Origin of the sequence: Cereibacter sediminicola (assembly GCF_007668225.1) — a bacterium.
Taxonomy (GTDB): domain Bacteria; phylum Pseudomonadota; class Alphaproteobacteria; order Rhodobacterales; family Rhodobacteraceae; genus Cereibacter_A; species Cereibacter_A azotoformans.
Genome location: NZ_VDEK01000012.1, coordinates 55,599 through 107,379, shown reverse-complemented (window position 1 = coordinate 107,379; position 51,781 = coordinate 55,599). Strand labels below are relative to the sequence as shown.

Annotated in this window: 58 protein-coding genes, 2 tRNA genes and 1 riboswitch (1 of these 61 running past the window's edge); of the genes, 13 read left to right on the top strand and 47 right to left on the bottom strand. The window is 69.7% G+C overall.

The features are described from left to right. Positions 1-76: 76 nt before the first annotated feature. Together FG154_RS10505 and FG154_RS10500 are read left to right on the top strand one after the other, a co-directional pair. Positions 77-982: a DMT family transporter gene (locus FG154_RS10505; RefSeq protein ID WP_145107424.1), complete on the top strand. Its 906-nt coding sequence runs from the start codon at positions 77-79 to the stop codon at positions 980-982. 11 nt (positions 983-993) lie between these two features. Beyond that, positions 994-1,596, top strand: a complete 603-nt coding sequence (locus FG154_RS10500; RefSeq protein WP_145107422.1) for an inner membrane-spanning protein YciB — start codon at positions 994-996, stop codon at positions 1,594-1,596. Positions 1,597-1,727: 131 nt separating this feature from the next. Here the strand turns inward: FG154_RS10500 and FG154_RS10495 are convergent, their stop codons facing one another. Together FG154_RS10495 and FG154_RS10490 are read right to left on the bottom strand one after the other, a co-directional pair. Continuing rightward, a complete protein-coding gene (locus FG154_RS10495; protein ID WP_145107420.1) occupies positions 1,728-2,492 on the bottom strand; it encodes an EcsC family protein in 765 nt (254 codons plus the stop codon). A 52-nt stretch (positions 2,493-2,544) separates the two neighbouring features. Continuing rightward, a complete protein-coding gene (locus FG154_RS10490) occupies positions 2,545-3,030 on the bottom strand; it encodes a GNAT family N-acetyltransferase (RefSeq protein ID WP_145107417.1) in 486 nt (161 codons plus the stop codon). Between the two features lie 79 nt (positions 3,031-3,109). Here FG154_RS10490 and FG154_RS10485 point away from each other — a divergent pair, with 79 nt between their 5' ends. The 3 genes from FG154_RS10485 to FG154_RS10475 all read left to right on the top strand — a co-directional run bounded on the left by FG154_RS10485 (position 3,110) and on the right by FG154_RS10475 (position 5,234). Continuing rightward, a complete protein-coding gene (locus FG154_RS10485) occupies positions 3,110-3,694 on the top strand; it encodes a flavin reductase family protein (protein WP_145107415.1) in 585 nt (194 codons plus the stop codon). A 126-nt stretch (positions 3,695-3,820) separates the two neighbouring features. Continuing rightward, positions 3,821-4,693: an S-methyl-5'-thioadenosine phosphorylase gene (locus FG154_RS10480; protein ID WP_145107413.1), complete on the top strand. Its 873-nt coding sequence runs from the start codon at positions 3,821-3,823 to the stop codon at positions 4,691-4,693. A 4-nt stretch (positions 4,694-4,697) separates the two neighbouring features. Then, positions 4,698-5,234 (top strand): adenine phosphoribosyltransferase, encoded by a 537-nt coding sequence (locus tag FG154_RS10475; RefSeq protein WP_145107411.1) that lies wholly within the window; start codon positions 4,698-4,700, stop codon positions 5,232-5,234. A gap of 143 nt (positions 5,235-5,377) precedes the next feature. On the opposite strand, the gene FG154_RS10470 is transcribed toward FG154_RS10475, so the two are convergent. The 11 genes from FG154_RS10470 to coxB form a co-directional block, all read right to left on the bottom strand. Next, a complete protein-coding gene (locus FG154_RS10470; RefSeq protein WP_145107410.1) occupies positions 5,378-6,793 on the bottom strand; it encodes an FAD-binding oxidoreductase in 1,416 nt (471 codons plus the stop codon). 37 nt (positions 6,794-6,830) lie between these two features. Then, positions 6,831-7,637 (bottom strand): MBL fold metallo-hydrolase, encoded by an 807-nt coding sequence (locus tag FG154_RS10465; RefSeq protein ID WP_145107408.1) that lies wholly within the window; start codon positions 7,635-7,637, stop codon positions 6,831-6,833. A gap of 157 nt (positions 7,638-7,794) precedes the next feature. Further along, entirely contained in the window at positions 7,795-8,379 is a 585-nt protein-coding gene (locus FG154_RS10460; protein ID WP_145107406.1) for a GNAT family N-acetyltransferase, read from the bottom strand. Continuing rightward, a complete protein-coding gene (locus FG154_RS10455) occupies positions 8,379-9,638 on the bottom strand; it encodes a M16 family metallopeptidase (protein WP_145107404.1) in 1,260 nt (419 codons plus the stop codon). Before FG154_RS10455 ends, FG154_RS10460 begins: the two co-directional genes overlap by 1 nt. Next, positions 9,635-11,020 carry a threonine synthase gene (thrC, locus tag FG154_RS10450; protein WP_145107431.1) on the bottom strand — a complete coding sequence of 462 codons (1,386 nt, stop codon included), beginning with the start codon at positions 11,018-11,020 and terminating at the stop codon, positions 9,635-9,637. Before thrC ends, FG154_RS10455 begins: the two co-directional genes overlap by 4 nt. Positions 11,021-11,031: 11 nt before the next feature. Then, the gene (locus FG154_RS10445) at positions 11,032-11,703 is read right to left on the bottom strand and encodes an SURF1 family protein (protein ID WP_145107401.1); all 672 of its coding nucleotides are present in this window, start codon (positions 11,701-11,703) and stop codon (positions 11,032-11,034) included. A gap of 110 nt (positions 11,704-11,813) precedes the next feature. Further along, positions 11,814-12,614: a cytochrome c oxidase subunit 3 gene (locus tag FG154_RS10440; RefSeq protein ID WP_145107398.1), complete on the bottom strand. Its 801-nt coding sequence runs from the start codon at positions 12,612-12,614 to the stop codon at positions 11,814-11,816. Between the two features lie 25 nt (positions 12,615-12,639). Then, the gene (locus FG154_RS10435; protein WP_145107396.1) at positions 12,640-13,218 is read right to left on the bottom strand and encodes a cytochrome c oxidase assembly protein; all 579 of its coding nucleotides are present in this window, start codon (positions 13,216-13,218) and stop codon (positions 12,640-12,642) included. After that, the gene (locus FG154_RS10430; protein ID WP_011907671.1) at positions 13,215-13,391 is read right to left on the bottom strand and encodes a hypothetical protein; all 177 of its coding nucleotides are present in this window, start codon (positions 13,389-13,391) and stop codon (positions 13,215-13,217) included. Before FG154_RS10430 ends, FG154_RS10435 begins: the two co-directional genes overlap by 4 nt. Position 13,392: 1 nt before the next feature. Next, entirely contained in the window at positions 13,393-14,325 is a 933-nt protein-coding gene (gene cyoE, locus FG154_RS10425) for a heme o synthase (RefSeq protein WP_145107394.1), read from the bottom strand. A 70-nt stretch (positions 14,326-14,395) separates the two neighbouring features. After that, positions 14,396-15,307, bottom strand: a complete 912-nt coding sequence (gene coxB / locus FG154_RS10420) for a cytochrome c oxidase subunit II (protein WP_145107392.1) — start codon at positions 15,305-15,307, stop codon at positions 14,396-14,398. 168 nt (positions 15,308-15,475) lie between these two features. Between coxB and tldD the strand changes: the two genes are divergently transcribed. Beyond that, positions 15,476-16,897 carry a metalloprotease TldD gene (tldD, locus tag FG154_RS10415; RefSeq protein ID WP_145107389.1) on the top strand — a complete coding sequence of 474 codons (1,422 nt, stop codon included), beginning with the start codon at positions 15,476-15,478 and terminating at the stop codon, positions 16,895-16,897. 118 nt (positions 16,898-17,015) lie between these two features. Here tldD and FG154_RS10410 read toward each other — a convergent pair whose 3' ends face one another. From FG154_RS10410 to ptsP, 3 genes are read right to left on the bottom strand one after another with little or no spacing between them, the layout of a single operon-like run. Beyond that, on the bottom strand, positions 17,016-18,755 hold the full coding sequence (locus FG154_RS10410) for a fructose-specific PTS transporter subunit EIIC (RefSeq protein ID WP_145107387.1): 1,740 nt from the start codon (positions 18,753-18,755) through the stop codon (positions 17,016-17,018). Next, positions 18,752-19,738, bottom strand: coding sequence for a 1-phosphofructokinase (gene pfkB, locus FG154_RS10405; RefSeq protein ID WP_145107385.1), 987 nt, complete (start codon positions 19,736-19,738; stop codon positions 18,752-18,754). Before pfkB ends, FG154_RS10410 begins: the two co-directional genes overlap by 4 nt. After that, on the bottom strand, positions 19,735-22,251 hold the full coding sequence (gene ptsP, locus FG154_RS10400; protein ID WP_145107383.1) for a phosphoenolpyruvate--protein phosphotransferase: 2,517 nt from the start codon (positions 22,249-22,251) through the stop codon (positions 19,735-19,737). Before ptsP ends, pfkB begins: the two co-directional genes overlap by 4 nt. A gap of 164 nt (positions 22,252-22,415) precedes the next feature. Here ptsP and FG154_RS10395 point away from each other — a divergent pair, with 164 nt between their 5' ends. Further along, positions 22,416-23,405: a LacI family DNA-binding transcriptional regulator gene (locus FG154_RS10395; RefSeq protein ID WP_145107381.1), complete on the top strand. Its 990-nt coding sequence runs from the start codon at positions 22,416-22,418 to the stop codon at positions 23,403-23,405. A 224-nt stretch (positions 23,406-23,629) separates the two neighbouring features. Here FG154_RS10395 and FG154_RS10385 read toward each other — a convergent pair whose 3' ends face one another. Together FG154_RS10385 and FG154_RS10380 are read right to left on the bottom strand one after the other, a co-directional pair. Next, the gene (locus FG154_RS10385) at positions 23,630-24,466 is read right to left on the bottom strand and encodes an alpha/beta fold hydrolase (protein WP_246100212.1); all 837 of its coding nucleotides are present in this window, start codon (positions 24,464-24,466) and stop codon (positions 23,630-23,632) included. 79 nt (positions 24,467-24,545) lie between these two features. Continuing rightward, on the bottom strand, positions 24,546-24,797 hold the full coding sequence (locus FG154_RS10380) for a DUF378 domain-containing protein (RefSeq protein ID WP_145107376.1): 252 nt from the start codon (positions 24,795-24,797) through the stop codon (positions 24,546-24,548). A gap of 243 nt (positions 24,798-25,040) precedes the next feature. Here FG154_RS10380 and FG154_RS10375 point away from each other — a divergent pair, with 243 nt between their 5' ends. Next, entirely contained in the window at positions 25,041-25,865 is an 825-nt protein-coding gene (locus FG154_RS10375) for a manganese catalase family protein (protein ID WP_145107374.1), read from the top strand. 10 nt (positions 25,866-25,875) lie between these two features. Further along, positions 25,876-26,238: an HIRAN domain-containing protein gene (locus FG154_RS10370; RefSeq protein WP_246100210.1), complete on the top strand. Its 363-nt coding sequence runs from the start codon at positions 25,876-25,878 to the stop codon at positions 26,236-26,238. Between the two features lie 88 nt (positions 26,239-26,326). Here the strand turns inward: FG154_RS10370 and FG154_RS10365 are convergent, their stop codons facing one another. Then, a complete protein-coding gene (locus FG154_RS10365) occupies positions 26,327-26,833 on the bottom strand; it encodes a ferritin-like domain-containing protein (RefSeq protein ID WP_145107372.1) in 507 nt (168 codons plus the stop codon). A gap of 287 nt (positions 26,834-27,120) precedes the next feature. On the opposite strand from FG154_RS10365, the gene FG154_RS10360 reads away from it, so the two are divergent. Continuing rightward, a complete protein-coding gene (locus FG154_RS10360) occupies positions 27,121-27,564 on the top strand; it encodes a response regulator (protein ID WP_145107370.1) in 444 nt (147 codons plus the stop codon). Positions 27,565-27,702: 138 nt separating this feature from the next. Beyond that, positions 27,703-28,287 carry a Tll0287-like domain-containing protein gene (locus FG154_RS10355; protein ID WP_145107367.1) on the top strand — a complete coding sequence of 195 codons (585 nt, stop codon included), beginning with the start codon at positions 27,703-27,705 and terminating at the stop codon, positions 28,285-28,287. A 239-nt stretch (positions 28,288-28,526) separates the two neighbouring features. Here the strand turns inward: FG154_RS10355 and FG154_RS10350 are convergent. The 14 genes from FG154_RS10350 to FG154_RS10280 form a co-directional block, all read right to left on the bottom strand. Continuing rightward, positions 28,527-28,602, bottom strand: a tRNA-Phe gene (locus tag FG154_RS10350). Positions 28,603-28,690: 88 nt separating this feature from the next. Beyond that, a complete protein-coding gene (locus FG154_RS10345) occupies positions 28,691-28,873 on the bottom strand; it encodes a DNA gyrase inhibitor YacG (RefSeq protein WP_145107365.1) in 183 nt (60 codons plus the stop codon). Then, on the bottom strand, positions 28,870-29,910 hold the full coding sequence (locus FG154_RS10340) for a ribonuclease E/G (protein ID WP_145107363.1): 1,041 nt from the start codon (positions 29,908-29,910) through the stop codon (positions 28,870-28,872). Before FG154_RS10340 ends, FG154_RS10345 begins: the two co-directional genes overlap by 4 nt. Beyond that, positions 29,907-30,485 carry a Maf family protein gene (locus FG154_RS10335; protein ID WP_145107361.1) on the bottom strand — a complete coding sequence of 193 codons (579 nt, stop codon included), beginning with the start codon at positions 30,483-30,485 and terminating at the stop codon, positions 29,907-29,909. Before FG154_RS10335 ends, FG154_RS10340 begins: the two co-directional genes overlap by 4 nt. Beyond that, positions 30,486-30,704, bottom strand: coding sequence for a translation initiation factor IF-1 (gene infA, locus FG154_RS10330; RefSeq protein ID WP_002720792.1), 219 nt, complete (start codon positions 30,702-30,704; stop codon positions 30,486-30,488). A gap of 131 nt (positions 30,705-30,835) precedes the next feature. Then, positions 30,836-31,711 (bottom strand): carbon-nitrogen hydrolase family protein, encoded by an 876-nt coding sequence (locus FG154_RS10325; protein ID WP_145107359.1) that lies wholly within the window; start codon positions 31,709-31,711, stop codon positions 30,836-30,838. 24 nt (positions 31,712-31,735) lie between these two features. Then, complete coding sequence (locus tag FG154_RS10320; RefSeq protein WP_145107356.1) at positions 31,736-32,323, bottom strand: GNAT family N-acetyltransferase; 588 nt, start codon at positions 32,321-32,323, stop codon at positions 31,736-31,738. Next, positions 32,320-32,718: a ketosteroid isomerase-related protein gene (locus FG154_RS10315; protein WP_145107354.1), complete on the bottom strand. Its 399-nt coding sequence runs from the start codon at positions 32,716-32,718 to the stop codon at positions 32,320-32,322. The genes FG154_RS10320 and FG154_RS10315 overlap by 4 nt, the downstream gene beginning before the upstream one ends. Then, a complete protein-coding gene (locus FG154_RS10310) occupies positions 32,708-33,196 on the bottom strand; it encodes an arsenate-mycothiol transferase ArsC (protein ID WP_145107351.1) in 489 nt (162 codons plus the stop codon). Before FG154_RS10310 ends, FG154_RS10315 begins: the two co-directional genes overlap by 11 nt. Then, complete coding sequence (locus FG154_RS10305; protein ID WP_145107349.1) at positions 33,193-33,669, bottom strand: UPF0262 family protein; 477 nt, start codon at positions 33,667-33,669, stop codon at positions 33,193-33,195. Before FG154_RS10305 ends, FG154_RS10310 begins: the two co-directional genes overlap by 4 nt. Before the next feature lie 3 nt (positions 33,670-33,672). Beyond that, the gene (hisD, locus tag FG154_RS10300; protein ID WP_145107346.1) at positions 33,673-34,977 is read right to left on the bottom strand and encodes a histidinol dehydrogenase; all 1,305 of its coding nucleotides are present in this window, start codon (positions 34,975-34,977) and stop codon (positions 33,673-33,675) included. 222 nt (positions 34,978-35,199) lie between these two features. Next, positions 35,200-35,676: a DUF2948 family protein gene (locus FG154_RS10290; RefSeq protein ID WP_145107342.1), complete on the bottom strand. Its 477-nt coding sequence runs from the start codon at positions 35,674-35,676 to the stop codon at positions 35,200-35,202. Beyond that, positions 35,676-36,944, bottom strand: a complete 1,269-nt coding sequence (murA, locus tag FG154_RS10285) for a UDP-N-acetylglucosamine 1-carboxyvinyltransferase (RefSeq protein ID WP_145107340.1) — start codon at positions 36,942-36,944, stop codon at positions 35,676-35,678. Before murA ends, FG154_RS10290 begins: the two co-directional genes overlap by 1 nt. Before the next feature lie 10 nt (positions 36,945-36,954). After that, complete coding sequence (locus FG154_RS10280; RefSeq protein ID WP_011907646.1) at positions 36,955-37,149, bottom strand: hypothetical protein; 195 nt, start codon at positions 37,147-37,149, stop codon at positions 36,955-36,957. Between the two features lie 101 nt (positions 37,150-37,250). Here FG154_RS10280 and FG154_RS10275 point away from each other — a divergent pair. After that, positions 37,251-37,325 (top strand) — tRNA-Thr (locus FG154_RS10275). Positions 37,326-37,758: 433 nt separating this feature from the next. Next, positions 37,759-39,381 (top strand): sensor histidine kinase, encoded by a 1,623-nt coding sequence (locus FG154_RS10270; RefSeq protein WP_246100208.1) that lies wholly within the window; start codon positions 37,759-37,761, stop codon positions 39,379-39,381. A 9-nt stretch (positions 39,382-39,390) separates the two neighbouring features. Here FG154_RS10270 and FG154_RS10265 read toward each other — a convergent pair whose 3' ends face one another. The 14 genes from FG154_RS10265 to FG154_RS10200 form a co-directional block, all read right to left on the bottom strand. After that, complete coding sequence (locus FG154_RS10265; RefSeq protein ID WP_145107337.1) at positions 39,391-40,107, bottom strand: ABC transporter permease; 717 nt, start codon at positions 40,105-40,107, stop codon at positions 39,391-39,393. Further along, entirely contained in the window at positions 40,104-40,784 is a 681-nt protein-coding gene (locus FG154_RS10260) for an ABC transporter ATP-binding protein (RefSeq protein ID WP_145107336.1), read from the bottom strand. The genes FG154_RS10265 and FG154_RS10260 overlap by 4 nt, the downstream gene beginning before the upstream one ends. Then, complete coding sequence (locus FG154_RS10255) at positions 40,784-41,713, bottom strand: ABC transporter substrate-binding protein (RefSeq protein WP_145107334.1); 930 nt, start codon at positions 41,711-41,713, stop codon at positions 40,784-40,786. Before FG154_RS10255 ends, FG154_RS10260 begins: the two co-directional genes overlap by 1 nt. After that, positions 41,710-42,513 (bottom strand): bifunctional hydroxymethylpyrimidine kinase/phosphomethylpyrimidine kinase, encoded by an 804-nt coding sequence (gene thiD, locus FG154_RS10250; RefSeq protein ID WP_145107332.1) that lies wholly within the window; start codon positions 42,511-42,513, stop codon positions 41,710-41,712. The genes FG154_RS10255 and thiD overlap by 4 nt, the downstream gene beginning before the upstream one ends. Continuing rightward, positions 42,510-43,121, bottom strand: a complete 612-nt coding sequence (gene thiE / locus FG154_RS10245) for a thiamine phosphate synthase (protein WP_145107330.1) — start codon at positions 43,119-43,121, stop codon at positions 42,510-42,512. Before thiE ends, thiD begins: the two co-directional genes overlap by 4 nt. After that, positions 43,118-43,906, bottom strand: a complete 789-nt coding sequence (thiM, locus tag FG154_RS10240; RefSeq protein WP_145107327.1) for a hydroxyethylthiazole kinase — start codon at positions 43,904-43,906, stop codon at positions 43,118-43,120. The genes thiE and thiM overlap by 4 nt, the downstream gene beginning before the upstream one ends. A gap of 47 nt (positions 43,907-43,953) precedes the next feature. Further along, positions 43,954-44,051: riboswitch (TPP riboswitch) on the bottom strand. A gap of 123 nt (positions 44,052-44,174) precedes the next feature. Beyond that, positions 44,175-44,627, bottom strand: coding sequence for a transglycosylase SLT domain-containing protein (locus FG154_RS10235; RefSeq protein ID WP_145107325.1), 453 nt, complete (start codon positions 44,625-44,627; stop codon positions 44,175-44,177). Then, positions 44,624-45,418 (bottom strand): inositol monophosphatase family protein, encoded by a 795-nt coding sequence (locus tag FG154_RS10230; protein WP_145107323.1) that lies wholly within the window; start codon positions 45,416-45,418, stop codon positions 44,624-44,626. The genes FG154_RS10235 and FG154_RS10230 overlap by 4 nt, the downstream gene beginning before the upstream one ends. 10 nt (positions 45,419-45,428) lie before the next feature. After that, on the bottom strand, positions 45,429-46,415 hold the full coding sequence (gene galE / locus FG154_RS10225; protein WP_145107321.1) for a UDP-glucose 4-epimerase GalE: 987 nt from the start codon (positions 46,413-46,415) through the stop codon (positions 45,429-45,431). A 4-nt stretch (positions 46,416-46,419) separates the two neighbouring features. Further along, positions 46,420-47,733 carry a UDP-glucose dehydrogenase family protein gene (locus FG154_RS10220; RefSeq protein ID WP_145107318.1) on the bottom strand — a complete coding sequence of 438 codons (1,314 nt, stop codon included), beginning with the start codon at positions 47,731-47,733 and terminating at the stop codon, positions 46,420-46,422. Positions 47,734-47,794: 61 nt separating this feature from the next. Next, positions 47,795-48,712 (bottom strand): DMT family transporter, encoded by a 918-nt coding sequence (locus FG154_RS10215; RefSeq protein WP_145107316.1) that lies wholly within the window; start codon positions 48,710-48,712, stop codon positions 47,795-47,797. A 155-nt stretch (positions 48,713-48,867) separates the two neighbouring features. After that, the gene (locus FG154_RS10210; RefSeq protein ID WP_145107314.1) at positions 48,868-49,614 is read right to left on the bottom strand and encodes a YebC/PmpR family DNA-binding transcriptional regulator; all 747 of its coding nucleotides are present in this window, start codon (positions 49,612-49,614) and stop codon (positions 48,868-48,870) included. 75 nt (positions 49,615-49,689) lie between these two features. Continuing rightward, positions 49,690-51,468 carry an SLC13 family permease gene (locus tag FG154_RS10205; RefSeq protein WP_186312330.1) on the bottom strand — a complete coding sequence of 593 codons (1,779 nt, stop codon included), beginning with the start codon at positions 51,466-51,468 and terminating at the stop codon, positions 49,690-49,692. A 103-nt stretch (positions 51,469-51,571) separates the two neighbouring features. Continuing rightward, positions 51,572-51,781: the 3' portion of a TIGR00282 family metallophosphoesterase gene (locus FG154_RS10200; protein WP_145107310.1), read on the bottom strand. It continues 600 nt past the right edge of the window; the window shows 210 of its 810 coding nt (coding positions 601-810); its start codon lies beyond the right edge, outside the window; its stop codon occupies positions 51,572-51,574.

Here is a 51,781-nt window from a genome sequence, read left to right as displayed (position 1 = left end):
CTTTCACTCCGGAAAAATATCCTCGGGGGGTCCGGGGGGCAGACAGCCCCCCGGCGGCCCGCCGCTCCACCCCGCCATGACAGCTTGGATCCTCTCCCTCGAAGGCACCGAAGCCGGAGCGCGGCTCGCGCTCCTTCTCGCGCTGACCTCGGCCCTGGCCCATGCCTGCTTCGGCGCGCTGCAGAAGGGCCGGCACGATCCCTGGCTCGCCCGCGGCGCGATCGACGTCTTCATGGTGCTGCTGTCGGCTCCGGTCGCGTTGTTCCTCGTGCCCTGGCCCCGCGGCTTCGAGTGGCTGGTGATGGCGGGGGTGATGGCGATCCACCTCGCCTACAAGATCGCGATGGCGCGGGCCTATTCGCGCGCGGCCTACACGGTCGTCTATCCGGTCGTGCGCGGCGTGGGGCCGCTGGCGACGCTGGCCTTCGCGGCCCTCCTTCTGGGCGAGCATTATGTCGGCATCCAGTGGCTGGGCGTGGCGCTGCTGTCGGGGGCGATCCTCATGCTCGCGCGGCTCAACTTCACCTCGAGCCCGCACATCGGGCGCATCGACCTGCAGGCGGGCCTTGCCTGGGCCTTCGCCGGAGGCATCATGGTTGCGATCTACACGACCTACGACGCCTGGGCGATCCGGCTCATGCCCGATCCCTTCACCTTCCTCGCCTGGTTCTTCCTGATGACCTCGCTCGATTTCCCGCTGATGCTGGGGTACAGGCTTCTCAAGGCGCGGCAGATCCCCGAGGCGGCCGGCGCGCTGGCGCTGCGCGGGTTCGTGGGGGCGCTGATCGCCTTCGTGAGCTTCGGGGGCGTGATGCTCGGGACGCGGCTGGGGAAGGTGGCCGAGGTGGCTTCGCTGCGCGAGACCTCGACCCTCTTCGCCGCGGCGATCGGCTGGCTGTTCCTCGGCGAGCGGTCGGGGCCGGCGAAGATACTGCTGATGGGCCTGATCGCCCTCGGCGCGATACTGGTGCAGGCGGGATGAAAGGGAGAGAGATGGCAGAGCGGATCAACCCCGTGGTCAAGGCGGCGCTGGAGTGGGGGCCGATCGCGGCCTTCTTCTTCGGCTATGTGCAGCTGAAGGACGAGACCTTCGCCCTGGGCGGCACCGATTACCAGGGCTTCATCGTGGTGACGGCCGCCTTCATCCCGCTGATGGTGATCTGCACCGGCCTGCTCTGGCGGCTGACGGGCAAGCTCTCGCGGATGCAGGTGGCGACGGTGGTTCTGGTCGTGGTGTTCGGCGGCCTCTCGGTCTGGCTGAACGACGAGCGGTTCTTCAAGATGAAGCCCACCATGATCTACCTGCTGTTCGGCGCCCTTCTCGGCATCGGGTTGCTGCGCGGGCAGAGCTGGCTCAAGCTGGTGCTCGAGGAGGCGGTGCCCCTGCAGCCTGAGGGCTGGATGGTGCTCACTCGGCGCGTGATGCTGTTCTTCTTCGTGCTTGCCGCGGCGAACGAAGCGGTCTGGCGGTTGATGAGCACGGACGCCTGGGTCAATTTCAAGACCTTCGGGCTGCCGCTGGCGATCTTCGCCTTCTTCATGACGCAGGGCGGGCTTTTCAGGCGCTACGGGCTGGAGCGCGAGGACAAGGCCTGAGCCGCGGCCAGCCTGGTGGGCGTGCGCGAGTGATGGGAGAAGGCCGGGGGCTCTGCCCCCGGACCCCCGGGATATTTGGGCGAGAATGAAGGGAGGCGCGCCGCCCTTCGGGAGGGATCGGCGGGCTTCCGTCAGGCGCGGTAGAGCGGGATCGGCCTCACCGCGGACTGGAACTCGGTGAGCACCCGCTCGGGGCCGTGGGTCTGCGCGAGCCGCAGCAGCGCGAAGCGGATCTCGGCGATCTCGCGGTAGTAGCTCAGGTAGGCGGCGTTCAGCGTGGCGCCCGTCACCGCGCCGAGCACGGGCACGGCCTGGGCCATGAGTTTCTGGCCAAGCGCCGCGGCAAGCCTGGGCGCGACCGAGGCCACGACCTTGCCGACCGCGGCCCCGCTGAGCGCGATGCGGGCGCCGATGAAGCTGGTGTTCACGCCGTCGTCACGCTTGAGCGGGCTGCCCGCGCCGAAGATGCGCAGGCATTCCACGCGGATGGCCGGATCGTCCGGGTCGAAGCCTTCGGCTTCGGCCGCGCGGCGGATGGCATGCATGATGACGGTGATCGTCACCGGCAGTTCGGCGATCGAGGTGGCAAGGCCGCCCGCGCCTCCGGCCGCGCCGGTGAGGGCCACGAGAGCGGGCGTGGCGCGCCGTCCGAGGTCGGGGGCGGCACGGCCCGCCGCCGCGAGCCGGTGGCTCTGCTCGAGGGCGCGGCGCGTCACCGTCTCGATCTGGCGCTGGAGCGGGGCCGGCAGCAGCGCCATCCGCTCTTCGAGCGAACCGCCGAGGCGGTTCATCAGGGCCATCACCGGACCGTTCGCGCGGTCGAACCGCAGGGCGAGCGCCGCGATCTCGGCTTCGGGACTGGTGCGCAGGGCGGGGAGGCGGCTGTTTGCGGTCATGCGACAAGAGGTAGGATCGGCCCGGGCGTTCGGCAATGGCCGCGAAGGCGCGTCAGCCGGCCTTCGTCACCGCCCCCTCGACACCGTCCCACGCGCCTGTCACCAGCGGCATCCCCAGGACGCGCTCGGGGTTCGTGGGCGGGGGCATCTCCACCCGCTCGAGCTTGCGGAAGCCGAAGCGCCGGTAGTAGGGCGCGTCCCCGACCAGCATCACCCGCTCCCACCCGAGTTTTCGTGCCTCGGCCAGGGTTTCGGTGATCAGGAGCGCCCCCAGCCCCTCGCCCTGCCGTGTCGGATGGACCGCCACCGGCCCGAGGAGCAGCACCGGCTTGTCCGCCACCTTCACCGGCCAGTAGCGGATGGCCGCGGCGAGCGTGCCATCCTCGTCCCGCAGGAGCGCGCAGAGGTCCGCCACCGTCGGCACCCCGTCGCGCAGCCGGTAGGAGGAAAGCGCCGTGCGGCCCGGAGCGAAACAGAGGTCGTAGAGGGCCTCGACTTCCCACCAGTCGGCATCACGTTCCTGTTCAAGGCGATACAAGCCCGCTCCCCCTGCCCGGTTTCGGCTGGAACGGCGCGTAACACGCAGGCAGAACGGGATCAAACCGGAAAGGAGACCCATGTTCTACCGCCCCGAGGATGGCCACGGCCTGCCCCACAACCCCTTCAACGCCATCGTCGCCCCGCGGCCGATCGGCTGGATCTCGACCCGCGGGCCGACGGGGGACAATCTTGCGCCCTATTCCTTCTTCAATGCCGTGGCCTATGTGCCGCCGCAGGTCATGTTTGCCTCGACCAGCACGAAGGACAGCCTTGCCGCCCTCCGCGAGAGCGGGGTCTTCTGCGTGAACATCGTCGAGGAGGCGGCGCTTTCCCGGATGAACGCCACCTCGGCGGCCTTTCCCAGGGGCACCGACGAGTTTCTCGAGGCGGGCGTGGACAAGGCCGAATGCCGGACCATCGACTGCCCGCGCGTCGGGGATGGGCCGGCATCGCTCGAATGTCGCGTGACGCAGGTGGTCGACCTGCTGGGGCGGGACAATCATCTGGTGCTGGGCGAGGTCACGGGCGTCCATCTGCGCGACGACTGCCTGCGCGACGGGCGGTTCGACGTGACGACCTTCCGCCCGATGGCGCGGCTCGGCTACCGCGACTATGCGGTGATCCGCGAGGTGATCGAGCTGTCGCGCCCGCCGGGCGGCTGAGACGCCTGTATTTCGCGCTTCGTGAGTGACAACGGCGATTTATCGCACCCGGAAACGGCCCGTTGACGCTTTCAACCGGGCGGCGGCGGGCCTAGTGTCCTGCCGGTCAATCAACCGGGGACAGCAATGAAGACCATGATCGGGGTGATCGGCGGTTCGGGGGTCTATGAGATCGACGGGCTGCAGGATGCGGTCTGGACGAAGGTCGAGACGCCGTGGGGCGATCCGTCGGACGAGATCCTGGTGGGCACGCTCGAAGGCGTGCCGATGGCCTTCCTGCCACGGCACGGGCGCGGCCATGTCCACAGCCCCTCCACCGTGCCCTACCGCGCCAACATCGACGCGATGAAGCGGCTGGGTGTCACGGACCTCGTCTCGGTCTCGGCCTGCGGCTCGTTCCGGGAAGAGATGGCGCCGGGCGACTTCGTGATCGTGGACCAGTTCATCGACCGCAGCTTCGCCCGACCGAAATCCTTCTTCGGCTCGGGCTGCGTGGCGCATGTCTCGCTTGCCAATCCGACCTGCCCGCGCCTGTCGGCGCTCTGCGCCGAAGCGGCGCGCGCGACCGGCGTCACCGTCCACGAGGGCGGAACCTACCTCTGCATGGAGGGGCCGCAATTCTCGACGCTGGCCGAGTCGCTCCTCTACAAGAGCTGGGGCTGCCATGTCATCGGCATGACCAACATGCCCGAGGCCAAGCTCGCCCGCGAGGCCGAGATCTGCTACGCCTCGGTCGCGATGGTCACCGACTATGACAGCTGGCACCCCCACCACGGCGAGGTGGACATCACCGCGATCATCGCCACGCTGGGGGCCAACGCCGACCACGCCCGCGGGCTGGTGGCGGGCCTGCCCGCCCGTCTGGGCGCCGCGCGCGACGCCTGCCCGCACGGCTGCGACCGGGCGCTCGAACATGCGATCATGACCGCTCCGGCCAAGCGCGACCCGGAGCTTCTGGCGAAACTCGACGCGGTCGCGGGCCGCGTGCTGAAAGGCTGAGGCGATGACGAACAAGTCGGTCCGGGACTACATCCGCACGATCGTGGATTTCCCGCACGAGGGGATCCTCTTCCGCGACGTGACCACGCTCTTCGCGGACCCGCGCGGCTTCCGCATCGCCATCGACCAGCTTCTGGCGCCCTATGCCGGGATGCGGTTCGACAAGGTGGCGGGCCTCGAGGCGCGCGGCTTCATCCTCGGCGGCGCGGTGGCCCACCAGCTCTCGACCGGGTTCGTGCCGATCCGCAAGAAGGGCAAGCTGCCGGGCCGGACCATTTCGGTAAGCTACCAGCTGGAATACGGCGAGGCGGTGGTCGAGGTGCATGACGACGCGATCCAGGCGGGTGAGCGGATCCTGCTGGTGGACGATCTGCTCGCCACCGGAGGCACGGCCGAGGCCGGCATCCGGCTGATCGAGCAACTCGGCGGCGAAGTGGTGGGCTGCGCCTTCGTGGTGGACCTGCCGGACCTCGGCGGCCGCAGGAAGCTCGAGGCGATGGGCATGGAAGTCCACGCCCTCTGCGCCTTCGAGGGGCTCTGAGGATCGTTCTTAACCCGACGTTAGGGATTTGGGCCTAAAAGCGGAAGAGCCGGGCGACCGGTCGCTGCTTGCAGGACGTGACCTCAACCCCAGCCTTGCCCCGCCGGTCGCTCCGGCGGGGCATTTCGGTGACGCCCCGCGCCTCAGGCCATGCGCAGGACGGCGCCCGGGTTCATGATCCCGTGCGGATCCAGCGCCGCCTTGATGGCCCGCATCGCCGCCAGCCGGGCCGGATCCCCGTAGCGTTCAAGCTCGGCCACCTTCAACCGTCCGATCCCGTGCTCGGCGCTGATCGAGCCGCCCGCCGCATGGACAAGATCATGCACGCAGCGGGTGATCGCGGCGCGCAGCGGCTCGTAGTCCTCGCGCCGCCGGCCGGGGGCCGGGAAGACGTTGTAATGCAGGTTGCCATCGCCCAGATGGCCGAAGCAGTTCACCCGCAGCGCCCCGATCCGGGCAAGCGCCGCGCCCGCCTCCTCGACAAAGCGCGCAATCTCGCCCAGCGGCATCGAGATGTCGTGGCTCGCGATCGAGCCGATGCGGCGGTTGCCCTCGGGAATGTTCTCGCGAATCGCCCAGAAGTCCGTGCGCTGCGCCAGCGACCGGGCCACGAGCCCGTCCGAAACCAGCCCCGCCTCCAGCCCTTCGGCAAAGAGCGCCTCGAGTTCAGCCGCCGGGTCCATCCCCTCGGCAAGCCCCAGATCCACCAGAACCGTCCAGACCGGAGGCTCGGCAAAGGGCTGGCGCAGCCCCGGCATGGTCTCGGCCAGAAAGTCCAGCCCCTGCCGGTGCATGAGTTCGAAGCCCGTCACCAGCGGGCCAAGCCTCCGTTGCGCCCGTCCCAGCAGATCGAGCGCGGCGGCGGGATCGCGCACCGCCAGCAGCGCCGCCCCCTCGGCTGCGGGCGGTCGAACAAGCTTGAGGCTGGCCGCCGTGATGATCCCCAGCGTGCCTTCCGCCCCGATCAGCAGGTTCCTCAGATCGTAGCCCGTGTTGTCCTTCCGAAGCCGCTTCAGCCCGTGAAGGACCGAGCCGTCGGGCAGCACCGCCTCAAGCCCGAGGCAGAGATCGCGGGCGTTGCCGTAGCGCAGCACCGCCGTTCCTCCCGCGTTGCAGGCGAGGTTACCGCCGATCCGGCAGGAGCCTTCCGAGGCGAGCCACAGCGGGAACAACCGCCCCGCCGCCTCGGCCGCCGCCTGCACGTCGGCGAGGATCGCGCCCGCCTCGACAAGGATCACGTTCTCCGAGGGAAACAGCCCGCGCACGCGGCTCATCCGCTCCAGCGAGACGAGGAGCGGCAATGGCCCCTCGCCCATCACCTGCCCTCCCACGAGGCCCGTTCCGCCCCCGATCGGCACGATGCCCACGCGCGCCTCGGCGCAGGCCGCGACAAGAGCGGCCACCTCCTCCGTCGAACGCGGCAGGGCCACCGCTCCGGCCCGCCCCAGGTGGCGGCCGCGCGGCTCGGTCAGATGATGGGGCCGGGGCTGCGCCAGCGTCCCCGGCGGAAGTCGTCGGGCAAGGCCGGCCAGAAAGGCGTCATCGGCGGGGTTCAGCATGGGCACCTCCGGCGCCTCTCTATCCCCCGCCCGCCCCTCAGTCCACCCAGGCGGGATCGAGCACCATGATCGTCGGCCGCCGCGGCAAGGAGTCCAGCGACAGCTCCAGCTCGGGCCCCTCGATGCGCACCAACTCGAACTCCGCCTGCATGTTCGACAGGAACATCTCCAGCGAGCGCCCCGAGAACCAGTGCATCGGCAGCACCACCGAGGAGCGCAGCCGGCTCACGACATTCTGCATCGTCTCGAGATTGACCGTATAGCCGCCATCCACCGGCACCATCAGCACATCGAGCCGGCCGAGCGCCGCATATTGCCCCGCGTCCGGCTCGTGGTGCAGGTGCCCCAGATGGCCGATGCAGAGACCCGCCACCTCGAAGACGAAGATCGAGTTGCCGTCCTTGCGCACCCCCTCGCCCCAGCGCGAGCGCACATCGGTGGGCACGTTGCGCACCAGCATCTCGCCCAGGTCGAGGTGATGCTCGGCCCGCCCCCCCTCCTGCCACCCCGGCAGGACATGCGCGATGCGCGGATCGGGGAAATCGGTCCAGTGGGTCGAATGGGCGTTGTTCATGGTGGCCACGTCCGGCACCACGTCGCGCTGCCCCAGCATCCCCGTGTAGTCGGTCGCCGCCACCAGCCCGCCCGGTGTCTCGATCAGGAAGGTCGCATGATGGACATAGCGGATGCGCACCCGGTCCTCGGCCAGCGGATCCCCGAAGGCCGCGCTCATCACCCGTTCGGGCCCTTCGGCCAGCGCGATGCAATGGCTCGGCGTGCGCTCCTGAGCTTCGGCCGCGACAGGAAACGCGAGGACAAGGCTCGCGAGGGCAGGTCGGATCATCGGCGGCACCTCCAGCGCCGAAGCCTAGCAGCGGTCGCCCGCGCCGCCATTCACAGCTGCGTCAGACCACGCCCGCCCCCTCCCCCATTCATTCTCGCACAAATATCCTGCGGGGGGTCCGGGGGGCGCAAAGCCCCCCGTGCGACCGTCGCCGCCCTCAGCCCGCGTCCGTCCGGCCCCGCCGATCACCGCGCAGGTTGGCGTAAAGCACATGGTTCCGCCAGCGGCCGGCGATCTGCAGGTAGCTCTGCGCCACGCCTTCATACTTGAACCCGCACTTCTCCAGCACGCCGCGTGAGGCCGCGTTCTCGGGCAGGCAGGCCGCCTCGATCCGGCTGACATCCAGCGCGTTGAAGGCATGGTGGACGATCCCGAGGATCGCCTCGCGCATGTAGCCCTGCCGCGCGTGGGGGCGGCCGACCCAATAGCCGAGCGTCCCCGCCTGTGCGGGCCCCCGGCGGATGTTGTCGAGCGTGATCGCACCCAGAAGCGCCTGATCCTCGCGGCGGATCAGCACGAGCGGCAGGGCCGTGCCCTGGCTCTCGGCGCGGGCGGCCCAATAGACACGGTTGGTAAAGGCCTTGCGCGTCAGATGATCCGACGACCAGACCGGCTCCCAGGGCGTGAGGAAGGCCGCGCTCTCGGCGCGCAGCGCCGACCAGTCGCGCCAGTCGAAATGCTGCGGCAGCCGCAGCGTCATGCGCTCGGTCTCGATCCGGACCTTCCGGCGCAGTCCGAGCATCAGGCCGCCAGCCGCTCTCGGATCTGCTGGAGCGCGGGCGCCTGCTCGGCCGGCCCATAGAGGGCAAGCGCCGACCGCGCCTGGGCCATCCGCTCGGCACAGTCCCGCACGGCCCCCACGGTCACGGAATCGATCTTCTCGACCGCCTCGTCCACCCCCGGCACCCGCCCCCAGATCGCCAGCAGACGCGCCAGACGCTCGGCCCGGCTCGACGGGCTCTCGAGGCCCATCAGCAGGCCGGCCTTCAGCTGCGCCCGCGCGCGGGCGACCTCGGCTTCGGACATGTCCTCGGTCGCGCGACGCAGCTCGTCGATGGTGAGGCCCGCCAGATCGGCCACCTCCTCGCCCGAGGTGCCGGCGTAGATCGTGATCTGCCCGGTATCCTCGTAGGCGCCCGACTGGGCGAAGATCGAGTAGCAGAGGCCGCGTTCCTCGCGCACCTTCTGGAACAGGCGCGAGGACATGCCGCCCCCAAGCGCCATCGCATAGACCTGTGCCGCGTAGACATCGGGGGCGCGGTAGTTCGGCGCCTCGAAGGCCATGGCGAAATGGACCTGCTCGAGCGATTTCAGCTCGCGCCGTTCGCCGCCCAGGAAGTCCGCCCGCTGCATCGGCCTGCGCCCGACGGGCTTCAGATGCCCGAAGAGCGCCTGCGCCTGCGCCAGGATCTTCTGGTGATCGACGCCCCCCGCCGCGGCGAGGATCATGTGGTCGGGCCCGTATTGCTCGCCCACGAAGCGGGTCAGATCGTCCCGCGTGAAGGACGACACGCGCTCTTCGGGGCCGAGGATCGTGCGGCCGAAGGACTGGTCCGGGTAGGAGACCTCCTGCAGCCAGTCGAAGATGATGTCGTCGGGCGTGTCGAGCGCCTGCCCGATCTCCTGCAGGATGACGTGGCGCTCGATCTCGATCTCCTTCGGGTCGAAGACCGGGTTCAGCACGATGTCGGCGATCACGTCGAGCGCAAGGCGGGTGTCGGCCTCCAGCACGCGGGCGTAATAGGCCGTCATTTCGCGCGAGGTGTAGGCGTTGATGTAGCCGCCGACATCCTCGATCTCTTCGGCGATCTGCAGCGCCGTGCGGGTCTTCGTGCCCTTGAACGCCATATGCTCAAGGAAATGGGCGATCCCGTTCTGTTCGGGCCGCTCGTGCCGGCCGCCCGCGGTGATCCAGATCCCGATCGAGGCCGAATGCAGCCCCGGCATATGCTCGGTGACGATGCGGAAGCCGTTGGGAAGGGTGTCGAGGAGGACGGTCAACGCCCGGTCCTTTCGAGGATAAGGGTTTCGAGGGCGGCAAGGTCGTTGGGCACGCGCGTCACCCGCTCGGGCCGCTCGAAGAGATCGGCCATGCGGGCGGGCAGCGGCGGGCGGACGCCGGTGGCGGCCTCCACCGCGTCGGGGAACTTGGCGGGATGGGCGGTGGCCAGCGTCACCATCGGCTCGGGGCCGAGGTGCTCCTGCGCCACCTTCACGCCTACGGCGGAGTGCGGGCAGAGCACCTCGCCTGTCGCTGCGTGCGTGGCGCGGATGGTGGCCAGCGTCTCCTCCTCCGAGCAGCGGCCCGAGGCGAAGGTCTCGCGCAGCACACCCAGCGCATTCGGCGAGATGCGGAAGCCACCCTGCTTCAGCTCGTCCATCAGCGCGGCCACCGCCGCCCCGTCGCGGCCATAGGCGTCGAACAGCGCGCGCTCGAAGTTCGAGGACACCTGAATGTCCATCGAGGGGCTGATCGAGGGCGTCACGCCATGCGTGGCGTAATCGCCCGAGGACAGCGCGCGGTGCAGGATGTCGTTCTGGTTGGTGGCCACCACAAGGCGCTTGATCGGCAGGCCCATGCGCCGGGCGATGTAGCCCGCAAAGATGTCGCCGAAGTTGCCGGTGGGGACGGTAAAGCTCACCTCGCGGTGCGGCGCGCCGAGGCTGGTGGCGGCGGTGAAGTAATAGACCACCTGGGCCAGCACCCGCGCCCAGTTGATCGAGTTCACGCCCGCAAGCCCCACCGCGTCGCGGAAGGCAAAGTCGTTGAACATGTCCTTCAGCCGGGCCTGGCAATCGTCGAAATCGCCATCGACCGCCAGCGCGTGCACGTTCGCCTCGGCGGGCGTCGTCATCTGGCGGCGCTGCACCTCGGACACCCGGCCATGCGGGAAGAGGATGAAGACATCGACGTTGGACAGCCCCCGGAAGGCCTCGATCGCGGCCGAGCCGGTGTCGCCCGAGGTGGCGCCCACGATGGTGATGCGTTGCCCGGTCCTGGCCAGCGCCGCCTGGAACAGCTGGCCGATCAGCTGCATGGCGAAGTCCTTGAAGGCGAGCGTCGGGCCGTGGAACAGCTCGAGCAGGAAGTGGTTCGGCCCCAGTTGCACCAGGGGCGCGCGCGCGGCATGGCCGAACCCCGCATAGGCCGCGTCGATCAGGCCGCGGAACTCATCATCTCCGAAGGTGTCGCCGACGAAGGGGCGCATGATGCGGAAGGCCACCTCCTCGTAAGGCAGGCCCGCCAGCGCCGCGATCCCGGAGGCGTCCAGCGTCGGCACCGTCTCGGGCACATAGAGGCCGCCATCGCGAGCGAGGCCCGTCAGCATGGCCTCGCCGAAGCCGAGAACCGGAGCCGCACCGCGAGTCGAGATATATTGCATCGTTACCGCCTTCATTCCGTCCGACGCCTGATACGCCAGAGCAGAAGAACTGTCATCCCCAGCCAGAGGACGGCAAGAGAAAACCACGTCACCGCATAGCCGAGATGGTCGTTCGGAATACCTTCGGTGCCGACGGGCCACGGCTCGATCTCGTCGCCGGTGGGCGTGCCTGCCACGACAAGGACCGGCTCGGTTCCCAGCGCCTCGGCGAGGGCCGGCAGGTCGCGGGCGAACCAGATGCCCGAGACGGGATCGGGCGAGGGCGTGAAGCCGTCCACCTCGTCGGGCCAGACGAGGTTGCCGGTCAGGCCCGCCCCGACTGCAGTGCGCGGCAGGCCCCGATCCGGCTGCGGCAGGAACCCGCGGTCGATCAGGATCCGCCGGCCCTCGTCGGTCTCGAAGGCCGAGATCACTCGGTAGCCCGCGCCGCGGTCCTTGCGGCTGACCAGAACATCCAGATGCTCGCCCGTGAACCGGCCCGACACGGTGACGGGCAGGTAGCGGTCACGCGCCGCTTCGGGCGCCTCGGGCAGCGTGACGGGCGGGGCCGCGACGCGCGCCTCGATCTCGGCCAGCACGCCCTCCTTCCAGTGCAGGCGTTGCACCTGCCACATCCCCAGCGCGACGAGGATCGCGGCGCCGATCAGGCCGAACAGGAGGGGCAGGATCATCCGGCGGATCATGGGGCAGGTCCTCGATGCAAAAAGGCGCGCGCCTTGCGGCCCGCGCCTTGTGGTTCAACTGCACTGCCGGGGGCAAGCCCGGATGACGGACATGGCCGGCCGCGGTGTCCCTACTGGCCCCAGACGTAGATCGAGGCAAAGAGGAACAGCCAGACCACATCGACGAAGTGCCAGTACCAGATCGCCGCCTCGAAGCCGATGTGCTTCTCGGGGGTGAAATGGCCGCGCTGGACGCGGATCAGGCAGACGAGCAGGAAGATCGTGCCCACGATGACGTGGAAGCCGTGGAAACCCGTCGCCATGAAGAAGTTCGCGCCGTAGATGTTGCCGGCGAAGCCGAAGGCCGCGTGGCTGTATTCGTAGGCCTGGAAGAAGGTGAAGAGGATGCCGAGCGCGATGGCGAGCGTCAGGCCCCAGACCACGTCGCGCCGGTTGTTCTCGTGCACGAGCGCGTGGTGCGCCCAGGTCGCCGCGCAGCCCGAGCAGAGCAGGATCAGCGTGTTGATCAGCGGCAGGTGCCAGGGATCGAAGGTGATGATCCCCTCGGGCGGGAAGATGCCGTCGATGGCCGGGCTCTCGGGTCCCATCGGATAGAGCGCGTGCTTGAAGAAGCTCCAGAACCAGGCCGCGAAGAACATCACTTCCGACATGATGAACAGGATGAAGCCCCAGCGCAGGCCCAGACGCACCACCGGCGTATGGTCGCCCACGAGGCTTTCGGCCACCACGTCCGACCACCAGCCGAACATCGTGTACAGCACCAGCACAAGCCCGATCAGCCCGAGCCAGGGCCCCGAGCCGTGCATCCAGAGCACAGCTCCGAACAGCATGACGAAGGCCCCGACAGAGGCCAGGAAGGGCCAGATCGAGGGCGGCAGGATGTGGTAGTCGTGGTTCTTGGCGTGGGCCATGGTTCCCCCCGGATGGCGTCTTGGGTCAGTTCACGTCGGTGCCGGCGGGGCGGGCGGCGAGCGCGGCCTGCTCCTCGGGCAGTTCGGTCTGGTGGAAGGTGTAGGACAGGGTGATCTGGCGCACATAGCGCCCGTCGCGGTCCTTCACGATGGCGGGATCGACATAGAAGCTCACCGGCATCTCGACCCGTTCGCCCGGCGCCAGCACCTGCTCGGTGAAGCAGAAACAGGCGATCTTGGCGAAGTAGCCTCCGGCGGCATCCGGCGTGACATTATAGCTGGCCGTGCCCGCCACGGCGCGGTCGGTCGGGTTGTAGGCCTCGTAGAAGGCCAGCCCCGTCTCGCCGATGCGGACCTCCATCTCGCGCTGGAGGGGGCGGAACTCCCACGGCATCCCGGCCTCGCGCGAGGCGTCGAAGCGGATCCTGATGGTGCGGTCGAGCACCTCGGCGGGCGCCTCGGAAGCGACCGCGGTCGTGCCGCCGAATCCCGTGACCCGGCAGAACCAGTCATAGAAGGGCACGGCCGCGAACGAGGCCGCGCCCATCACCACGACCACGCCCACCAGCCAGCCGGCCGTCTTCTGATGCGGCGAAAGACTCATCGCGCGACCACCCCCGGCGGGGCATGGGCGAAGGCGCCGCGCTCGCCCAGCTGCGAGACCTTGGCGACCGTCAGGCCGAACACGACCAGGATGAAGGCGGCCAGCGTGACCCCCAGCCCCACGTTGCGGCCGAGCCTGCGGCGGTGGATCTCGTGTTCGGCGCGGATGGTCATGTCACCAGCCTCCCAGTCCGTAGGGTCTCAGCGCGGCCTCGGCGAGGATCGCGCCGAAATGCAGGAAGAGGTAATAGAGCGAGAAGCGGAAGAAGCCCTTCTCGGTGCGGTAGCGGTCCGCCTCGGCCTCGGCCTCGTCGCGCCGCCAGATGCGGACCGCGCCCCGCAGGAGCCACCCGTTGAGCGCGAGCGCCACCGCGAGGTACAGCGGCCCGCCGATCCCGGTGAAGGCCCCCGCCACGGCCAGGGGGGCCAGAAGCAGCGAATAGGCCAGCACATGCCCGCGCGTGACCCGTCGGCCGTGGGTCACGGTCAGCATGGGCACGCCCGCGTCGGAATAATCGGACTTCATGAAGAGCGCGAGCGACCAGAAATGCGGCGGCGTCCACATGAAGATCAGCGCGAACATGAAGAGCGACTCGAGCGAGACTCCTCCCGTGGCCACCGCCCAGCCGATCATCGGCGGGAAGGCCCCCGCCGCACCGCCGATCACGATGTTCTGCGGCGTCGTCCGCTTCAGCCACATGGAATAGACGACCGCGTAGAAGAAGATGGTGAAGGCCAGCAGCCCCGCAGCGAAGAGGTTGGTGGCAAGGCCCAGCATCACCACCGCGATCCCCGACAGCGCGAGCCCCAGCCCCAGCGCCTCGCCGGGCTGGACGACACCTGCCGGAACGGGCCGGTTGCGCGTCCGCTTCATCACCCGGTCGATGTCGGCATCCCACCACATGTTCAGCGCGCCCGAGGCCCCTGCCCCCAGCGCGATGAAGAGGATGCCCGTCAGCGCGATCATCGGATGCACCGTCACCGGCGCCACCAGAAGGCCCACCAGCGCCGTGAAGACCACAAGCGACATGACGCGCGGTTTCAGCAGGGCGAAGTAGTCGCCGAACCCGGCCTCCTTCGGAACCTCGGTGATGCGGATGTCGGTCATGCAACTCTCTCCTGCGGCAACTCGTCAGTCCTGCTGTCGAACGTGGCGCGGGCGGTATCCGTTCCAGCCCTCATTCGACGGCGGTTCCGGCACCGCCCGCCGGGGCCAGCGCCGAAAGCTCGTAGGTGCCGCCGCGGGCCTGATCGAGCCAGGCGGCATAGGCCTCTTCCGAGACGACCTTGACCGTGATCGGCATGTAGGCGTGGGAGATGCCACACAGCTCGGAGCACTGGCCGAAATAGACGCCCTCGCGCTCGGCCCGGAACCAGAGTTCGGCCAGACGGCCGGGCACGGCATCCTGCTTCACCCCGAACGAGGGCACGGTCCAGGAGTGGATGACGTCGGCGCCGGTGACCTGGACGACCACGGTCTTGTTGACCGGCACGACCATGGCGGTGTCCGTGGCCAGCAGGAACTCGTCACGGCCATAGCCCGCCTCGATCAGCTGCTGCTCGACCTCGGGCGTCAGCCGGTTGTCGCCGCCGGTCGCGGGTGAGCCGATCATGTAGCTTTCGAACGAGATCTCCTCATCGGGATATTCATAGCCCCAGTACCACTGGTAGCCCGTGACCTTCACCGTCACGTCCGCCTCGGGGATCTCCTGCTGATTGAAGAGAACGGGCAGCGAGAAGGCCCCGATCGCCACGAGGATGAGGATCGGCACGATCGTCCAGGCGATCTCGAGCGGCGAATTGTGGGTGAAGCGGGCCGGAACGGCGTTGCGCGTCTCGTGGAAGCGCCAGGCGGCATAGAGGATGAGAAGCGTGACGAAGATGGTGATGGCAGCGATGATGACGAGGATGAACCCGTCGAGCCAGTGGATCTGCGTCGCGACCGGACCCGCCGAGGGCTGGAAGCCGGTTCCGCCCTGCACGGGCTTTCCGATGATCTCGAGGCTCTGCTGCTGCGCGCTGGCAGCCCCGGCCGCAACAAGCCCCGCCACCCACGTGGCGCATCCGGTCAAGGTCGTGAATTGTCTCATGTTCAGATCCCGTTGGCTCTCGCCGGCCGTCACGCCGCCTGCCCGCCGCCCGGAAACCGGGCAGATTCCCGTTGTTCCTGAACCGATTGAGACCATATTAGTTTCAGGACGACAAGGAAAACGATGCGTCAAAGCGTCATCATTTGATCTGAATCAAGGACAGTGCCTATGACAGATTCGGCTTTCCGCCCGTTCCAGACCCATCTGGACGAAGCCGCGGCTCTCTCTCTTCTGCGCGAGGCGACGCGGGGCGCGGATGACGGCGAACTCTTCCTCGAACGGTCGCGGTCGGAGTCGCTGGTGCTGGATGACGGGCGGGTGAAGACCGCAAGCTACGACGCCTCCGAGGGATTCGGCCTGCGGGCCGTGCGGGGCGAAGTGGCGGGCTACGCCCATTCGACCGAGATTTCCGAGCGCGCGCTGCGGCGGGCCTGCGAGACGGCGCGGCTTGCCGTGGGCGACGGCGGCGGCACCATGGCCGCCCCGCCCGCAGGCACGAACCGCAAGCTCTATGCCGATGCCGATCCGATGGCCGACGCGGCCTTCCCCGTGAAGATCGAGCTGCTGCGCGAGATCGACGCCTTCGCCCGCGGGCTTGATCCGCGGGTGATCCAGGTGTCGGCCACCGTGGGCGCCGGCCTGCAGGAGGTCGAGATCCTCCGCCCCGAGGGCGCGCGGCTGGCCGATGTGCGGCCGATGGTGCGGATGAACGTTTCGGTGATCGTCGAAGAGAACGGGCGGCGCGAATCGGGCAGCTTCGGCGGCGGCGGCCGCCATGGCCTCGCGAAGCTGATGGAGCCCGGCTGGTGGCAGGCCGCCGCGCGCGAGGCGGTGCGGATCGCCACCGTCAACCTCGAGGCGGTGCCCGCGCCGGCGGGCGTGATGGATGTCGTGCTCGGCGCGGGCTGGCCCGGCATCCTGCTGCACGAGGCCATCGGCCACGGGCTCGAGGCCGACTTCAACCGCAAGAAGACCTCGGCCTTCGCCGGCCTGATGGGGCAGCGGATCGCGGCGCCGGGCGTGACGGTGCTGGATGACGGCACGATCCCCGACCGGCGCGGCTCGATCTCGGTCGATGACGAGGGGACCGCCTCGAACCGGACCGTGCTGATCGAGGACGGGATCCTCGTGGGCTACATGCAGGACCGCCAGAATGCGCGGCTGATGGGGACGGCCTCGACCGGCAACGGCCGCCGCGAGAGCTATGCCCATGTCCCCATGCCGCGGATGACCAACACCTACATGCTGGGCGGAGACGCCGACCCCGCCGATATCGTGGCCGATCTCAGGGACGGGATCTACGCCGTGGGATTCGGCGGCGGGCAGGTGGACATCACCAACGGCAAGTTCGTCTTCTCCTGCACCGAGGCCTATCTGGTGAAGGACGGCAGGATCGGGGCGCCGGTCAAGGGCGCCACCCTCATCGGCGACGGCGCGACCGCGCTGCGCGAGATCCGCGCCATCGGCAACGACATGAAGCTCGATGCCGGGATCGGGAACTGCGGCAAGCAGGGCCAGTGGGTACCGGTGGGCGTGGGCCAGCCGACCCTGATGATCGGCGGCCTGACGGTCGGTGGCAGCCGCACCTGACGCGCCGCTTTCCGACCGCCCCCTCGGCCGAAGGGGCGTCGATCCTGCGGGCGTGACGACCACAGACACAGGGGCCGCGCAAAGGATTGCGCGGCCCCTTTTCGTGCAACCCTGGCCTTCAGACCACCGCCGGCACCGTGGCCGGAACGGCGACCCGCCGCTTGACCAGCGCGAGCGCGAGCACGGTAACCGCCGTTCCCGCGACCAGCGCCACGCCGAAGCCCACGAGGTTGGAGACGGCGTTCGGGATCGGCAGCACGAAGATCCCGCCATGCGGCACGCGCTGCGCAACGCCCAGGGCCATGCAGATGCCGCCCGCCACCGCCGAGCCCGCGATGAGGCTCGGGATCACCCGCAGCGGATCGCGCGCGGCGAAGGGAATCGCGCCCTCGGTCACGAAGGCAAGGCCCAGCACGAAGGCCGCGTTGCCGGCCTCGCGCTCTTCGGGCGTGAAGCGGCCGGGGATGATGCGTGTGGCCACGGCCAGCGCGATGGGCGGCACCATGCCCGCGCACATCACCGCGGCCATCGGCTCCAGCACATTGGCCGCGATCAGCGTGGTGGCGAAGGCATAGGCCGCCTTGTTGACCGGCCCGCCCATGTCCACCGCCATCATGCCGCCGATCAGCAATCCCAGCGCCGCGGCCGACGATCCCTGCATCCCCTGCAGCGCCTCGGTGATGATGGCGAGCAGCCGCGCGGTGGGCTCGCCCACCACATAGAACATCATGAGCCCGGTCAGCGCCGCCCCCAGCAGGGGCAGGATCAGCACGGGCTTCAGCCCCTGCAGCGTCTTGGGCAGCCGGATCGCGCGGTTGAGCCAGAGGACGCCGTAACCCGCGATGAAGCCCGCGACGATCCCGCCGAGGAAGCCCGCACCGATGGTCCCCGCGATCACCCCGCCGGTCATGCCGGGGGCAAGACCGGGGCGGTCGGCGATGGACCAGGCGATGTAGCCCGCCAGCGCCGGCACCATCAGCGTGAAGGCTCCGTTGGCGCCGATCTGGAACAGCGTATGGCCGAGCGTGCCGGCATACCGGTCCTCATAGACGTAGATCCCGCCGAGGGCGAAGGCGATCGCGATCAGCAGCCCCCCGGCGACGACGAACGGCAGCATGAAGGAGACGCCGGTCATCAGGTGCTTGTACACGCCTACCTTCTTGGCGTCGGGCGCGGCGGCTTCGGCCGAGGCGGAGCCCGCCTGAACCCGCGCCTCCTGCTGCGCCTTGCGGATCAGCCCGGCCCCGTCGGTGATGGCGGGCTTGGTGGGCGAGAAGAACACGCGCTTGCCGCCGAACCGCGACAGCTCCACCTGCTTGTCCGCCGCGATGATCACGAGGTCGGCCGCCGCGATCTCGGCGGGCATCAGCTCGTCCTGCGCGCCGACCGATCCCTGCGTCTCGACCCGGATCTGGTGACCCTGCGCCCGCGCGCCCTCGACGAGTCCCTCGGCCGCCATGAAGGTGTGGGCGATGCCCGTCGGACAGGAGGTGATCGCCACGATCTTCAGCGCACCCGTGGCCGCCGGGGCGGCCGCCGGGGCTGCGTCGCCGCTCCCGGCACGGGCCAGCACGCCCGGCGCGTCCTCCAGCACCTCGGCCAGCGTGGCGCGGGCGGTCGGGCGGCCGGCAAAGCGGGCCTCGTCGGCATCCGCCCCGCCCGGCTCGGCCACCAGCAGGACCTGGCCCGCGCCGCTCACCGCCTCGGGCGGCAGCGGGTCGGTCACGGTGTCCTTGGTGCGCAGCTCGACCGCGATCCCCTGCCCCACAAGCTGCGCGGCCTTGCGCAGGGCTTCCCGCGCGAGCGCCGCATGTGGCCCGAAGCTGCCCGTCGAAATGACGGCGACGATGCCTGTCATGTCCTCTCTCCCTCATCGGCCATCGGCCCGGCGACGCGGATCCAGTCCGCCACCGCCACCCGTTCCACGCGCGCCTCGAGGGCACGCACCTCGTCTATTCCCGGCAGGTGAGGGCCGGAGTTGCGCAGCTTGGCCGCGGCGAAGGCCGTGGCCCGCGCGGCGGTGGCCTCAAGGTCCAGCCCCTCGACCAGCGCCGAGGCGAGGCCCGCCACCATCGCATCGCCCGCGCCGACCGTGCTGCCGCGCGACAGTTCCACCGGCCGCGCGAGGACAGCGCCCGCGGCCGAGCAGAAGAGCGCCCCTTCGGTGCCGAGCGAGACGACGACCAGCGCGATCCCGCGGGCGGCGAGTGCGCGCGCGGCCTCGGCCAGTTCGGCCCGGTCGGCGAGGCTGCGCCCGGCCCAGCCCTCCAGCTCGTGCCGGTTCGGCTTGATCGCATCGGGCAGCACCGGCGCGGCCAGCACCTCGACCAGCGCCTCGCCCGAGACATCGCACAGCACCCGCGCGCCCCGCTCTCGCGCCAGCGCCGCCAGACGGGCGCTGACAGAGGCGGGGAGACCCGCGGGATGGCTGCCCGAGATGACCACAAGCTCACCCTCGGCCACGACGGACAGGCTGTCGGCCAGAGGCCCGAGATCCGATGCGCCGGCCGGAAAACCCGGCAGGTTCAGGTCGGTCGTGCGCCCGCCCTCCTCGAGGATCTTGACGTTGGTGCGGGTCTCGCCCGGCATCCGCACCATCCGGTCCGCGATGGACTTGCCGGAGAAGAGCGCCTCGAAGGGGGCCGCATTGGCGCGGCCCAGAAGGCCGTGCGCCATCACGTCCACGCCCCAGTCGGCCAGCACCGAGGCCACATTCACCCCCTTGCCGCCCGGATCGTGGCGGACGGCCGAGGCCCGGTTCACCTCGCCCACGGCCAGATGCGGCAGGCTCACGGTCTGGTCGATCGCCGGATTGAGCGTGACGGTGTGAACGCGGCTCATGGCGCCTCCGCAGCCAGCGCGCGCACCGCTTCGGCGTCCGGGCAGGCCAAGGCCCGCCGGGCCAGCGCCTGAAGCGCCGGGCGATCGGACTGGCGCAACCGCTCCTTGACGGCGGGAATGTCGCGCGGCGTCATCGACAGCTCCTGCACGCCAAGCCCGGCCAGCAGCGCCGCGCCGAACGGGTCGCCCGCGATGCCGCCGCAGACGCCGACCCAGCGGCCATGCACCTCGGCGCCCTTCACCGTCAGGTCGATGAGGCGAAGGACGGCGGGATGGAGGCTGTCCGCCTCGGCCGCGAGCTGCGGGTTCTGCCGGTCGATGGCGAGCGCATATTGGGTCAGGTCGTTGGTGCCGATCGAAAAGAAGTCGGCATGGGCCGCCAGTTCGGCGGCCAGCAGCGCGGCCGAGGGCACCTCGACCATGATGCCCAGGGGCACAACGGGCGCCGCCAGCTCCTGCCGGATCCGCTCGCAGGTCTCGCGCAATTCCAGCAGCTCGCCGCGCGACGTCACCATCGGGAACATGACCGATATCTGCGATCCGCTCGCCGCCGCGCGGTAGATCGCGCGCAGCTGCGGCAGAAGCAGGTCGCGGCGGCGCAGCAGCAGCCGCGCGCCGCGCACGCCGAGGAAGGGGTTTTCCTCGCGCGGCAGGTCGAGATGGGTCACCTGCTTGTCGCCGCCGATATCAAGGGCGCGGATCACCAGCGGCCGCCCCTCGAGCGCGCGGGCCATCGCGCTGTAGGCCTCCATCTGCTCGTCCTCGGTCGGGCTTTCGCTGCGTTCGAGGAACAGGAACTCGGTGCGCATCAGGCCGACGCCCTCGGCGCCCTGTTCCAGCGCGAAGGCCGCCTGCTCGGCCAGATTGATGTTGGCGCCAATGTCGATCCGGTGCCCGTCGCGGGTGGTGGCCGGCAGCGCCCGCGCCTCGGCCGCCCGTGCGCGGCGGGCCTCTTCCGCGGCGATCCAGTCGCGCGCCGAGGCGAGATCCTCCTCGCCCGGATCGAGCCAGAGCCGCCCCCCATGTCCGTCAATGATGGCCCGCGTGCCACTCTCCAGCCTGTCCACGCCGGCGCCCGCGCCGACGACGGCCGGCAGCCCAAGGGTCCGGGCCAGGATGGCGGTGTGCGAGGTGGGCCCGCCCAGCGCCGTCACGAGACCCGCGACCCGGTCCGCATCGAGCCCCGCGGCATCCGAGGGCGAGATGTCATCGGCCACGAGGATCGTGCCCTCGGGCAGGTCCGACAGGCTCGACCGGGCAAAGCGCGCGTCGATATGGGCCAGCACGCGCCGGCCCACGTCGCGCAGGTCGGCCGCGCGCGCGGCCAGAACCGGATTGCGCAGCGCCGAGAGCCGCGCCGCCATGTCCTCGTAGGCGCGGTGCCACGACCAGGCGAGACCGTGCCCCTCCACCAGCCACTGCGAGGCGAGCGTGATGAGATCGGGATCGGCCAGCAAGCCCGCCTGCGCGCGGAAGATCGCCGCGTCCGACTCGCCCAGCCTGCGCCCCGTGTCGTCGGCGAGCGCGTGGAGTTGTTCGGCCGTCTGGGCAAGCGCGACATGCAGGAGGTCCGCCGCGCGCCCCAGCTCGATCGGCTCGTCAGGGATCTCCATCCCCTCGGGCTGCATCCGCACGATCCGCCCGATGGCAAGGCCGGGCGCGGCGGGCACGCCCTCGACGGCCTGCGCCGCACCGGACGGCAGCCAGCCGCCGGCGGCCGCCGTGGCCCGGCGCTTCTCTTCGGCGCGGGCCGCATCCGCCTTCTCGCGCGCGCTGAGGCCGGTCAGGGTGGCCTTCATGGCGGCAAGCGCCTCGGCCGCCCCCTGCCCCTCGGCCGAAACCGTCAGCAGGTCGCCCTGCTTCAGCCCGAGGCCCAGAAGCGAGATCATGTTGCGCGCGTCGGCCATCTCCGAGCCGTGGCGCACCCGGACCCGGCAGGGAAAGCGGCGCGCGGCCTCGGCCCATTCGGTCGCCGGGCGGGCATGAAGCCCCGTGGGATAATCCATCGTCCAGTCGAACTTCTGCGCAAAGTCGGTTGCCGGCTCGCCCGCGGCTTCGACCCGCGCCGCCAGCCCGTTCAGCGCATCCGACAGGGCCTGCCGGTCGTCGGTGGCCGCCAGCGCCGCCAGCCGCTCCTCGTCCTGCAGGAGCCGCGTCAGCCGGCGGAGGATGTCGATGTGCCCGTCCGACCGCGCGGCGATGGCCACGACGAGGCGGGCCCGCTCGCCCGCGTTCCACTCGACACCCTCGCGCACTTGAAGCACCGCGATGGCGTCCTGCAGGATCAGGTCCCGATCCTCGACCGTGCCGTGCGGGATCGCGATCCCCTTCCCGAGATAGGTGTTCGAGACCGCCTCGCGCCGCATCATGCTGGCCTCGAAGCCCGGTCGCACGCACCCGGCCGCGACAAGGGCCGCCGCCACCTGCGCAATGGCCTCGTGCTTGGTGGCCACCTGCGCGTCCAGCGTGATCAGCTCGCGCGGCCCCCGTCCCGGCGCCGTCAATGACGTCATCGACTCCTCCCCAGATCGCTCATGGATTCACCTTACCGAATTGTGGAAACGTTTCCACTCCATTTTTCTCTGAGGAGGCCATTTTCGCCGCTGATCGGGATCTTCTTGCGTTGCAGGCAGCCGCGCGTCATTCTCGGCCCCGATCCAACTGGAAACGATTGCGCATGACCGTCAGCATCAAGGATGTCGCCCGTGCGGCGGGCGTGGCGCCCTCCACCGTCTCGCGGGCGCTTGGAAAGGGGCCCGTCAGCGCCGAAGTGCGGGCACTGGTCGAGGCGGCGGTGGCCGCGACGGGATACCGGCCCAACCTCTCGGCCCGCCGGCTGCGCTCGCAGGCTCCGACCACCGTGGGTCTGGTGCTGGCCGACATCCGCAACCCGTTCTTCACGCGCCTGAGCTTTGGCGTCGAGGATGCGGCCTACCGCGCGGGCCTCCGGGTCTTTCTCTGCAACACCGACGAGGACCCCGCGCGCGAGGCGATGCATCTCGAGATGATGGCGGGCGAACGGGTGAGCGGGCTGATCCTTGCCCCCACCCGCCAGTTGCAGCCCGAGGCTCTGAAACGGCTCAGGATGCCGGTGGTGCTGGTGGATCGCGACCCGGAAGGCGCCGGCTGCGACGCCGTCACGCTGGACAACGAGGGGGCGATGCGGGCGCTGGTCGATCATGTGGTGGCGAGCGGGCGGCGGCAGATCTCGGGCCTCTTCGGGGCGAACAGCTTCACCGGCGAGGCGCGGGCTGCGGGCTTTGCGCGGGCGATGGCGCGCCATGGGTTGCCTGGGCCCGTCCACCGCGCGGCGCCCAATGCGGCCGCCGGCTATGCCGCCCTCGCCGACTGGCTCGGGCACGAGCGGCCCGAGGCCCTGATCGTGAGCAACGGGCTCTTCCTCGAGGCGGCGGTGCGGTTCTGCCATGACCACGGCCTGTCCATCCCGCGCGATCTGGCGCTTGCCGGCGTGGACGACGATCCCTGGACGGGCATCGTCAATCCGGGCCTGACGGTGCTGCGCCAGCCGGCCGAAGCGATGGGCCGCGAGGCGCTCTCGCTCTTGCTCGCCCGGCTCGACGCGCCCGAGCGTCCCCGCCGCAAGCTGGTGCTCGAAAGCGAGCTTGTGCCCCGGGCCTCGACGGCCGACCTGCGCGAGGGCGCCTGACGACGAAGACCAGGCCCGGCCCGCGGCCTTCCGCAACGGCAGGCAGGAACAGGCCGCTGCGCCCCTTGTTTCCGCAGCATCCCAAGCTGCGAGGCACCCATGGAACCGAAGGACAAGGGCCTCTTCGTGCTCCTGCTCTTTGCGCTCAGCGCGACATCGGCAGGCATGATCGTCAACGTCTGGCCCTACTGAACCGACCGAAGCGGCGGCGCACAGGCCCCGCCTCACGCCCGGCGCAGGGAGGATCTCGGCGCCGGCGCGGCAAAGGCGCTGACCACGGCCTCGCGCACCGCCTGCGGCATCGCGTGATGGATCGCATGGCCCGCGCCGGGGCAGCGGATGATCCGCAGGCTCTCGACCCGCGCCTCGAGCCAGGGCAGATGCCACTCGGGATCGGCCGTGCGGTCGCCGGTCCCCACGACGGCCGTGGTCGGAACGCGAATGCAAAGCCGGTCCTGGGCCGCTTCCATCGTGTCGTTGAACTGCAAGAGTTCGGCCCCGGCCGTCAGGACCGACTCCGGCTGCACCGCATGTTCGAGCGGGAAATCCTCCATCCAGGGCGGCACCCCGCCGGGCGCCATCATGGTCTGCAGGATGCTGTGGCGGAAGAAGGGAATGATGCGGGGGATCAGCGGCCGGACAAGCGCCCCGAAGCGCGGCGCCGAGGCCAGCCTCAGGGCCGGCATCCACCGTTCGGGCGTGGGGCGGCAGAAAGGGGCAAGCAGCACCAGCCCCGTCAGCCGCCGCGGGCTGCGCTGCGCGAGGCACAGCGCCGCGCCCGCGGCCAGCGAATGGGCCACCAGCCCGCAGCGGCCGACCGAGAGCGCCTCGATGAACCGGCCGAGCCAGCGGGCAAGCCCCTGCGGGTCGTTCCGCCCGTCTCTCAGCGGCGCGCTGTAGCCATAGCCGGGACGGTCGGGCGCGATCCAGCGCAGGCCCGGCACCTCAGGGAAGGCGCGCAGGATCTCCTCGCCAAGGCTGCCGTTGCCATGCAGGAGCACGACCGGCAGGCCGTGCCCCAGGCTGTGATAGTGGACGCCGCGCCCGTCCACGCTGATCACGTCCCCGATCAGGGGCCGTGACCGCTTTGTCAGGGAGGCGGGGCCGGAGCCGACATGCGACAGCACTGGATGACCCCTCTCAGGGCCGAGGGCCGCGCGGATGACCGGCGCCGCGCTCCGCCGCGACCTCGCCGCTTTTGGCGGCCTTGAAGAAGACCACGAGCTGCCAGATGGCCGAGAGGCCGACGAGAATATAGACGATCCGCGCAAGGAGCGCGCTTTGTCCGCCGAAGATGGCGGCCACGAGGTCGAACTGGAAGAGGCCGACGAGCAGCCAGTTCAGTCCGCCCACAATGATCAGGCACAGGGTAACGAGGTTCAGGCCGTGCATGGCTTGTCCTTCCTGGGATGAGGTCTGCGACAGGGGAGAGTGGCCTGAACCGCACCGGGGCGTCAAAGTTCCCGGTCTGCGCCCGCCGGCCGGCGGGCGCGGCAGCGCCACGCGCCGGCGCCTTACGGCGGCCGCCGCGGTCGGGCCGTCATGGCCTACCGCCGTGCCGCGAACATGCCCCAACGCCCGGAACATCTGCCGCTGACCCCGGTTCTCGGGCGGCTCGCAACAGGAGGATCACACATGTTCTATGTCGACAAGAGGCTGCAGTTCCCGGTCCGGGTCGAGACCCCGAACCCGGTCTTTGCCCGCGCGCTTCAGCAGGCGATCGGCGGCGTCGAGGGCGAGATCCGGGTGGCCATGCAGTATTTCTTTCAAGCCTGCGGGGCGCGGGGCAATCCCAAGTACCGCGACCTTCTGATGAACACCGCCGCCGAGGAGCTGGGCCATATCGAGATGCTGGCCACGGCCGTGGCGCTGAACCTCGAGGGAGCGCCGCTGTCGCTGCAGGAGGAGGCCGCGGCCGATCCGGTGGCGGGGGCCGTGATGGGCGGGATCAACCTCAAGAACCTGCTCTCGGCCGGGCTGTCGGCCATGCCCGTGGACAGCGACGGCGTGCCGTTCGACATGTCGCACATCTACGCCAGCGGCAACATCGCCGCGGACATGGGCGCCAACGTGACCGCCGAATCGACCGGCCGGATCCTCGCCACGCGGCTTTACAACATGACGAACGACCCCGGCATGAAGGAGATGCTGGCCTTCCTGATCGCGCGCGACACGATGCACCAGAACCAGTGGCTCGCCGCGCTGGAAGAGCTGGGCGGCAACGAGAACGTCTATCCGATCCCCAACAGCTTCCCGCAGTCCGAAGAGAACCAGGACTTCAGCTACGCCTTCCTCGGCTTCCAGCGCGACGGAAGCGAGCCGGTGCAGGGCCGCTGGAGCGAGGGCGCCTCGATCGACGGCAACGGCACCTTCACCGCACGCCCGATGGAGCCCATGGGCGAAGAGCCGAACCTCGGCCCGGCGCGCGAGAACAGCGGCGCGCAGGCCGAACAGCTGTAGGAGGCGCCTCGTGGACCGCAGACATCTGCTTCTGGCCGGCGGAGGGGCGCTGGCGGCCCTTCCGCTTGCGGCGGCGCCGCGTGCCTCCGGGGGGATTCCGGTGCTCGAGACCTACATCGCCAGCCGCGACCGCTTCCCCGGCGCACAGCCGCCACGGCCGGGCGAGCTGCTCCGGCTGCGGCGCGATCCCGGACGCGGGTTCGATCCGCGCTCGGTGCGGGTGGAACGTACCTCGGGCGAAGCTCTGGGCTATCTGCCCGGCCAACCGGTGCAGATCCTCGCCGCGCTCATGGATCGCGGTGCCGAGGCCCATGCGCTGGCAGGCGACGGTGGCGGCCTCCGCGTCTATCTGCATCTGCCGCAGGTCATCTGACGCGCGGGGCCGGCCCCTGGGCAGGGCCGGCCCCATGATACGATCCGGCGGACACGATCGGCGCCGTCGGGACCTTCCGGCGCCGCCGTCACACGTCGGCGCGCATGCCCCCGGCCTTCAGCGAGAGATAGGTGCTAGTCACCTGCGGCAGATGCTCGGCGATCCAGGCGGCCATGCGCTTCTCCTCGTCGAGGCTCTGCTGCAGCAGCTCCGTCGCCGCCGTCTCGCCGTTCTCGCGCGCCATGGTCACCAGCATGGTGTAGGCGGCAATCTCGTAATTCTCGAAGGCCAGGTTCGCCATCGAGTTCTTCAGGATCTCGTCCTGTGCCGGCACATGTCCCAGGGCGGCCATGCTGCCCATGGCCGAGAGGAACATGTCCTTCATCCCCGAGGGGCTTTCCTCGACCATTCCAAGGATCTGCTTGAGACGCTCGACCTGGCCCTCCGTCTCGGTGATGTGCTGCTGCAGCATGGCCGAGACGTCGGGATAGTGCTCCAGCCGGTTCAGCTGCGGCTGCATGATAGACAAGGCCTGCTTCTCCATCGCATGCGCGTTCTTCAGACCTTCGATGAAAGTGTGACGCATCACGTCCATGTTGGGTTCTCCTTGTGCCACTGCCCCCCCGAACCGGCGGAAGGCGGGGAAGTTCCGCATCATGGACCGCCTGACGCTGCTTCCCCTTGCCCGGCACGCCCTTGCGGGGTGCGGCCGCCGTGACCTTCACCCGCCGACCCGCGCCCTGTCGCCACACCCCGGTTGAAAAAGCCTTCCGCCCCGCTTGCGCCGCGCGGGCGGGATGCTCAGGTCAAGCTTCGGAGAGGGCGGCGCGCGACAGGAACCTCAGGGCCCGCACCCGGGTTTCGTCGTCGGAGGAGATGACCATGAACATGGGGTTGCAGAAGGGCTTGCTGGCGGGCCTGGCCGTGCTGGTCGTCGAGGATGACTATTTCCTCGCCCAAGAACTGGCCGAGATCCTCGAGGCCGAGGGGGCGCGGGTCTCGGGTCCGGCCGGCACCCTGAACGAGGCCATGGATCTTGCCAGCAGCGCGCCCCTGGATGCGGCCGTTCTGGATGTGAACCTTCGCCATCTGACGGTGCAGCCGGTGATCGAGGTGCTGGCACGCCGGGGCATTCCCCTGCTTCTCCTGACCGGGGCCGATCTCGCCTCGCTGCCGCCGGACCTGTGCCGACAGCCCATCATGAGCAAACCCGTCGATGAGCGCGCGCTGGTGGCCCACCTTGCCTCGTTCGCGCAACCTTCGGCCGATTTTCCCGATCCCGGCCGACCCGAACCCCTCAGCCCGCGGAAATCTCCGCCGGTGTGACATGGTCACGCCTCGGCGGCGGAGCGATCCCCTATCAGCGGATGTGGCGCGTCATCCGGCAGGACGCGGCGAGGGTCCGCGGATGCCGCGCCCGGCCGCCGTCCGCCGATGCCGCACAGGATCGAAAGGGAGAAGAAGATGGATGGATTTGCACCGAGGATCGCGCTCCTGCTCTGGCTTGCGGGCGCGGCCGTGACCCCGGCCACCGCCGAGGCACCGGATCAGGGCGCGGACCTGACGGCCCGGCAGGACCAGGCGCGGGCTGCGATCAAGCACCTGCAACTGTCGCTTCAACTGGCGCTCGGGTACGCCATGCTGGAGGCCGGACCCGAAGGCGCCATCCAGACCTGCAACCTGTCGGCGCTTCCCATGACCGACGAGATCTCCGGGGCGATGGGCGCCGAGATCGGCCGGACCGCGCTTCGCCTCCGCAACCCGGCCAATGCGCCCGATGAGTGGGAGCAGGAGCAGCTGCGCGTTTTCGAGGCACGGCTCGCCGCCGGCGAGCCCGCCGCGGCCCTTGAGGCGGTCAGGCAGGACGAGACCGGCATCCGCTTCATGAAGGCGATTCCGATGCAGGACCAATGCGCCGTCTGCCACGGCACCGAGGTCGATCCGGCCCTGCAGGAGCGGATCACCAAGCTCTACCCCGCGGACGAGGCGACCGGCTTTCGCACCGGAGACCTGCGCGGCGCCTTCACGGTGACGATCCCGAGGCCCTGAGCAAAAGGCTCGATTCTGCGCCGGAGCCGCAGTCACCGGCCCGGCTGCCAGACTGATCCCGATGACGTCAAACCGGCGGCGTGACGAGGAGGATGGACGGCCTGCGCCGCTCTGACGCCCGCACGGTCAATGGCGAGCGACCGACCGGCATGGAGCAGCCCGCGCCACGACGTGACAGACGCGTGCCTTGATCGGTAGCGTGAGTCCGCTGACGGGGCCGCATGCGCAGGGAGAGGAATTGGTGCCCAGAGCCGGAATCGAACCAGCGACACGCGGATTTTCAATCCGCTGCTCTACCAACTGAGCTATCTGGGCCTCTTGTCCGGCATCGCCGGTGGAGTGGCGTGGTCTTAGAATGAAGCGCGGAGGGTGTCCAGAGGGTCTGACAAGAAATTTTCGCCGGCTAGTGACGTGAGGCGCCCGGGTCACGCCCGCCGGGCTCATCCGGGGCGGCCTCCTCGTCCTCGGCGGCGGGAATGCGGTAGTTGCCCTTCAGCCAGTTGCCGAGATCCACGTCGGCACAGCGGCGCGAACAGAAAGGGCGGTATCTCGCATCCGCCGCACGGCCGCAGATCGGACAGGTCATGCCAGAAGCTCGGTCAGCGGAAGCCGGTCGCGCTTGCGCACAAGCTCATAGAGGCCGAGCGGGGTCCAGCCCGCAAGGCTCGTCTCGGCCGCCTCGCCCCGGAAGGCCGCCCGCAGGACCTGCTCCAGCGCCACGCGGTCCTTCTTGGGCATCGGCGCGAAATCGATCGCCACCTGCCCGCCAAGACCGCGCAGGCGCAGCTGGCGCGGCAGTTCCCGCGCGGCGGCCACATTGGCCTTCAGCGCCGCAGCGGGCGATGTGTCGGACCCCGTGTTCACATCCACCGCGATCAGCGCGCGGGTGGGCTCGACCGCCATATGCGCACCCCCTCCGAGCGACACCAGCGGCGACAGGAGCGCGTCGCACAGATCGGCCACGCCATGACGGGCAAAGGCGCCCTCGGCCTCGTCGATCTCGTCCGGCGGCGGGTCAGACCAGTCGCGCCAGGCGAGATGGTGCGCGCCGGGCGCATCGACCAGCAATTCCGGGTCGCCGTCAGCATCGGCAAGCACGGCCTCGCTCAGCGCCCGCGTCTCGGCGATCTCGGTCGCGATCTCGGTATCGGGCGCCCCCTCGCAGGCCGATCGCAGGATCAGGCCCAGATCCTCGTCCGCGCCCGCCATCGCCTCGGCGGCCAGCGCCGAAAGCTCTGCGCGCAGATCCTCATCCCGGATCCGGCGCGAGATGTTGAGCCCCGGCGCGCCGGGCGTGAGGATGCAGAGGCGGCTCTTGAACAGAAGGCGCGTCGTGACCGGAACCGCCTTGCCCGGCTCTGCCACGCCCGAGACCTGAACCAGCAGGCGCTGGCCCGGCGCGAGGCCCGACGTCTGGCGCAGGAAGCCCGAGCCCTCGGGCAGACGGACGAAAAGCCCCCCCTGCCCCTTGACCGGCCGATCCACGACCGCCCGGAAGATGGCTTCCGGCGCCTGACGGTCGTCGGGCGGGTCGATCAGCAGATCCTCGAGACGTCCGTCCACGAGAAGGGCCGCCGCTTCGCGGCCGCGCAGACGGTCGAGGCAGATCAGCCGCCCCTTCATGCCGCGCTCCGGTAGAGCGGCACGCCCGCGGTGGCCAGAAGCGCCGCGGTCTCCGCAAGCGGAAGCCCCACGATGCCGGTGAACGAGCCCGAAATCCACGGAATGAAGGCCGAGGCCAGGCCCTGGATGGCATAGCCACCCGCCTTCCCCTCCCACTCGCCGCTGGCAAGATAGGCGTTCAGCTCGAGATCCGACAGGCGCTTCATCTTCACCTGGCTCACGACTTCGCGCTGCCAGAGCCGGTCCCCGCGCCGGACGGCGATGGCGGTGATGACGTCATGCCGCCGCCCTCCGAGAGCCACGAGGAAACGGGCGGCCTCGCCCGCGTCCGCAGGCTTGCCGAGGATGCGCCGGCCGAGGGCCACGGTCGTGTCGGCGCAGAGGACCACATCCTCCGGTCCGGCCGCGACCGCGCGCGCCTTTTCCGCCGCAAGGCGCGCGCAATAGGGACGGGGCAGTTCAGCCCGCCGCGGCTCCTCGTCGATGTCGGGGGGCAGGATGGCGTCAGGAACCACCCCGAGCTGCGCCAGCAACTCGCGACGGCGCGGGCTGGCCGATCCGAGAATCAGTCGCACTTACTTGAAGCGGTAGTTGATGCGGCCCTTCGACAGGTCGTAAGGGGTCATCTCCACCTGCACCTTGTCGCCGGCAAGGACACGGATGCGGTTCTTGCGCATCTTGCCTGCCATCACCGCGATCAGTTCATGGCCGTTATCCAGCTCGACCCTGAATGTCGCGTTCGGCAGGAGTTCCTTCACGACACCGGGAAATTCGAGCGTATCTTCCTTGGCCATGGTCTCTCCAATGGGATTTGGCCCGCGTCAAGCGCAGGCTCGAAAGGGAAATGAGCGCATTCGCACAATTTTTCAAGAGGAAAAACGCCGCGCCGCAACTGGACGCAGCATCCAATGGCCCGCCCCCGCCGTCACAAGACCGCGACACCGTTCGCAAGCCGCACCTCCTGCTCGGGCCAATGGGCATGGTTCAGCACATGCCCCTCGCGGCGGACCCGTGCAATGGCGTCGCGATCCACCTCGGCAAAGGCCCAGCCCGGCTCGTTCAGGCCGGTCTCGGCGAGGATCCCCGTCGCGGGCCAGCCGTTGTCCGGCGGCCCGTAGATCGCGGCACGCCCGACGTTCTCATCCACCGCCGGGCAGAAGTCGCAGGGCCCCACCGTCGGCGCATGGACCACGACGCACTGATTCTCGAGCGCGCGCGCCATGGCGCCGACGCGGACACGGGTAAAGCCCGCAAGGCTGTCGGTGCAGGAGGGCGCGAGCAGGATCTCGACCCCCTTCTCCACCATCGCGCGGGCGAGCAGGGGAAACTCGCTGTCGTAGCAGATCACGACGCCGATCCGGCCCAGCGCGGTCTCGAACACCCGCGCCTCGCCGCCCGGCACCACATCCCATGTCTCCCGCTCGAATCGCGTCATGATCAGCTTGTCCTGATGGCCGATGACGCCCGAGGGCCCGTAGAGGACAGCGCGATTGACCGGGCGCGCGCCCTCGAACACCGGCGCCGAAGGGCCGAGGATATGCAGGTGATGCGCCTCGGCCAGTCCGCGCAACACCCCGTCCACCGCGGGACCGTGCCGCGCCACCTCATGCAGCGCCGCCTCGAGATCGGCAGCCACCGACCGGCCACCGAGGCTCGCCAGTTCCATTGCGCCATATTCCGGGAAGACGAGCAGATCCGCCCCCTCGCCCGCCGCGCGGGCGACCCACGCGGTCATCTTCGCCTCGTAATCGGCGAAATGGTCGAACCAGTCGAGCGGATAGGCGGCGGCGGCGATCTTCATGGCAACTCCGGGAAATGAGGGGCGTCAGAGCGTGCGCATCCAGAACTGGAGCGGCTTGCGGGTCTCCTGGCTCTCGCCGACGTCGGTCCAGCTGTATTCGGCGATCACGCCGGGCAGGGGCGCATAGCCGCGGCCACGCCAGAAGGGCTCGTTGCTGCGCGCGGATGGGGGGCGCAGCGGATGGTCCGCCGGCCGGATCACCGAGCAGAAGGCCGAATGGCGCCGCCCGAGGGCACGGGCGTGGGCCTCGCGCAGGTCGAAGAAGCGGTGACCCATGCCCTGCCCGCGATAGTCCGGCAGCAGCACCGATTCGGCGCAGTAGAAGATCTGGTCGAGCGGCACGCCGGTCGCGGCAAAGGCGGTCGCAAAATCCTCGGCGTGATCCTCCATCGGCGTGCCGGTCGCCGCCCCCACCAGCCGGTCTCCGTCGAACGCCCCCACGAGGATCGCCCCCGGGCTCGTCCGGTAGGCCGAGAGATAGGCGCGCTCATACTCCATCGACCCCTCGTAGAGATAGGGCCAGTCGCGGAAGACCCGCATCCGCAGTGCCGCCACCTCGTCAAGCCGATCTTCCAGCGCCGGCCCGGTGAGAACCCGCGCCTCAAGGCTCATGCCGAGACCTGCCGGATCCAGTCGCTCAGGTTGTAGAAGGTGGTCACGCGGGCGATCCGGCCATCGCGCAGGTCGAAGAAGGCGCCGGCCGGCAGGACATAGGTCTGGCCATGCGCCTCGGGCAGGCCCGGATCGGTCTGCAGATATTCGCCGTGCACCACGAATTCGGCCGCGCCGCGGGTGCCATCCTCGTTCACGAAGATCACCATGTCGCGCAGCTGTTCGCGGTAGCTCACCCCCATGTGCGAGCAGAATTCGGCGAATTTCTCGCGGCCGTGGCGCACCTCGCCCTCGTTCACCCGATGCTCGATGTCGTCGGTCACGCAGGCGAGCATCCCTTCGGCATCGCCCGCATTGAAGGCGTCATAGTAGCGCCCGATCAGTTCACGTCCCATCGCCGGCCTCCTCCTTCGTCTCGTTCGGCGGCCCGAAGCGCGCCACCATCCGGCCCCGGATCTGGTCACGCACCTGACGATAGACGGCGAGCTTCTGCTCGCGCCCCTCGCCCAGTCCCGTCGGATCCATGATCGGCCAGTATTCCACATCAAGATGATAATATCGGGTGAGTTCAAGGGCCATCCGCTGGCTCGCGGGCGAGAGCGCCACGATGAGGTCGAACCCCGACAGGTCGTCGCCCCAGTCCATCATCTCCTCGAACGAGCGCGAGCGGTGGCGCGAGAGTTCGACCCCGATCTCCTGACAGACGGAGACGGTAAAGCCGTCGATCTCGCGGTCGTTCTTGACGCCGGCCGACTGGACATAGGCCTGCCTGCCGTAGAGCTTCTTCATCAGCCCTTCCGCCATCGGCGAGCGGACCGAATTGTGGTCGCAGCAGAACAGCACCGAAGACGGCGGCTTCTGCGACACGGTCAGCCCCAGTGCAGGACGCAGATCAGGGTGAAGAGGCGCCGTGCCGTGTCGATGTCCACCTCGGCCTTCCCCTCCAGACGTTCCTTGAGCACCCGTGCGCCTTCATTGTGGATGCCCCGGCGCGCCATGTCGATGGCCTCGATCTGGCTGGGCGGCAGCCGTTTCACCGCCTCGAAATAGCTCTCGCAGATCTGGAAATAGTCCTTCACCACCTGCCGGAAGGGGCCGAGGCTCAGGTGGAACTCGCCCACCTTCTCGTCCTCCTGCGAGCGGATGTCGAAGACAAGCCGCCCCTCGCGGATCGCAAGCGTCAGGCGGAAGGGCCCCTCGACCGGCGGCTTCCCCTCGCGCGGAGGCAGCGCGAAACTGTTCTCTTCGAGAAGATCGAAGATCGCGACCTGCCGCTCCTGCTCGATCTCGGCGGTGGGCGGGATCGGGCTGGTCTGGTCGATCTCGATATGGCAGATGCGGTTCATCTCTCAGCCCTCGTTCAGCCGGTCGAGCCGGGCGCGCACGGACAGCCCGTGCGCCTCGAGGCTCTCCGAGATCGCCAGCCGCTCGGCGGCCGGCCCGACGGCGCGCAGCGCCGAAGGCGTCATGCGCGCAAGCGTGGTGCGCTTGAGGAAATCCATCACCGACAGCCCGCTCGAGAAGCGCGCCGAGCGCGCGGTCGGCAGGACGTGGTTCGGCCCGCCCACATAGTCGCCGATCGCCTCGGGCGTCCAGGCGCCGAGGAAGATCGCCCCCGCGTGGCGGATCCGGGCGGCCAGCGCCTCGGGATCCTCCACGCACAGTTCGAGATGCTCGGGCGCCACCCGGTCCGACAGCGCCGCCGCCTCCTCGAGGTCGCGCGTCACGATCACCGCCCCGTAATCCCGCCACGAGGCGCCCGCGATGGCTCTTCGCTCGAGCGTCTCGATCCGCGCCTCGACCGCCCGCGCCACCGCCTGCCCGAAGGCCGCATCGGGCGTGATCAGGATGGATTGCGCGCTTTCGTCGTGCTCCGCCTGGCTCAGCAGATCGAGCGCGATCCAGTCGGGATCCGTCTTGCCGTCCGCGATCACGAGGATCTCCGAGGGGCCGGCGATCATGTCGATCCCGACCCTGCCGAAGACGCGCCGCTTGGCGGCCGCCACATAGGCATTGCCGGGCCCGGTGATCTTGTCCACCGGCCGGATCGTCTCGGTGCCGTAGGCCAGCGCCGCCACCGCCTGCGCGCCGCCGATCCGGTAGATCGTATCGACACCCGCGATCCGCGCGGCCAGCAGAACCAGCGGATTGACCACGCCCCCCGGCGTCGGACAGACAACCGCCAGCCGCTCGACGCCCGCCACCTTGGCCGGGATCGCGTTCATCAGCACCGAGGAGGGGTAAGAGGCCAGCCCGCCCGGCACATAGAGCCCCGCCGAGGCGATCGCGCCCCAGCGCCAGCCGAGCGAGGCGCCCGAGGCATCCTCCCAGCGGGCATCCTCGGGCATCTGCCGCTCGTGGTAGGCCCGGATCCGCTCGGCGGCGAGTTCCAGCGCCGCGCGCTCGTCGGCCGGCACACGCGCGATCTCCGCCTCGATCTCCGCCTCGGAGAAGGCCAGCCGCTCGGGCACCAGTTCCAGCCGGTCGAAACGGGCGGTCAGCTCGATCACGGCCGCATCGCCCCGCTCGCGCACATCGGCGATGATGGCGGCCACCACGGCATCGACGTCGGGGCTGTCCTCGCGCTTCATGCCCAGAAGAGCGGAAAAGGCCGCCTCGAATCCGGGATCACTGGCATCGAGAAACTGGGGCATGGGCGGAACTCCTTGGCTGAGCCTCCCTTACCGCGCATCCCCCCATCCCTCAAGCGTCGCACCGCAAGCGACGGGTGACACTTTCGCACGAGAGCCGGGCCGGCCTCCCCTCCACCCGGACCCGCACACCCGTTCATTCTCGCGAAAATATCCTCGGGGGGAGCCGCCCCCAAAGGGGCGGCCGGGGGGCAGACAGCCCCCCGCCCCGGCCAGCCGCGGCGGTCAGTCCCGATGCTCGGGCACCCTGCCCGACGGCGCCACATAGGGCCGCGTCACATCCTTCAGCACGACCTCCAGCGCCTCGACCTCCAGCGCCACCGCGCCGTCTCCGGCCAGCACCAGCACCAGCCGCCCCCCGCCATCCGCGTCGGGTTCGAACTCCAGCGCAAGCAGCGACAGCACCAGATCCCGGTCGGTCCGGTCGATGCCCTGCGTCCGCACGGCCAGCACACCCTCGAAGGCCAGCACCGACCGCACCCGCTCGTAGGGGCGCCCCTCGCGCTCGGCCGTCTCGCGATCCTCCCAGCGGAAGCGGTTCAGCAGCAGCGCGAACCGCCGCTTGCGGGGCAGCCAGCGCATGTCCTGCGCGGAAAGGACCGCATCCTGCACCAGCGCCGAGATCACGCCCAGATCCTCGACGGTCTCGGCCCCCAGATAGAGCGGCCCTTCGCCGGCGTCCTCGAACCGCGCATCCGCCATCAGCCGGGTATCCTCCTGATCTGCGCGCCGCAGGCGCTCAGTTTCTCTTCCACCCTCTCATAGCCGCGATCGAGGTGATAGACCCGGCTCACCACCGTCTCGCCCTCGGCCGCGAGCCCGGCGAGGATGAGGCTCACCGAGGCCCGCAGGTCCGTGGCCATCACGGGCGCGCCGCGCAGCTTCTCGACGCCGGTCACCCGCGCCGTCCCGCCATGCACCTCGATCCGCGCCCCCATCCGGGCCAGTTCCGGGGCGTGCATGAATCGGTTCTCGAAGATCTTCTCCTCGAGCACCGAGGTGCCCTCGGCCGTGCACAGCAGCGCCATCATCTGCGCCTGCAGGTCGGTCGGAAAGCCCGGGAAGGGCTCGGTCGTGACATCGACCGCTTTCACCCGGCCGTTCCGGCGCGCGACGCGCAGCCCGCGCTCGGTCTCCTCGACCGTGATGCCGGCCGCGTCGAGCTTTTCGCAGAAGGCGCCGACCAGTTCGATCCGCCCGCCGAGGAGTTCCACCTCGCCGCCGCAGATCGCGGGCGCGAGCATGTAGGTGCCCAGCTCGATCCGGTCGGTCACCACGGGATGCGTCGCCCCGCCCAGCCGGTCCACACCCTGCACGGTGATGGTCGCGCTGCCCTCGCCCTCGATCTGCGCCCCCATCCGCCGGAGGCAGCGGGCGAGATCGACGATCTCGGGCTCGCGCGCGGCGTTCTCGAGCACGGTAATGCCTTTGGCCAGAGTCGCCGCCATCAGCGCATTTTCCGTGGCGCCCACCGAAACGATGGGAAACTCCACCCGCGCACCCCGCAGGCCGCCGGCCGGTGCCCTGGCGTGGATGTAGCCATCGCGCAGGTCGAGGTCGGCGCCCATCGCCTCGAGCGCCTTCAGATGCAGGTCCACCGGTCGCGCCCCGATGGCGCAGCCGCCGGGCAGCGACACGACCGCATGCCCGTCGCGCGCCAGCATCGGCCCGAGCACGAGGATCGAGGCCCGCATCTTGCGCACTATGTCATAATCCGCGCGATGATCGGTCAGCGCGTGCGACGAGAGCGCGAGCACCTGCCCGCCCTGCAGGCTGGCCACCTCGGCGCCCAGCGATTGCAGAAGCTGCGTCATGGTGCGGATGTCCGAGAGCCTCGGCGCGTTGGTCAGCGTGAGCGGCTCATCGGTGAGCAGCGTCGCGGGCATCAGCGCGAGGCAGGCGTTCTTTGCCCCCGCAATCGGGATCTGCCCGCGCAGTTCCCCGTTGCCCTTCACCAGAATCGAATCCATCCGCCTGCCCTCATTCCGGCGCGTCTTCGGGTCCCGCCTCGCGGGCCGCGCGCGCCTTTGCCTGTGCCTTGCGCCGGGCCATATTGGCCTTCAGCGCCGCCTTCAACCGGTCTTCGCGGCTCTCTGCCGCAGGCCCCTTCGCCCCCGGCGAAGCCTTGCCGCCCGTGGCGCCCTGCGGCGCCTGATCCTTCGCCTTTCCGCTCATGGCGCCTTTCGTAACGCAGCGACAAAAAAGCGTCCAGTTGGCCCTTGCACGGCGGTCGGATTGCGTCTAATCACCCGCCACGCCCGGCAGGGGCACCAGACGCTGCAGTAGCTCAGTGGTAGAGCACTCCCTTGGTAAGGGAGAGGTCGAGAGTTCAATCCTCTCCTGCAGCACCACCCTCCCCATCTCGAGACAACGACCCGGACGGGCAGGCAGATCCCTGACGATGCGCCGCAGTGCGCGCAGGGCGGCCACGTTCCGCCCCGGGTCGGTTGCGCCACATCCGGTCGGAGACCGTCCTTGCCTGCGGCGATCGGCGCCTTTGCGCGACTCTGCCCGCCGTGCGATCTTCTTCCTCGTGAGAAAGTGATCTCTTGCAGGTAACCCTGCCGGATCCACCCGCAAGGGCAGTGTATTCGGCTGCGTGCCCCGAGGGGCGCGAGAGCGGGGTGGCCGGTCCCGGGGCGGACCGCCGCCCCGCACGGGCCTTCGACCCCCCGTCGTCGTCCTGTTCCGCAAGTTGCGCTGGCATTTGCCGCGGCTTCGGGCAAATCTGACCCCCAGGTACCGGAGGGACGTGTGGCAGTGTCGTGGTTCGGATCGTCCGCCTTGCGGGGACGCGATGCGATGGCGCCGCTCTGGCTGGTGCTGATCCTGGTGCTTGCAGGCTACGTCCTGATGGGCCGGATCGGCACCGCGACGGCCATGCCGCCGACGGGCACGGTGGTGCTCTGGCCGGCGAATGCCGTCCTGCTGGCGGGGCTTCTCGTCAGCATCCCGCGACACTGGCCCTTCCTGCTGGCCGCGGGCGTGCTGGGCGAAGTCATAGCCGGCTGGGACACGCTGAGCCTGCCCTGGGCGCTGGCCTTCGGCGTGGTCAACGGCTTCGAGGCGACGCTCGCCGCGGCCCTTCTGCGTCGCCTCACCAACGGCCCCGTGCGGATCGACGGGCTGGCGGCCTTCGTCCGCTACGTCCTGATCGCTCCGTTCGCGGCTTCGGCCCTGGCCGCGACAGGAGGCGCGCTGATCATCAAGCTCCGCTTCCCCGAGATCGGCTACCTGCATTACTGGCGGGTCTTCTGGCTGGGCGACGCGCTTGGCCTGCTTCTGGTCGGGACCACCCTCCTCGTCTGGCTCGCCCCGCGCGAGCGCCCGCGCATGCCGCCCCGGTTGTGGCTGCTCGAGGCGTTGGTGCTGGCGGGCGGCCTCATCGCCGGCGCGGTCCTGTCGCTGCGCGTCGCGCACGATCTGGACCATCTTTATCTGCTTTTTCCGTTGCTGGTCTGGGCGGCCCTGCGCTTCCGCATCGAGGGCGCGACGCTCGCCGTCCTTGCGGTGACGGGCATCGCGATCCGGGCCATGCTCGACGGGCTCGGCCCCTTCACGGATCTGGCAGGAGTGGACCGGGTGATTGCGATGCAATTGCTGATCGCCGTCGTCGCGCTCTCGACCTTCATCCTGGCGGTCTCCGCCGACGAGCGGCGGCAGGTCACGCAGAACCTGAGGCGTTCGGTCCGCGAACTCCAGCAGGCCCGCGCGGATCTCGAGAGGGTGAACGCCGATCTCGACGGGATCGTGACCGAGCGCACCCGCGCGCTCCGCAGCACCCTCGAGCGCAACGAGATGCTGCTGCGCGAGGTGCACCACCGGGTGAAGAACAACCTCCAGCTGATCTCGAGCCTCGTGGCGCTGCAACGGCGCGGCGTGACAGAGCCCGCCATGCGCGAGCGGATGATCCGCATCCAGGGCCAGATCGGCGCCATCGCCCGGACCTACGACCTGCTTCACCGGCTGGGGGCGAGCGAACAGGTGGATTTCGGCCCCTTCGTCCCCGCGCTGTGCGAGGCGATCGAGGAAAGCGAGGGCGGCCGCGCGCAGGTGACGCCCGATCTTCAGGGCAGCGCGGAGGTGACGGCCGACAGCGCCATTGCCCTCTCGCTCGCCCTGAACGAGCTGGTGACGAACGCGCTCAAGCACGGCGGGCCCGAGCCGGAGGTTCGGGTGAGCTGCCGCCGCGAGGGAGCCGAACTGGTGCTGACGGTCGAGGACGACGGGCCGGGCCTTGGCGAGGGATTCGACCTGATGGCGCAGCCGGGCTTTGGCGTGCGGATGGTGGCAAGCCTGATCGGCCAGGTGAACGGAACGATCCGCACGCTGCCCGCGCAGCGCGGCGCGGCGATCGAGATCCGGGTGCCGGCGATGGGCGGGACCGCGCCGCCCGGCCCGGTCTGACCGGCCCGCTCAGAGGCCCGCGCGTCTCAGCCCGGCATCGGTGACGGCCCGCAGGGACAGCGTCATCGCCGCCAGCACGGCCAGCGCCGCGAACATGAGGTCCGTCTTCATCCGCGCATTCGCCAGCAGCATCAGATGGCCGAGCCCGGCCGAGGAGCCGACCCATTCGCCGATCACGGCCCCGATCGGGGCATAGACGGCCGCGATCCGCAGGGCCGCCGCCAGATGCGGCAGCGCATGCGGCAGCCTCAGCCACATCAGTTCCCGCCAGCGCGGCGCCCGCGCCAGCCGCGCCAGATCGAGCGCCGCCTCGGGGGTCGCGCGCAGCCCGTCATGCAGCGCCGAAGCAACCGGGAAGAAGGTGATGAGCACCACGACCGCGACCTTCGACCCCATCCCGTAGCCGAGCCACAGCGTCAGGATCGGCGCCAGCGCAAAGACCGGAAGCGCCTGGCTGATGACGAGAAGCGGCCGGAGGATCTGCCCGAGCCGATCCGAAAGCGCCGTGGCAAGGCCCGCGGCCAGACCCGTCAGCACCCCCAGCCCGAGCCCCAGGCCGATCTCGGCCGCCGTCGTCGCGGCGTTCTGCGCAAGCATCCCCCGGTTCGCCACCATCGCCTGCAGCACCGCCACCGGCCCCGGCAGGATGAAGGGCGGCACCGCGGTGAGGCTCACCACCGCCTGCCAGAGCGCCAGCAGCGCGATCCCCGCCAGCACGGCCCTCATGCCGCGAGCCGCGCCATCAGCCGCTCGGCCTCGGCCGCCAGCGCAGGCAGCGGCCGCGGCACCGGCCCCTGCGGCAGCGTCACCGGGCGGAGCATGCCGCCCTCGAGCAGCCAGACCCGATCGCCCATCCGCAGGGCCTCCATCGGATCATGCGTGACCATCAGCACCGCCGCACCGGAAAGCCGCTCCAGCGCCAGATCCTGCATCCGCCGCCGCGTGCCCGCATCGAGGGCCGAGAAGGGCTCGTCCAGCAGCGCAAGGGGCGCCTCCTCCATCAGCGCGCGGGCCAGGGCCACCCGTTGCCGCTGCCCGCCCGAGAGGCTCGGGGGCCGCCGCGCCTCCTGTCCCCCCAGCCCGACCAGATCCAGAAGTTCGCGCGCCCGCGCGGCATCGGCCGACGCACCCGACAGCCTGCGCCCGAGCAGCACGTTCGCAAGAAGGCTCGACCGCTCCTGCAGGAGATCGCGCTGCGCCATCCAGGCGATCCGCCGCGGGGCCCTCACCTGTCCCTCGAACTCTGCGCCCGTGGGCAGGCCCGCCACGAGCCGCAGGATCGTGCTCTTGCCCGCGCCGCTCGCGCCGAGCAGGCAGGTCCAACCCGGCGCCAGCGGCAGGGCGATGTCGCGAAACAGCACCCGGCCGCCGATCCGGGCCGAGCCCTCGATCCCGAACCCCATCAGGGGGCCGACAGATCGACCGCCACGTCGGCCACCGCGGGCGCCTCCGCGATCAGGCCCACCTCGGCCATGTAGCGCCCGAAGCCGGCATAGCGGTCGGCGTCAAGCGCCATCGGCCGGGCCGCGAAATGGGGCAGCGTGTCGCCCCATGCGGCGGCGTTCAGTTCATCATCCACCTCGGCCGACCAGCCGCGGAAGACCTCCCACGCCTCGTCGGGATGGTCCGCGATCCAGCCGGCCGCCCGCTCGGTCACCTTCAAGAAGGCGGCCACGGCGTCGCGGTCCATCCGGTCGGGGTTGGCCACATAGATCAGCTCGTCATAGGCGGGCACGCCATTCTCTTCGGGCAGGAAGCATCGGCCCTCCTGTCCCGCGGCGGCGATCTGGTGCAGCTCGAAGTTGCGGAAGGCCCCCGCCACCGCATCGACCTGCCCGCTGGCCAGCGCAGGGGTCAGCGCGAAGTTGACGTTCACGAACCCGACCTCCGCGGGCTCCACCCCGTTCGTGCGCAGCATCGTGTGCAGCAGCGCCTCCTCGATCCCGGCGACCGAGAAGCCGACCTTGCGCCCCTTCAGATCGGCCAGCCCCTGCACCGGGCCATCGGCCGTCGCCATGACGCAATAGAGCGGGCTTTCGACCAGCGTCCCTACCCGCACGAGGGGCAGCCCCTCGGCATGTTGCAGGTAGAGCTGCGGCTGATAGGTGATCGCAAGATCGACCTGACCCGAGGCCGCCATCTTCGGCGGATCGGCCGGATCGGCCGGGGCCACGATCTCGACCTCGAGGCCCGCCTCGCCGAACCAGCCCTGCCGCTCGGCGACGATGATGGGCCCGTGATCGGGGTTCACGAACCAGTCGAGCGCGATGGTCAGCGGCTGCGCCACGGCGGGCGCAGGCAGAAGCAGGGCAAGCAGGGCGGCGCGTTTCATTCGGGGCTCCTCAGCATGAAGAAGTGATCGGTCGGCCCGTGGCCGCTGCCGACGGACAGGGCATCGGCCCCGGCGATGGCGCGCGAGACGTAGGCCTTGGCGGCCCGGCAGGCGGCGAGTGCCTCGCCCGACAGGGCGAGATGCGTGGCGAGCGCCGACGACAGGGTGCAGCCCGTTCCGTGCGTGTTCCGCGTATCGGTGCGGGGCGCCACCAGCCATTCCATCCTGTCCCGGTCGAGAAACAGGTCGGGGCAGTCCTCGCCCGCCAGATGGCCACCCTTGAGCAGCACCGCCCCCGGCCCCAGCGCCAGCAGCGCCCGCGCCTGACGCTCCATGCCCGCCCGGTCCGAAACCTCGGCCTCGCCCAGCAGGTCCGCCGCCTCGGGCAGGTTCGGGGTGACGATCCGCGCCAGCGGCAACAGACGCTCGCGCAGAGCCGCCACCGCCTCGGCCGCAAGCAGCCGGTCGCCTCCCTTGGCCACCATCACCGGATCGAGGACGACCGGCGCCCCCTGCCCGGCCAGCTCGGCCGCCACCGCTTCGGTGACGGCCGCCGTTCCCAGCATGCCGATCTTGATCGCATCGGTGCGCACATCGGTCAGGACCGCGCGAATCTGCGCCGTGACGAAGGCGGGCGCGACCAGCTCGACCCCCGTCACCCCGCGCGTGTTCTGCGCCGTGAGCGCGGTCAGCACCGCCATCCCGTAGCCGCCGTTTGCGCCGATCGCCTTGAGGTCGGCCTGTATGCCCGCGCCGCCCGACGGGTCCGAGCCCGCGATGGAGAGGATGTTGGGGATCATGCGCGCCTCCATTCCTCGGCCAGCGCGCGCGCGGCCGCCTCGGGGTCCGCGGCCGAGCCGATGGCCGACACCACCGCCAGTCCGTCCGCGCCCGCCGCCTTCACCGCCCGCGCATCGCCCGCGCCAAGCCCGCCGATCGCCACGGCCGGCACCGGCGCCGCCGCGACCAGCCGCGCCAGCCCGTCAAACCCGATGGGCGGCGCATGATCGGGCTTGGAGGCCGTCGCCCGCACCGGCCCCACGCCCACGTAATCCACGATCCCCAGCGGCAGGGCCTGCAGATGCCCGGGCGCCTCGACCGACAGGCCAAGGAGCCGGTCCGGCCCGATCCGCCGCCGCGCCTCCTCGATGCCGAGGTCGCCCTGCCCCACATGAAGGCCCGCCGCACCCGCCGCCAGCACGACCTCGACCCGGTCGTTCACGATCAGCGGCACGCCGAAAGGCTCCAGCGCCGCGACCAGCCGCCGGGCCAGCGGGACAAGCTCGGCGTCGCTCCTGTGCTTGTCGCGCAGCTGGACCAGCGTGGCCCCGCCGCGCACCGCCGCGACCGCCAGCGCCTCGGAGTTCGCGGCACCGTCGGGCGTCACGAAATAGAGCGTGAGGTTCATGCCGCCTCCAGCTTCGCGCCGCGGTCGAGGTCATCGGGCGTCATCGCATGAAGCGCGTCGAGGAAGGCCACCTGGAAGCTGCCCGGCCCCGAGGCCCGGCGCGCGGCCTCCTCACCCGCAAGGCCGAAGAAGGCAAGCCCCGCGGCGGTGGCCTCGAAGGCGGGCTGGCCCGCCGCAAAGGCCCCGACGATGCCGGTCAGGGAGCAGCCGAGCGCGGTGACCTTCGGCATCAGCGCATGTCCGTTGCCGCACCGGATGCCCCGGCGGCCGTCGGTGACGAAATCCACCGGGCCCGTCACCGCCACCACGGCGCCCGACCCTTCGGCCAGACGCTGCGCGGCGGCCTCGGCGGCCGCCACCGTGTCGGCGCTGTCGGCGCCCTTGCCCCGCGCTTCGGCGCCGGCGAGGGCGAGGATCTCCGAGGCGTTGCCGCGGATGATGGCGGGCTTCAACGCCAGAAGCCGCGCCCCGAGGTCGCGCCGAAAGGCCGTGGCCCCCACCGCCACCGGATCGAGCACCCAGGGCCGCCCGGCCGCGACGGCGCCGCGCGCCGCGGCCTCCATCCCCTCGACCCAGCGCGGGCTGGGCGTGCCGAGGTTGATGGTCAGCACCTGCGCGATGGCGGCGAACTCGCCCGATTCCTCGGCGTCATGCACCATCGCGGGCGAGGCGCCCGCAGCCAGCAGCACGTTGGCCATTACGTTCATGGCAACGAAGTTGGTGATGCATTGCACCAGCGGCGCCGTGCTCCGCATGGTGTCGAGATAGGCTCCGCAGCGATCCATCTTGCTCCTTCCATGACGGAAGGAGACGAAATGACCCCAGGCGCAGGACCTGCAGCATCGCGACTTCCTCCGCCAGCATGACCTGGTTCAGGTTCGAAGGGTGCTTCTCAGCCCGGACATGTCCCGGACGCCCCTGTCACTGACCAAAGCCATACCGCGAGGCGAGCGCGCGGCGCAAGTCTCTTCGGGCGGGCGCGGTGGGGCCCCGGGCCGGGCATTTCACGAAGCGCGAATGGACCCGCGCTGCCGAAGGGCGCGGCCTGCCGGATCAGCGCAGGCCGGTTTCTTCGAGCAGCCCAAGTCGCTTGGCCTCGTAGTAATAGCCGTTGCGATACCACTGGATCGCGCGCTCTTCGTTGCCGCGCGCCACCAGCCACGCGCCGCGCAGATATTTGCCGCCGTAGGTCAGGTTCGTGCGCGCGTCGAGCAGGCTCTCGGCCCCGCCCTTGTGGCCCATGGTCTTCGCGGTCTGGGGATGGATCTGCATCAACCCCAGGTAGGGCCCGTTGCGCGCCGCCGGATTGTAGCCGCTTTCGCCCCGCACCACGCGGTGCATCAGCGACGGCGGAACCTGGTAGAGCTTGGCATAGTCGCTCACCATCCGCATCACCTCGGGCTGACCCGAGCCTTCGCCGCGCCCGTCTCTGGGCGTGGCGCCTCCGCCACAGCCCGCCAGCGCCAGCGCCGCCGCAAGAAGCGCGGCGGTCCTCATGACCTTCATCCTGCCTGTCCCTCTGCTGCCTTCACAACGGCTGTCAGATCTTCCCACACGTTCGGTGCGGCGACGAGCACCATGCCACCGCTTGCGTCCTCGGGGAAGGGGGAAGCGAGCCCTTGTGTTTCTTCGACCATCAGCATGGCCGCCAGACAGTCCCAGGGGTTCATGTGCGGCTCATAATAGCCGCCCAGCCGGCCCGCGGCGACCGAGGCCAGCATGATCGCGCCCGAGCCGTTGCGGTAGAACATCCCGCCGCGCCGCATCAGCTCGCGCACCAGCGCGGCCGCGAGGTCGGGCGACGTGCGATGGCTGGCCCCGAGGGCCACGTTGCAGTTGCCGATGCGCAGATCGGCGCGCGCATGCAGCCGCTCGCCGTTGAGGAAGGCCCCGCCCCCCCGCCGGGCGGTGAAGGTCTCGCGCGCGAGCGGATGCTCGACGACGCCCGCCACTGTCCGGCTGTCCTGCTGAAGCGCAAGGACCACGCACCAGTGCGGCAGACCGGCGAGGAAGGGTGCGGTCCCGTCGATCGGGTCGATCACCCAGGTGAAGCCGGATGTCCCCGCCTGCGCCCCGTGCTCTTCGCCCAGAAAACCGTCCTCGGGGAAGCGGTCCGAGATCCGGCGCCGGATCAGCGTCTCGACCTCGCGGTCGGCACGGCTCACGATATCCTGGGGGCTTGCCTTGGCCTCGACCGCGAGGCTCTCGCGCCGGGCGAAGAAGTCAAGCGCGAGGCGGCCGGCTTCCGCCGCCACTTCGCAGGCCAAGGCCAGGCGGTCTTCGACCGGATCGGTCACTCTCTCATCCTCACTGCTCAAAGCGCGGGGCCTGATGCCAGCGCCATGCGTCGGCGATCATGTGCGGCAGGGTGGACCGTTCGGGCTCCCATCCGAGTTCGCGCACGGCACGCTCCGACCCGCAGACAAGGGCGGCGGCATCGCCCGCCCGGCGATCGCCGAACACGATCGGCACCTCGCGGTTGGTGACGGCGCGCGACTGCTCGATCACCTCGCGCACCGAGAAGCCGCGCCCCGTGCCGAGGCAGAAGACCCGGCTGTTGCCGCCCTGAAGCAGCCGGTTCAGCCCCAGCACATGCGCCTGCGCCAGATCCATCACATGCACATAATCGCGGATGCAGGTTCCGTCGCGCGTAGGATAATCGGTGCCGAAGACGGTCAGCGCCGGCCGCTTTCCCGCCACCGCATCCAGCATCAGCGGAATGAGATGGGTCTCGGGCTCGTGCTGCTCGCCCACCTCGCCCTCGGGATCGGCGCCGGCCACGTTGAAATAGCGGAAGATCGTGTGGTTCAGCCCGAAGGAGGCGCCGAAATTAGCCAGCATCTCCTCGATCGCGCGCTTGGAGGCGCCATAGGCGTTGATCGGGCGCTGCGGCGTGTCTTCATCCAGCACCACGCCATCCTGATCGCCGTAGGTCGCGCAGGTGGAGGAGAAGACGAAGTTCTTCACGCCCTGCGCGACGGTCGCCTCGAGCAGGTTCAGCGCGCCGTTCACGTTCACCCGCCAGTAGGTCGCCGGATCGCGCATCGATTCGCCCACCAGCGACAGGGCCGCGAAATGCATCACCGCGACGGGCTTCCATTCCTCGAGGGCCGCGTCGATGCTGGCGCGGTCCATCAGGTCGCCGCGCGCGAGCGGGCCGAACCGGACCGCCTGTTCCCAGCCGGTCGAGAGGTTGTCGAACGTCACGGGCTCAAACCCGGCCCGCTTCAGCACCTTGCAGGCGTGCGAGCCGATGTAGCCCGCCCCGCCCGTCACCAGAACCCGATCACCCATCCACTCACCCCTCTGACCGGCCGACCGCGACATATTCCTTGAAGCCGGCGCGGGTCACTTCGGCCGGCGCATAGACATTGCGCAGGTCGGCCATCTTCGGCTCGGCCATGACGCGGGCCAGCCGCCCCAGATCGAGGGCCCGGAACTCGTTCCACTCGGTCAGGATCACCAGCGCCGAGGCACCCTCGGCCGCGGCATAGGCATCGTCCATCCAGCGCACGCCCGGCAGGAGATGCTCGCCCTCGCGCCGCCCTTCGGGATCGACCACCCGCACCTTCGCCCCCGCGCCGATCAGGGCAGGGACGATGGTCAGCGAGGGCGCGTCGCGCATGTCGTCGGTGTTGGGCTTGAAGGTCACGCCCAGCACCGTGATCACCTTGTCGCGGCACGAGCCTTCGCAGAGATCCTCGATCTTCTCGATCATCCGGCGCTTGATCTCGTCATTGACCTTGATGACGGTCTCGACGATCTGGATCGGCGAGGCATGCTCCTGCCCCATCCGGGCGAGCGCCCTGGTGTCCTTGGGAAAGCACGAGCCGCCATAGCCCGGTCCGGCATGGAGGAACTTGTTGCCGATCCGCCCGTCGAGGCCCATCCCCTTCGAGACGGCCTTGATGTCGGCCCCCACCCGCTCGCACAGCGCGGCGATCTCGTTGATGAAGGTGATCTTGGTCGCGAGGAAGGCGTTCGCGGCGTATTTGATCATCTCGGCGCTCTCGAGGCCGGTGTAGACCACGGGGAAGTCGCGCAGGAACAGCGGGCGGTAGATGTCGGCCATGACCTGCTTTGCTCGCTCGGACTCCAGCCCCACCACCACACGGTCGGGACGCATGAAATCGTCGATGGCGGCCCCTTCGCGCAGGAACTCGGGGTTCGAGGCCACGTCGAAATCGGCGGCCGGATTGGCCGCCCGGATCACCTCGGCCACCTTGCGGTTGGTGCCGATCGGCACGGTCGATTTGGTCACGACCACCGCGTAATGCTCGAGCGTGTGGGCGATCTCTTCGGCCGCGGCCATGACATAGGTGAGGTCGGCATGCCCGTCGCCGCGCCGCGTCGGCGTGCCCACGGCGATGAACACCGCCTCGGCGCCGCGCATCGCCTCGGCCAGATCGAGCGTGAAGGACAGCCGCCCCGCCGCCACGTTGCGCGCCATCAGCGTCTCGAGCCCCGGCTCGAAGATCGGCACCTTGCCGTCCTTCAGCTTGGCGATCTTCGCCGGGTCCTTGTCGACGCAGACGACCTCATGTCCGAAGTCCGAGAAGCAGACCCCGGATACAAGGCCCACATAGCCCGTGCCGATCATCGCGATCTTCATGGAAGAAGCCGTCCTTTCCCTTGTGCGGCCTGTCTGTCAGCCGCATTCCAGACTGTCAATTTCAACCTAAGGTATCTTTCGCAACGGATGCATTCGCCCGCCGCTTCAGCACCGACTCGCGCCAGGTGATGTAGGTGATGGCCGAGATGATGATCCCGCCTCCCAGAAGCACGAAGGGGTCGATGCGTTCCCCGAAGGCTAGCGCCCCGAGCAACGTGGCCCAGACAAGTTGCAGGAAGGTGACGGGTTGCGTCACCGTCAGCGGGGCCGCGGCAAAGGCGCGGGTCATGCAGTAATGGCCGAGCGTGGCGAACACGGCCACGAGCGCAAGCCACAGAAGCTGCGTCGCGCTCACCGGCACCCAGACGAGCAGCGCAAAGGGCATCAGGCCCAGCGTCACCGTCAGCGACAGCATCGCCACGATCGCCCCCGCCCCCGCCACGTCCGACAGCCTGCGGGCCAGCAGGTAGCTGACGGCGAAGAACGAGGCCGCACCGAGCTGCGACAGGTGCCCCAGCGACAGCTCGCGCAGGCCGGGCCGGAGCACGATCAGCGCCCCCACCAGCGCCACGGCCACCGCCAGAACCCGCCGGAGCGCCAGCCGCTCGGCGAAGAAGAGCGCAGCCCCCAGCGTCACCAGAACCGGGTTCAGGTAGCCGATGGCCGTCACCTCGGCGACCGGGATGCGGGCCATGGCGTAGAACCAGAAGATCACGGCAAAGGTGTGCACGAGGCCGCGCAGGGAATAGACCTTCAGCGCGCCGGGCGGAAAGCCGCCCCGCAGCAGCGGGATCAGCGTCGGCAGCAGGAACAGCACGCCGAAGGCGAAGCGGAGGAAGGCCCCCTGAGCCGCCGGAATGTCCGTGCCCAGATAGCGGACGATGCCCGTCACCGCCACGAAGCTGAGGCCGGAGGCCAGCATCCAGAGCACGCCTTCCAGCGTGCGGGTCCGGCTCGCATCTGCGGGGAAGGCGCTCATGGCCGGCAATCAACCCGATCTGCCGGGGCATCGCAAGGGCAGATCATCAAGAAGCCGCGCGGGCTTCGGCAAAGGCCGGACCGTTGCGCACCCCACACCGGCACACGAGCCCCCCGCAAGACCTGCGGAGGGCGGCGTCTTTCGCGCAGCCCGCCTCAGGCGTCGAGCTTCGCCGCGACATCCTCGGGGATGTCGAAGTTTGCGGTCACGGTCTGCACGTCGTCATCCTCTTCCAGCGCATCGATCAGCTTCATCAGCTTCTGCGCGGTTTCCAGATCGACGTTCGTGCGGTTCTGCGGCTTCCAGACGAGCTTGGCCTCCTCGCTCTCGCCCAGCACCTTTTCCAGCGCCTCGGACACTTCGTTGAGGCTCGTATCGCCGCAATAGATCCAGTGGCCGTCCTCGTCGGATTCGACGTCATCGGCCCCGGCCTCGATCGCGGCCATCATCACCGTGTCGGCATCGCCGGCGGCGGGCTTGTAGGTGATCTCGCCCACCCGGTCGAACATGAAGCTGACCGAGCCGGTGGTGCCGAGGTTGCCGCCAAACTTGGTGAAGTAGCTGCGCACGTTCGAGGCGGTGCGGTTCACGTTGTCGGTCATCGTCTCGACGATGATCGCGATGCCGTTCGGGCCATAGCCCTCGTAGCGGATCTCCGAGTAATCCTCGGCATCGCCGCCCTGCGACTTCTTGATCGCGCGCTCGATCACGTCCTTGGGCATCGAGACGGCCTTGGCCGCCTTCACCGCCAGCCGCAGGCGCGGGTTCTTGTCGGGGTCGGGATCACCCATCTTGGCGGCGACGGTGATCTCCTTCGCCAGCTTCGAGAACATCTTCGAGCGCAGCTTGTCCTGCTTGCCCTTGCGATGCTGGATGTTCGCCCATTTGGAATGGCCCGCCATGACCCTCTCCGATCCTTTGATACCGGGCGCCTATAGCCCAGCGCCCGCCCCCCCCGCAAGCCTTGGCAACCTGCGTCAGAAGGGGAAGAACACCGGGATCAGCAGGCTCATCGCCACCATCATCAGGATGTTGAGCGGCAGGCCGATGCGCAGGAAGTCGGTGAACCGGTAGCCGCCGGGACCATAGACCAGCGTGTTGGTCTGGTAGCCGATGGGGGTGGCGAAGCTGGCCGAGGCGCCGAACATCACCGCCACGACGAACGGCCGCGGATCCACCCCGAGCGAGGCCGCCAGCCCGATCACGATGGGCGTCAGGATCACGGCCACGGCGTTGTTGCTGACCACCTCGGTCAGGAACGAGGTCAGGGCATAGACCACGAACACCAGCAGGAACGGAGGCAGACCCTGCATCAGCGGCGCGACCGCGCCCACGATCATCCCCACCGCGCCGGAATGTTCGAGCCCCGCCCCGACCGCCAGCATCCCGAAGATCAGCGCAAGAAGCCGCCCCTCAATGTAGCCGAAGGCCTCGTCGGCATCGATGCAGCGCGTCACCAGCACCACCGCCACGCCGATCATCGCCAGAACAGCGATCGGCGCCACGTTCAGCGCCGACAGCAGCACCACCGCCGCCAGCACCGCCATCACCACGGGCGCCCGGCTGCGGCGGTAGGCACGGTCGGACGGCTGGGCGATGTCCACCACCTGCATCTCGCTGGCCAGCCGCTCGATGTCCTGCTGCGCCCCTTCCAGAAGCAGGGTGTCGCCCACCTGCACCACGAGATCGTCGAGCTGCCGGCCGATGTTCTGGTTGCGCCGGTGCGCCGCCAGCACATAGACGCCGTAGCGCCGCCGAAGCCGCATCGCGCCGAGCGACCGGCCCACCATGAAGCAGCCCGGCGTGATCAGCACCTCGACCACCTGCGTCTGGACCGAGGACAGCTTGTCCACCAGCCGCAGTTCCTTGTTCGATTGCAGGCTGAGGACCTCGGACATGGGGGTGCGCAGCACGACCCGGTCGCCCGCCTCCAGCACCGCCTCGCCGAGATTGCGCCGAAGCGAGGCGTCGCCGCGCAGCACGTCGATCACCCGCAGGCTCTCGCGCTTGAAGATGTCCACCTCCTCGACCTTGCGGCCGATCAGCGCCGAATCCTCCGGCACGGCCACCTCGGTGAAGAACTTCATCCGCGTCCGGTCCGAGAGCAGCATCCCCATGCTGTCCCTGTCGGGCAGCAGGCGCGGCGCAAAGAACCACAGGTAGCAGAGGCCGATCAGCGCCATCGCGATCCCGAGCGGCGTGATCTCGAAGATCGAGAAGGGCTCGAGCCCCGAGCCGCGCGCGACGCCATCCACCAGCAGGTTGGTCGAGGTGCCGATCAGCGTGATCGTCCCGCCGAAGATCGAGAGATAGCTCAGCGGGATCATTACCTTGGAGGGCGAGATCTTCATCTGCCGCGCGATCTGCATGAAGACCGGGATCATCACCACGACGATCGGCGTGTTGTTCATGAAGGCCGACATGCCGATGATCACCAGCGACAGCAGGCCCAGCGTCCGCAGCGGCCGCTCGGCCGCGTGGCGGGTGGCCAGCTGCGTCACCGCATCCAGCGTTCCGGTTCGGACAAGGGCCCCCACGATGATGAAGAGCGCGGTGATCGTCCAGGGCGCGGGGTTCGAGAGAACCTTCAGCAGATCGTCCTGCGGCAGGATGCCCACCGCCAGCATCAGCGCCCCGCCCGCGATGGCCGTCACCTCAACCGGGTAGGTCTCGCGGACAAAGAGCACCAGCATCCCGGCGAGGATCGCCAGCGCCGTCCATGCCTGCATCGGTTCCGAAAGTTCGAGACCGAACATCATCTCTCCTGTTGAAGTCTGCTCGCCTGCATACGCTGTGACCGCGGACAAGCAAAGCCGGCGTGCGACCGCCTGTCATGTCCCGTCGTGACGACGGGCAGCCTCAGGGCCGCGACTCCTGCAACCGGCCGCCCAGCCGGACAGGCACGACCCGCTGGGCGAGGCCCGTGCGGTCGTCCGTCTCGACATAGACGCCCGACAGGGTGGCGGGCCCCGAGGCGGGCTCGAACCGGCCCTTAGGCATCTGGGTGATGAAGCGGCGCAGCGGCTCGGACTTTTCCATGCCGATCACGGAATCATAGTCCCCGCACAT

Coding starts and splice junctions, on each gene's coding strand:
- FG154_RS10505 (WP_145107424.1), top strand. CDS start 77: ATGACAGCTTGGATCCTCTCCCTCGAAGGCACCGAAGCCGGAGCGCGG.
- FG154_RS10500 (WP_145107422.1), top strand. CDS start 994: ATGGCAGAGCGGATCAACCCCGTGGTCAAGGCGGCGCTGGAGTGGGGG.
- FG154_RS10495 (WP_145107420.1), bottom strand. CDS start 2,492: ATGACCGCAAACAGCCGCCTCCCCGCCCTGCGCACCAGTCCCGAAGCC.
- FG154_RS10485 (WP_145107415.1), top strand. CDS start 3,110: ATGTTCTACCGCCCCGAGGATGGCCACGGCCTGCCCCACAACCCCTTC.
- FG154_RS10480 (WP_145107413.1), top strand. CDS start 3,821: ATGAAGACCATGATCGGGGTGATCGGCGGTTCGGGGGTCTATGAGATC.
- FG154_RS10475 (WP_145107411.1), top strand. CDS start 4,698: ATGACGAACAAGTCGGTCCGGGACTACATCCGCACGATCGTGGATTTC.
- FG154_RS10470 (WP_145107410.1), bottom strand. CDS start 6,793: ATGCTGAACCCCGCCGATGACGCCTTTCTGGCCGGCCTTGCCCGACGA.
- FG154_RS10465 (WP_145107408.1), bottom strand. CDS start 7,637: ATGATCCGACCTGCCCTCGCGAGCCTTGTCCTCGCGTTTCCTGTCGCG.
- FG154_RS10460 (WP_145107406.1), bottom strand. CDS start 8,379: ATGCTCGGACTGCGCCGGAAGGTCCGGATCGAGACCGAGCGCATGACG.
- thrC (WP_145107431.1), bottom strand. CDS start 11,020: ATGCAATATATCTCGACTCGCGGTGCGGCTCCGGTTCTCGGCTTCGGC.
- FG154_RS10445 (WP_145107401.1), bottom strand. CDS start 11,703: ATGATCCGCCGGATGATCCTGCCCCTCCTGTTCGGCCTGATCGGCGCC.
- FG154_RS10440 (WP_145107398.1), bottom strand. CDS start 12,614: ATGGCCCACGCCAAGAACCACGACTACCACATCCTGCCGCCCTCGATC.
- FG154_RS10435 (WP_145107396.1), bottom strand. CDS start 13,218: ATGAGTCTTTCGCCGCATCAGAAGACGGCCGGCTGGCTGGTGGGCGTG.
- FG154_RS10430 (WP_011907671.1), bottom strand. CDS start 13,391: ATGACCATCCGCGCCGAACACGAGATCCACCGCCGCAGGCTCGGCCGC.
- cyoE (WP_145107394.1), bottom strand. CDS start 14,325: ATGACCGACATCCGCATCACCGAGGTTCCGAAGGAGGCCGGGTTCGGC.
- coxB (WP_145107392.1), bottom strand. CDS start 15,307: ATGAGACAATTCACGACCTTGACCGGATGCGCCACGTGGGTGGCGGGG.
- tldD (WP_145107389.1), top strand. CDS start 15,476: ATGACAGATTCGGCTTTCCGCCCGTTCCAGACCCATCTGGACGAAGCC.
- FG154_RS10410 (WP_145107387.1), bottom strand. CDS start 18,755: ATGACAGGCATCGTCGCCGTCATTTCGACGGGCAGCTTCGGGCCACAT.
- pfkB (WP_145107385.1), bottom strand. CDS start 19,738: ATGAGCCGCGTTCACACCGTCACGCTCAATCCGGCGATCGACCAGACC.
- ptsP (WP_145107383.1), bottom strand. CDS start 22,251: ATGACGTCATTGACGGCGCCGGGACGGGGGCCGCGCGAGCTGATCACG.
- FG154_RS10395 (WP_145107381.1), top strand. CDS start 22,416: ATGACCGTCAGCATCAAGGATGTCGCCCGTGCGGCGGGCGTGGCGCCC.
- FG154_RS10380 (WP_145107376.1), bottom strand. CDS start 24,797: ATGCACGGCCTGAACCTCGTTACCCTGTGCCTGATCATTGTGGGCGGA.
- FG154_RS10375 (WP_145107374.1), top strand. CDS start 25,041: ATGTTCTATGTCGACAAGAGGCTGCAGTTCCCGGTCCGGGTCGAGACC.
- FG154_RS10365 (WP_145107372.1), bottom strand. CDS start 26,833: ATGGACGTGATGCGTCACACTTTCATCGAAGGTCTGAAGAACGCGCAT.
- FG154_RS10360 (WP_145107370.1), top strand. CDS start 27,121: ATGAACATGGGGTTGCAGAAGGGCTTGCTGGCGGGCCTGGCCGTGCTG.
- FG154_RS10355 (WP_145107367.1), top strand. CDS start 27,703: ATGGATGGATTTGCACCGAGGATCGCGCTCCTGCTCTGGCTTGCGGGC.
- FG154_RS10345 (WP_145107365.1), bottom strand. CDS start 28,873: ATGACCTGTCCGATCTGCGGCCGTGCGGCGGATGCGAGATACCGCCCT.
- FG154_RS10340 (WP_145107363.1), bottom strand. CDS start 29,910: ATGAAGGGGCGGCTGATCTGCCTCGACCGTCTGCGCGGCCGCGAAGCG.
- infA (WP_002720792.1), bottom strand. CDS start 30,704: ATGGCCAAGGAAGATACGCTCGAATTTCCCGGTGTCGTGAAGGAACTC.
- FG154_RS10325 (WP_145107359.1), bottom strand. CDS start 31,711: ATGAAGATCGCCGCCGCCGCCTATCCGCTCGACTGGTTCGACCATTTC.
- FG154_RS10320 (WP_145107356.1), bottom strand. CDS start 32,323: ATGAGCCTTGAGGCGCGGGTTCTCACCGGGCCGGCGCTGGAAGATCGG.
- FG154_RS10315 (WP_145107354.1), bottom strand. CDS start 32,718: ATGGGACGTGAACTGATCGGGCGCTACTATGACGCCTTCAATGCGGGC.
- FG154_RS10305 (WP_145107349.1), bottom strand. CDS start 33,669: ATGAACCGCATCTGCCATATCGAGATCGACCAGACCAGCCCGATCCCG.
- hisD (WP_145107346.1), bottom strand. CDS start 34,977: ATGCCCCAGTTTCTCGATGCCAGTGATCCCGGATTCGAGGCGGCCTTT.
- FG154_RS10290 (WP_145107342.1), bottom strand. CDS start 35,676: ATGGCGGATGCGCGGTTCGAGGACGCCGGCGAAGGGCCGCTCTATCTG.
- murA (WP_145107340.1), bottom strand. CDS start 36,944: ATGGATTCGATTCTGGTGAAGGGCAACGGGGAACTGCGCGGGCAGATC.
- FG154_RS10280 (WP_011907646.1), bottom strand. CDS start 37,149: ATGAGCGGAAAGGCGAAGGATCAGGCGCCGCAGGGCGCCACGGGCGGC.
- FG154_RS10265 (WP_145107337.1), bottom strand. CDS start 40,107: ATGAGGGCCGTGCTGGCGGGGATCGCGCTGCTGGCGCTCTGGCAGGCG.
- FG154_RS10260 (WP_145107336.1), bottom strand. CDS start 40,784: ATGGGGTTCGGGATCGAGGGCTCGGCCCGGATCGGCGGCCGGGTGCTG.
- FG154_RS10255 (WP_145107334.1), bottom strand. CDS start 41,713: ATGAAACGCGCCGCCCTGCTTGCCCTGCTTCTGCCTGCGCCCGCCGTG.
- thiD (WP_145107332.1), bottom strand. CDS start 42,513: ATGATCCCCAACATCCTCTCCATCGCGGGCTCGGACCCGTCGGGCGGC.
- thiE (WP_145107330.1), bottom strand. CDS start 43,121: ATGAACCTCACGCTCTATTTCGTGACGCCCGACGGTGCCGCGAACTCC.
- thiM (WP_145107327.1), bottom strand. CDS start 43,906: ATGGATCGCTGCGGAGCCTATCTCGACACCATGCGGAGCACGGCGCCG.
- FG154_RS10235 (WP_145107325.1), bottom strand. CDS start 44,627: ATGAAGGTCATGAGGACCGCCGCGCTTCTTGCGGCGGCGCTGGCGCTG.
- galE (WP_145107321.1), bottom strand. CDS start 46,415: ATGGGTGATCGGGTTCTGGTGACGGGCGGGGCGGGCTACATCGGCTCG.
- FG154_RS10220 (WP_145107318.1), bottom strand. CDS start 47,733: ATGAAGATCGCGATGATCGGCACGGGCTATGTGGGCCTTGTATCCGGG.
- FG154_RS10215 (WP_145107316.1), bottom strand. CDS start 48,712: ATGAGCGCCTTCCCCGCAGATGCGAGCCGGACCCGCACGCTGGAAGGC.
- FG154_RS10210 (WP_145107314.1), bottom strand. CDS start 49,614: ATGGCGGGCCATTCCAAATGGGCGAACATCCAGCATCGCAAGGGCAAG.
- FG154_RS10205 (WP_186312330.1), bottom strand. CDS start 51,468: ATGTTCGGTCTCGAACTTTCGGAACCGATGCAGGCATGGACGGCGCTG.